Annotated in this window: 59 protein-coding genes and 1 tRNA gene (1 of these 60 only partly in view); 9 read left to right on the forward strand and 51 right to left on the reverse strand. The window is 36.3% G+C overall.

Features of this window, described 5'->3' with window-relative positions; genetic code table 11:
• Window positions 1–110: the final stretch of a cysteine hydrolase family protein gene (locus NLJ82_RS20705; RefSeq protein WP_000379160.1), read on the forward strand. The gene continues 403 nt to the left of window position 1, outside the view; only the last 110 of its 513 coding nucleotides appear in the window; the start codon falls outside the window, past its left edge; its stop codon occupies window positions 108–110.
• Window positions 111–543: 433 nt separating this feature from the next.
• Complete coding sequence (locus NLJ82_RS20710) at window positions 544–834, forward strand: ArsR/SmtB family transcription factor (protein ID WP_000894375.1); 291 nt, start codon at window positions 544–546, stop codon at window positions 832–834.
• 143 nt (window positions 835–977) lie between these two features.
• Here the strand turns inward: NLJ82_RS20710 and NLJ82_RS20715 are convergent, their stop codons facing one another.
• On the reverse strand, window positions 978–2,090 hold the full coding sequence (locus tag NLJ82_RS20715; protein ID WP_000525122.1) for a class I SAM-dependent methyltransferase: 1,113 nt from the start codon (window positions 2,088–2,090) through the stop codon (window positions 978–980).
• Window positions 2,091–2,099: 9 nt separating this feature from the next.
• Complete coding sequence (locus NLJ82_RS20720) at window positions 2,100–2,729, reverse strand: MBL fold metallo-hydrolase (protein ID WP_000871248.1); 630 nt, start codon at window positions 2,727–2,729, stop codon at window positions 2,100–2,102.
• A gap of 170 nt (window positions 2,730–2,899) precedes the next feature.
• Here NLJ82_RS20720 and NLJ82_RS20725 point away from each other — a divergent pair, with 170 nt between their 5' ends.
• Complete coding sequence (locus NLJ82_RS20725) at window positions 2,900–3,073, forward strand: DUF2759 domain-containing protein (protein WP_000524855.1); 174 nt, start codon at window positions 2,900–2,902, stop codon at window positions 3,071–3,073.
• 80 nt (window positions 3,074–3,153) lie between these two features.
• Here NLJ82_RS20725 and glcK read toward each other — a convergent pair whose 3' ends face one another.
• The 14 genes from glcK to NLJ82_RS20795 form a co-directional block, all read right to left on the reverse strand.
• On the reverse strand, window positions 3,154–4,137 hold the full coding sequence (glcK, locus tag NLJ82_RS20730) for a glucokinase (protein ID WP_000391706.1): 984 nt from the start codon (window positions 4,135–4,137) through the stop codon (window positions 3,154–3,156).
• Window positions 4,138–4,156: 19 nt separating this feature from the next.
• Window positions 4,157–4,357: a YqgQ family protein gene (locus NLJ82_RS20735; RefSeq protein WP_000949156.1), complete on the reverse strand. Its 201-nt coding sequence runs from the start codon at window positions 4,355–4,357 to the stop codon at window positions 4,157–4,159.
• Between the two features lie 103 nt (window positions 4,358–4,460).
• Window positions 4,461–5,039 (reverse strand): 5-formyltetrahydrofolate cyclo-ligase, encoded by a 579-nt coding sequence (locus tag NLJ82_RS20740; RefSeq protein WP_001206420.1) that lies wholly within the window; start codon window positions 5,037–5,039, stop codon window positions 4,461–4,463.
• A 104-nt stretch (window positions 5,040–5,143) separates the two neighbouring features.
• Window positions 5,144–5,293, reverse strand: coding sequence for a 50S ribosomal protein L33 (rpmG, locus tag NLJ82_RS20745; protein ID WP_001265616.1), 150 nt, complete (start codon window positions 5,291–5,293; stop codon window positions 5,144–5,146).
• 69 nt (window positions 5,294–5,362) lie between these two features.
• A complete protein-coding gene (locus NLJ82_RS20750) occupies window positions 5,363–7,717 on the reverse strand; it encodes a sugar phosphate nucleotidyltransferase (RefSeq protein WP_000679285.1) in 2,355 nt (784 codons plus the stop codon).
• Between the two features lie 380 nt (window positions 7,718–8,097).
• Window positions 8,098–8,754, reverse strand: a complete 657-nt coding sequence (gene phoU, locus NLJ82_RS20755) for a phosphate signaling complex protein PhoU (protein ID WP_000251231.1) — start codon at window positions 8,752–8,754, stop codon at window positions 8,098–8,100.
• Between the two features lie 168 nt (window positions 8,755–8,922).
• Window positions 8,923–9,738: a phosphate ABC transporter ATP-binding protein gene (gene pstB / locus NLJ82_RS20760; RefSeq protein ID WP_000226683.1), complete on the reverse strand. Its 816-nt coding sequence runs from the start codon at window positions 9,736–9,738 to the stop codon at window positions 8,923–8,925.
• A 28-nt stretch (window positions 9,739–9,766) separates the two neighbouring features.
• Complete coding sequence (gene pstA / locus NLJ82_RS20765; RefSeq protein WP_001242545.1) at window positions 9,767–10,633, reverse strand: phosphate ABC transporter permease PstA; 867 nt, start codon at window positions 10,631–10,633, stop codon at window positions 9,767–9,769.
• Between the two features lies 1 nt (window position 10,634).
• Window positions 10,635–11,585, reverse strand: coding sequence for a phosphate ABC transporter permease subunit PstC (gene pstC / locus NLJ82_RS20770; protein ID WP_000323873.1), 951 nt, complete (start codon window positions 11,583–11,585; stop codon window positions 10,635–10,637).
• Window positions 11,586–11,612: 27 nt separating this feature from the next.
• Window positions 11,613–12,530, reverse strand: coding sequence for a phosphate ABC transporter substrate-binding protein PhoX (gene phoX, locus NLJ82_RS20775; RefSeq protein ID WP_000871261.1), 918 nt, complete (start codon window positions 12,528–12,530; stop codon window positions 11,613–11,615).
• A gap of 322 nt (window positions 12,531–12,852) precedes the next feature.
• Window positions 12,853–14,973, reverse strand: coding sequence for a peptidoglycan D,D-transpeptidase FtsI family protein (locus tag NLJ82_RS20780; RefSeq protein ID WP_000516826.1), 2,121 nt, complete (start codon window positions 14,971–14,973; stop codon window positions 12,853–12,855).
• A gap of 109 nt (window positions 14,974–15,082) precedes the next feature.
• Complete coding sequence (locus tag NLJ82_RS20785; protein WP_000871368.1) at window positions 15,083–16,360, reverse strand: MFS transporter; 1,278 nt, start codon at window positions 16,358–16,360, stop codon at window positions 15,083–15,085.
• Between the two features lie 116 nt (window positions 16,361–16,476).
• A complete protein-coding gene (sodA, locus tag NLJ82_RS20790; protein ID WP_001052031.1) occupies window positions 16,477–17,088 on the reverse strand; it encodes a superoxide dismutase [Mn] in 612 nt (203 codons plus the stop codon).
• Between the two features lie 221 nt (window positions 17,089–17,309).
• Window positions 17,310–17,383 (reverse strand) — tRNA-Ile (locus tag NLJ82_RS20795).
• Window positions 17,384–17,625: 242 nt separating this feature from the next.
• Between NLJ82_RS20795 and NLJ82_RS20800 the strand changes: the two genes are divergently transcribed.
• The 3 genes from NLJ82_RS20800 (at window position 17,626) to ispG (ending at window position 20,077) form a co-directional block, all read left to right on the forward strand.
• Window positions 17,626–18,390, forward strand: coding sequence for a DUF1189 domain-containing protein (locus NLJ82_RS20800; RefSeq protein ID WP_000021910.1), 765 nt, complete (start codon window positions 17,626–17,628; stop codon window positions 18,388–18,390).
• A gap of 53 nt (window positions 18,391–18,443) precedes the next feature.
• Window positions 18,444–18,809, forward strand: coding sequence for a protein YqfZ (gene yqfZ, locus NLJ82_RS20805; protein WP_000825406.1), 366 nt, complete (start codon window positions 18,444–18,446; stop codon window positions 18,807–18,809).
• Between the two features lie 164 nt (window positions 18,810–18,973).
• On the forward strand, window positions 18,974–20,077 hold the full coding sequence (ispG, locus tag NLJ82_RS20810; RefSeq protein WP_011040674.1) for a flavodoxin-dependent (E)-4-hydroxy-3-methylbut-2-enyl-diphosphate synthase: 1,104 nt from the start codon (window positions 18,974–18,976) through the stop codon (window positions 20,075–20,077).
• An 80-nt stretch (window positions 20,078–20,157) separates the two neighbouring features.
• On the opposite strand, the gene NLJ82_RS20815 is transcribed toward ispG, so the two are convergent.
• From NLJ82_RS20815 to NLJ82_RS20830, 4 genes are all read right to left on the reverse strand, one after another.
• Entirely contained in the window at window positions 20,158–20,571 is a 414-nt protein-coding gene (locus NLJ82_RS20815; RefSeq protein WP_001054512.1) for a Fur family transcriptional regulator, read from the reverse strand.
• 13 nt (window positions 20,572–20,584) lie between these two features.
• Window positions 20,585–21,418 carry a metal ABC transporter permease gene (locus tag NLJ82_RS20820; RefSeq protein WP_000613824.1) on the reverse strand — a complete coding sequence of 278 codons (834 nt, stop codon included), beginning with the start codon at window positions 21,416–21,418 and terminating at the stop codon, window positions 20,585–20,587.
• A complete protein-coding gene (locus NLJ82_RS20825; RefSeq protein ID WP_001059652.1) occupies window positions 21,418–22,188 on the reverse strand; it encodes a metal ABC transporter ATP-binding protein in 771 nt (256 codons plus the stop codon). The genes NLJ82_RS20820 and NLJ82_RS20825 overlap by 1 nt, the downstream gene beginning before the upstream one ends.
• Before the next feature lie 180 nt (window positions 22,189–22,368).
• Window positions 22,369–23,247 carry a YitT family protein gene (locus tag NLJ82_RS20830; protein WP_000435966.1) on the reverse strand — a complete coding sequence of 293 codons (879 nt, stop codon included), beginning with the start codon at window positions 23,245–23,247 and terminating at the stop codon, window positions 22,369–22,371.
• 150 nt (window positions 23,248–23,397) lie between these two features.
• Between NLJ82_RS20830 and NLJ82_RS20835 the strand changes: the two genes are divergently transcribed.
• A complete protein-coding gene (locus tag NLJ82_RS20835; protein ID WP_001048963.1) occupies window positions 23,398–23,652 on the forward strand; it encodes a DUF2624 domain-containing protein in 255 nt (84 codons plus the stop codon).
• Between the two features lie 26 nt (window positions 23,653–23,678).
• Here NLJ82_RS20835 and NLJ82_RS20840 read toward each other — a convergent pair whose 3' ends face one another.
• Together NLJ82_RS20840 and NLJ82_RS20845 are read right to left on the reverse strand one after the other, a co-directional pair.
• Window positions 23,679–24,575 (reverse strand): deoxyribonuclease IV, encoded by an 897-nt coding sequence (locus tag NLJ82_RS20840; RefSeq protein WP_000912469.1) that lies wholly within the window; start codon window positions 24,573–24,575, stop codon window positions 23,679–23,681.
• A gap of 230 nt (window positions 24,576–24,805) precedes the next feature.
• The gene (locus NLJ82_RS20845; RefSeq protein WP_000194028.1) at window positions 24,806–26,116 is read right to left on the reverse strand and encodes a DEAD/DEAH box helicase; all 1,311 of its coding nucleotides are present in this window, start codon (window positions 26,114–26,116) and stop codon (window positions 24,806–24,808) included.
• Between the two features lie 180 nt (window positions 26,117–26,296).
• Here NLJ82_RS20845 and vrrA point away from each other — a divergent pair, with 180 nt between their 5' ends.
• Entirely contained in the window at window positions 26,297–27,040 is a 744-nt protein-coding gene (gene vrrA / locus NLJ82_RS20850; protein WP_000484138.1) for a VrrA/YqfQ family protein, read from the forward strand.
• Between the two features lie 89 nt (window positions 27,041–27,129).
• Window positions 27,130–28,080 (forward strand): 4-hydroxy-3-methylbut-2-enyl diphosphate reductase, encoded by a 951-nt coding sequence (locus tag NLJ82_RS20855; protein WP_000706669.1) that lies wholly within the window; start codon window positions 27,130–27,132, stop codon window positions 28,078–28,080.
• Window positions 28,081–28,121: 41 nt separating this feature from the next.
• Here the strand turns inward: NLJ82_RS20855 and NLJ82_RS20860 are convergent, their stop codons facing one another.
• The 29 genes from NLJ82_RS20860 to lepA all read right to left on the reverse strand — a co-directional run bounded on the left by NLJ82_RS20860 (window position 28,122) and on the right by lepA (window position 57,583).
• Entirely contained in the window at window positions 28,122–29,243 is a 1,122-nt protein-coding gene (locus NLJ82_RS20860) for a Nif3-like dinuclear metal center hexameric protein (protein WP_000036211.1), read from the reverse strand.
• Complete coding sequence (locus tag NLJ82_RS20865) at window positions 29,240–29,947, reverse strand: tRNA (adenine(22)-N(1))-methyltransferase (RefSeq protein ID WP_001006548.1); 708 nt, start codon at window positions 29,945–29,947, stop codon at window positions 29,240–29,242. Before NLJ82_RS20865 ends, NLJ82_RS20860 begins: the two co-directional genes overlap by 4 nt.
• A gap of 165 nt (window positions 29,948–30,112) precedes the next feature.
• Window positions 30,113–30,469 carry a cytochrome c550 gene (gene cccA, locus NLJ82_RS20870; protein ID WP_000828145.1) on the reverse strand — a complete coding sequence of 119 codons (357 nt, stop codon included), beginning with the start codon at window positions 30,467–30,469 and terminating at the stop codon, window positions 30,113–30,115.
• 385 nt (window positions 30,470–30,854) lie between these two features.
• On the reverse strand, window positions 30,855–31,982 hold the full coding sequence (gene rpoD / locus NLJ82_RS20875; RefSeq protein ID WP_000764060.1) for an RNA polymerase sigma factor RpoD: 1,128 nt from the start codon (window positions 31,980–31,982) through the stop codon (window positions 30,855–30,857).
• Between the two features lie 59 nt (window positions 31,983–32,041).
• Window positions 32,042–33,838 (reverse strand): DNA primase, encoded by a 1,797-nt coding sequence (gene dnaG / locus NLJ82_RS20880; RefSeq protein WP_000528216.1) that lies wholly within the window; start codon window positions 33,836–33,838, stop codon window positions 32,042–32,044.
• Between the two features lie 851 nt (window positions 33,839–34,689).
• Complete coding sequence (locus NLJ82_RS20885; RefSeq protein WP_000368943.1) at window positions 34,690–35,502, reverse strand: pyruvate, water dikinase regulatory protein; 813 nt, start codon at window positions 35,500–35,502, stop codon at window positions 34,690–34,692.
• Between the two features lie 29 nt (window positions 35,503–35,531).
• The gene (gene ccpN / locus NLJ82_RS20890) at window positions 35,532–36,164 is read right to left on the reverse strand and encodes a transcriptional regulator CcpN (RefSeq protein ID WP_000583759.1); all 633 of its coding nucleotides are present in this window, start codon (window positions 36,162–36,164) and stop codon (window positions 35,532–35,534) included.
• Between the two features lie 107 nt (window positions 36,165–36,271).
• Complete coding sequence (recO, locus tag NLJ82_RS20895; protein ID WP_000487010.1) at window positions 36,272–37,018, reverse strand: DNA repair protein RecO; 747 nt, start codon at window positions 37,016–37,018, stop codon at window positions 36,272–36,274.
• A 33-nt stretch (window positions 37,019–37,051) separates the two neighbouring features.
• Complete coding sequence (locus tag NLJ82_RS20900) at window positions 37,052–37,195, reverse strand: YqzL family protein (RefSeq protein ID WP_000883924.1); 144 nt, start codon at window positions 37,193–37,195, stop codon at window positions 37,052–37,054.
• Between the two features lie 176 nt (window positions 37,196–37,371).
• Complete coding sequence (gene era / locus NLJ82_RS20905) at window positions 37,372–38,277, reverse strand: GTPase Era (protein WP_001080241.1); 906 nt, start codon at window positions 38,275–38,277, stop codon at window positions 37,372–37,374.
• Window positions 38,270–38,668: a cytidine deaminase gene (locus NLJ82_RS20910; RefSeq protein ID WP_001014347.1), complete on the reverse strand. Its 399-nt coding sequence runs from the start codon at window positions 38,666–38,668 to the stop codon at window positions 38,270–38,272. Before NLJ82_RS20910 ends, era begins: the two co-directional genes overlap by 8 nt.
• A gap of 99 nt (window positions 38,669–38,767) precedes the next feature.
• Window positions 38,768–39,121, reverse strand: a complete 354-nt coding sequence (locus NLJ82_RS20915) for a diacylglycerol kinase family protein (protein WP_000715482.1) — start codon at window positions 39,119–39,121, stop codon at window positions 38,768–38,770.
• Window positions 39,118–39,588, reverse strand: coding sequence for an rRNA maturation RNase YbeY (gene ybeY, locus NLJ82_RS20920; protein ID WP_000054692.1), 471 nt, complete (start codon window positions 39,586–39,588; stop codon window positions 39,118–39,120). Before ybeY ends, NLJ82_RS20915 begins: the two co-directional genes overlap by 4 nt.
• Window positions 39,585–41,729 carry an HD family phosphohydrolase gene (locus tag NLJ82_RS20925; RefSeq protein ID WP_000946450.1) on the reverse strand — a complete coding sequence of 715 codons (2,145 nt, stop codon included), beginning with the start codon at window positions 41,727–41,729 and terminating at the stop codon, window positions 39,585–39,587. The genes ybeY and NLJ82_RS20925 overlap by 4 nt, the downstream gene beginning before the upstream one ends.
• Before the next feature lie 193 nt (window positions 41,730–41,922).
• A complete protein-coding gene (locus NLJ82_RS20930; RefSeq protein WP_000840516.1) occupies window positions 41,923–42,882 on the reverse strand; it encodes a PhoH family protein in 960 nt (319 codons plus the stop codon).
• 3 nt (window positions 42,883–42,885) lie between these two features.
• Complete coding sequence (gene yqfD, locus NLJ82_RS20935; RefSeq protein WP_000792485.1) at window positions 42,886–44,085, reverse strand: sporulation protein YqfD; 1,200 nt, start codon at window positions 44,083–44,085, stop codon at window positions 42,886–42,888.
• A gap of 296 nt (window positions 44,086–44,381) precedes the next feature.
• On the reverse strand, window positions 44,382–44,675 hold the full coding sequence (gene yqfC / locus NLJ82_RS20940) for a sporulation protein YqfC (RefSeq protein WP_000732266.1): 294 nt from the start codon (window positions 44,673–44,675) through the stop codon (window positions 44,382–44,384).
• 107 nt (window positions 44,676–44,782) lie between these two features.
• On the reverse strand, window positions 44,783–45,226 hold the full coding sequence (locus tag NLJ82_RS20945; protein WP_000054571.1) for a GatB/YqeY domain-containing protein: 444 nt from the start codon (window positions 45,224–45,226) through the stop codon (window positions 44,783–44,785).
• 15 nt (window positions 45,227–45,241) lie between these two features.
• Complete coding sequence (rpsU, locus tag NLJ82_RS20950) at window positions 45,242–45,415, reverse strand: 30S ribosomal protein S21 (protein WP_000048061.1); 174 nt, start codon at window positions 45,413–45,415, stop codon at window positions 45,242–45,244.
• A 394-nt stretch (window positions 45,416–45,809) separates the two neighbouring features.
• Complete coding sequence (gene mtaB, locus NLJ82_RS20955) at window positions 45,810–47,162, reverse strand: tRNA (N(6)-L-threonylcarbamoyladenosine(37)-C(2))-methylthiotransferase MtaB (protein WP_000108677.1); 1,353 nt, start codon at window positions 47,160–47,162, stop codon at window positions 45,810–45,812.
• A 6-nt stretch (window positions 47,163–47,168) separates the two neighbouring features.
• On the reverse strand, window positions 47,169–47,918 hold the full coding sequence (locus tag NLJ82_RS20960; RefSeq protein WP_001190163.1) for a 16S rRNA (uracil(1498)-N(3))-methyltransferase: 750 nt from the start codon (window positions 47,916–47,918) through the stop codon (window positions 47,169–47,171).
• Window positions 47,919–48,062: 144 nt separating this feature from the next.
• Window positions 48,063–49,001, reverse strand: a complete 939-nt coding sequence (prmA, locus tag NLJ82_RS20965) for a 50S ribosomal protein L11 methyltransferase (protein WP_000872111.1) — start codon at window positions 48,999–49,001, stop codon at window positions 48,063–48,065.
• A 28-nt stretch (window positions 49,002–49,029) separates the two neighbouring features.
• Entirely contained in the window at window positions 49,030–50,145 is a 1,116-nt protein-coding gene (dnaJ, locus tag NLJ82_RS20970) for a molecular chaperone DnaJ (RefSeq protein ID WP_000043935.1), read from the reverse strand.
• 204 nt (window positions 50,146–50,349) lie between these two features.
• Window positions 50,350–52,185 (reverse strand): chaperone protein DnaK, encoded by a 1,836-nt coding sequence (gene dnaK / locus NLJ82_RS20975; RefSeq protein ID WP_000034690.1) that lies wholly within the window; start codon window positions 52,183–52,185, stop codon window positions 50,350–50,352.
• Between the two features lie 26 nt (window positions 52,186–52,211).
• Entirely contained in the window at window positions 52,212–52,790 is a 579-nt protein-coding gene (grpE, locus tag NLJ82_RS20980; RefSeq protein WP_000392720.1) for a nucleotide exchange factor GrpE, read from the reverse strand.
• Window positions 52,791–52,911: 121 nt separating this feature from the next.
• Window positions 52,912–53,928 (reverse strand): heat-inducible transcriptional repressor HrcA, encoded by a 1,017-nt coding sequence (gene hrcA, locus NLJ82_RS20985; RefSeq protein ID WP_000954950.1) that lies wholly within the window; start codon window positions 53,926–53,928, stop codon window positions 52,912–52,914.
• 133 nt (window positions 53,929–54,061) lie between these two features.
• Window positions 54,062–55,201, reverse strand: a complete 1,140-nt coding sequence (hemW, locus tag NLJ82_RS20990) for a radical SAM family heme chaperone HemW (RefSeq protein ID WP_025991619.1) — start codon at window positions 55,199–55,201, stop codon at window positions 54,062–54,064.
• 52 nt (window positions 55,202–55,253) lie between these two features.
• Window positions 55,254–55,628, reverse strand: a complete 375-nt coding sequence (locus NLJ82_RS20995; protein ID WP_001293546.1) for a winged helix-turn-helix transcriptional regulator — start codon at window positions 55,626–55,628, stop codon at window positions 55,254–55,256.
• A gap of 131 nt (window positions 55,629–55,759) precedes the next feature.
• On the reverse strand, window positions 55,760–57,583 hold the full coding sequence (lepA, locus tag NLJ82_RS21000; protein ID WP_001030954.1) for an elongation factor 4: 1,824 nt from the start codon (window positions 57,581–57,583) through the stop codon (window positions 55,760–55,762).
• Between the last annotated feature and the right edge of the window lie 88 nt (window positions 57,584–57,671).

Here is a 57,671-nt window from a genome sequence, read left to right on the forward strand (position 1 = left end):
AAGCAACCTCTACGTTAAATAATCCGTTTATGTCCGCAAAAGAGACAATTGATTTTTATGAAAATATATGGAACCACAGATTTTTAAAATTGATGAAAGATGAAATCTAGAATACATAACTAACGTCTTGGTAATTCTAAGATTTATCAGCTATATTCAAACATTTCATTTTCACCATAAAGAAGCTGACTACATTCGGCTTCTTTTCTTTTAACCTGTTTTATATTCTATATATAACATTATAATTCCTTTGTCATATTATTTTAAAAATTTAGTATATTCATTTGAAAGAATAAGAAAATCATGATAAAATTGTGTTACAAATATATCTATATCTTTCAATTTTTAAAACGCATCGAAATTTTCACCCAAAAATGTCATTTTACAAAACCGTGCTAAATTATCTACTTTATTTACATCAGGGTCTCTTTTCTTACAATTTCTTTACTTTAGGAATGTTTTTCTGCAACAACTGTTTTCTTTTCTTTAATTTTTTGGTATGTATAGTATGGTATAACAGCTCACACGGAGGTGGAAAAGAACATGTTAGAAACCTTTCAAAAAGAAATAGAACTATATGAAAGCAATGCAGAATTATTGAAAGTACTTGCTCATCCTGTTCGCTTATGTATTGTAAAAGGATTAATTGAACGCGGTCCAAGCAACGTTTCTACAATGTACACTGGCTTAAACATGCCACAATCTACAATTTCACAGCATTTAGCAAAGTTAAAAAGTGCTAAAATCGTTTCAAGTGAAAGAAAAGGATTGGAAATTTATTACAAAGTAGAAAACGAGACAATTATTCAACTCGTTCGCGTATTATTGGGTTAGGGACTCATAGACAGAGAAAAAGGACGTATTTTATATTTTTCATCTCATATCTTTAATATAAATATATATCATGAGAGGAAATATATGATGCTACATAAGTCGTATTAAAAAACAAGACACAGAACTATGCTGTGTCTTGTTTTTTATATTTTCAAATACCGATCCAAGTGTAACTGTTGCATATGTTTCGTATGTATAACAACATCACATGCACTCCCTAATCCTCCGCTCAAAATCATAGAATGAACTGCACGATTTTGTTTTTGAATTTCAGAAAAAGGATCCTGATCTTGATGATTCGTAAGCAGCTCTAGTATTCCTGCTGCTAACAAAAACTCAGATTGTTTCTTATGCCATACCATATTCATACCTTGCAGGCTAAACATTTCTTTCAGTTCGTCCCAATGAATATGAGTAGTAAGATCCATTTCACCTGGATACGCTAAAGGATTACGAATTAACTTATGCTCGTAATATCCTCGTAAGCTACCTTCTTGATGTGCAGGATGCATCCATTCTTCTTTTGTATATCCATAATCAACTGTAATACATACACCTCGTTGAAACCATTTCGCAATTTCTTTTATATATTCTTCCATCGCAATTGGCACTTCAAAACGCTGGCCTTCAGCGAGATGAATATTATATTTCAATAAGTATCGACCAATTCTTTTATGTAACGGCCTACATACTTCTGCAAGTTTCCCTTCCTCTGTGTACGTAACACGTACTTCATACAATATTCCATTTCTCTTCTCAATTACTTCAACAGGAAATGCATCAAATAACTCATTCGAAAAAAGAATCCCCTCGAACGATTCTCCCATTTCACTATGCGACGTATAATATGACACATTAGAAAAGGAACAAAGAGTCTTTTGCTGCAATTTTCTATGAAAAGGGCTCATTTCAATTATCGAATAGTTTAAATCAATAAAGGTTTCCGGTGATAATTGCTTCCATTCTTGTAAAACATCATAGGCAAACCTTCCTGTCCCCCCACCAATCTCACAAATATGTGGAGCAACTTCACCATTTTCAACAAGACGAACAAAAAACTTAGCAAAAGTTTTTGCAAACACAGAGGATACGTTGCTACTTGTAAAAAAATCCCCTTGTCTTCCTATTTTTTCACGTTCTTTCATATAATATCCATATTCCTCTGCATATAATGCGAGGTTCATATATGTACTGTATGAAATTGAATAATCCTTTTCTTTTTCCATCCATTCTTTTAAAATGAGCTCCATCCCCATACTAGCTCCTTACTGTAAAAATGGATTATTTTCTTTTTCAAAACCAATGCTTGTTTCTGGACCATGTCCACATAACACCGCTGTTTCATCAGGTAATACAAATAATTTCTCTTCAATACTTCCAATCAACTCTGCAAAACTTCCACCAGGTAAATCTGTTCTTCCAATACTCATTTGGAATAATACATCTCCAGAAAATACAGCATTCGCCTCTTTACAGTAATAAGAAATACTGCCTGGAGAATGTCCTGGTGTCTCAAAAATTTCAAAGTTAAATGAACCAATTGCTAATGCACCTTCTGCATCAATAATATGATCTGCTGGTTTTGCTGTAATGCTGCGATTCATCATAAAGATTTGAGAACCATTTACAGTTGCATCGCCTAACCAATCTGCTTCTTCTTTATGTACGTACACAGGAATATGAAAAGCGTCTCTTACCGCATCAACAGCACCAATATGATCAAAGTGAGCATGTGTTAATAAAACAGCCAGTGGCTTTAATTGTTCTTCTTGTAAATATGTAACGAGCTTCTCTCCTTCGTGACCAGGATCAAAGATAATACACTCATTTTGCTCATTCGTTAAAATATAAGCATTTGTTTGTAATGGGCCTAATGGCATTTGTATCCATTTCATATGAAAATCTCCTCCAATTATTAAACTTACTTTCAATGATACAACATTTTTTTCTCTTAGGAAAAGAAAGGATGCTATCTCGACAATCATTTTTAAAACATGTACAATATAAAAGAGTAAATATTCCAAAAACTCATATTAAGGAATGGGTAGACAGAGGAGGATATTGTATGGGCCTTGTTATTATTTTTACGCTTGTCACTCTGTTAGCTGTATTTGCTACGCTTAGAACACTTCGCGAAAAGAATTTTCTCGCGGGCGGCTTTGCACTTGCAACTGTACTCGTTTTCGGATGGTTTACAATCATGACTGTTCTATATAACGGGTACCCACCAACAGCTTAATTCATTTACATGCTCGTCTTCATCAAGATTTCGCACAAAAAGAGGAAGGGTTTCTCCTTCCTCTTTTCATACTTCACAACTTATATCATCTTCGCTTCGTATTTGTGCTTTTTTACAAGCCAAGCTCCTCCGATAACACCTGCATCATTACCAAGTGTTGCAATAGCTAACTTCGTGCTCTTTACAGCACGTGAGAAAGCATATTGCTCAAAATAGCGTTGAATTGGTTCTAAAAGTGCATCTCCAGCTTTAGAAACGCCTCCGCCAATAACGATTTTCTCTGGGTTCAACGTGCTAGAAAGGTTCGCTACAGCTAATCCTAAATAAGAAGCTACCTTTTCTACTACTTCGCCTGCTAGTTCATCACCTTGTCCATGTGCTTCAAATACGTCTTTTGATGTGATACGTCCTTCTTCTGCTAACATAGAACGTAAAATACTTTCTTTATCAGTCTCTTGTATTTTTTGCATAGCAACACGCACAATACCTGTTGCAGATGCTACAGTTTCTAGGCAACCAGACTTCCCGCAATTACATGGGAAAGCATTCTCTGTAACGACTGTAATGTGTCCGATTTCACCAGCAGCACCGCTTACGCCGTGTACAATCTCTCCATTGGCAATTACACCGCCGCCAACACCAGTGCCAAGCGTCATACAAATTAAATCTTTTGCTCCTTCACCAGCACCTTTCCACATTTCACCAAGCGCTGCTAAGTTCGCATCATTATCAATCACAACAGGTAATCCTGTTTCTACTTCTAATAAATCTTTTAACGGATAGTTCTTCCATCCTAAGTTAACCGCTTCATAAATCATTCCAGACGCCACGTGTACAGGGCCAGGAGCTCCCATACCAATACCGATTAACTTACTTTTTAATTCGCCTAACTCTTCTAACTTTTTATCAATAGCTTTCGCTACATCAAGTGTAATATGTTTTCCTTGCTCATTTGTATTCGTAGGGATTTCCCACTTATGTAAAATTTCACCGTATACATTAATAAATGCTAATTTAATCGTTGTACCACCAAGGTCAACACCAACTAACCATTTCTCTTCCATGTTACTTACCTACCTTTATCTAATTCTTATTTAGCTCTTTTTGAATTTCTTGCTTCAATAAAAATAAAGCTGTTTGATAGTCTTGTGAATCGATTAGCTGTGATTGATTTAATTCACGCAATTCATCTTGCATTAATTGTAAATCTGCAATTCGATCTCCCGTATAAATAATCGTACCAAATTTCTTTAGCAATTGCTGAATATCATATATAGATAACATTTCATCACCCTCTATGCTCACTTACTATAAAAAATTATAATAAGAAAACGTTCACATATTTTATTATAATCAAGAAGAAAAAGTCTCGTCAATTTTTATTTGTCTATACAAGCCCATTTTTAACCATTGTTCCTTTTTCTGTAATAATTTTTTCTACATTTTTATCAAACGGCTCTATTGGAATATGGTCTACCATTTGAAAACTATAAGCTAATGATAGCGTTTTCCCTTTATAATGCATGAGATAACGATCATAATAGCCACCACCATATCCAATCCGTTCTCCTCGCTCTGTATAAGCTACACCTGGTACAATTTGAAGGTCAATTTCATCTGCATTCACTTCTTCCGTAAGCGCTGGAATTGGCTCACGTAAATTCATATACACTGTTTCCAATTGATCAAAATTACTAATTTGCCTAAAGGACATTGTTCTTGTTTCTTTATTACACTTCGGAACAACAACTTTCTTTCCTTCTTCCCAAGCTTTTTCGATAATAGAATATGTATTCACTTCATTTTCCATTGAAAGAGTGATTCCAATTGTTTTAGCTTCAGTCCACTCTTTTTGTGCATACAACGAAAATGCAATTTGCTCTGATAAAGTTGTATACCGTTCTTTTGATAAAGAATTCATGTGCTCTATTATTTGTTTACGTAAACGTAGTTTCTCTTCTCTCACACATTTTCCCCCTCACAGTGATACTTTGCTCTACGATGATAGTGTATCACTTTTAAGAGAGGAATCGAATAAAAAAAGAAACAGTAGGAAAATATTCCTACTGCTTACTTTGTTTCACGGTGTAACGTAGACTTCTTGTCACGCTTGCAATACTTTTTAAGCTCGATACGCTCAGCGTTGTTACGTTTGTTTTTCTTTGAGATATAGTTACGATCTCCGCATTCTGTACATGCTAGAGTAATATTCACACGCATTCTTATTTCCCTCCAGTACTAATAACTTAAATCAGACTATACCATAATACCACTTTTAAAATAAAAATTCTACACCTTTTGATATTGTCTAATTTTTTCTATAAGATTTTTCATGTTTTCCCTTGCTATTACTGGGTTTCTAGCATGTGAATACACTAAAAATTTCGGTTGTTTTGTGTCAGAAACGATATAAGACCACTCTTTTTCGGTATATTTGAACTGTACTCCTTCAAATATGCCTTCTTCCTTCCTTTCGATATCAGCCAATAATTTCCTCATCACCTTCCCTTTTTCATTCCACGAACATACAACTTCATCACAAAGTAAATAAAGCGGCGGGGATTGCTCTACTATGCTGAGAAAGGTTTTTCCCTGCAATGCTATTAACTCGAATAATTTTCCAATTCGATATAAAATATCTCGCTTCCATCTCGCTTGAAACGATTTTTTTTCATCCTGCGTATAAAATAGAAGATAACATTCTCCTAATTTCAAAGACATTGGGTAAATATTTCCTGCCGATTCCAGTAATAAATCTGGAATATCAATCTCTTCAAAATCCGTCCCTTGGTAAATATTACTATGATTATCATATAACTCGAAATAATTTCCTTGCTCTGAAAACATAAGCGCCATATTTGCTTTACTTGATTTCATTAAAGCTTTCACATGATCCTTTTGTTCGCCCGCATAAATCCACGTAACTGTGCATCCGAGTCTTTGCAAAAAGAGCATAAGCAAATGTTGTAACATATCATTTCTCTTATTAATAAGAAGATGGAACTTCTGTTTTTTTATTTTCTCAATATCAATACGCTCTAATACAGCCTCTATATAATTATGTAAAGAAACGTGTACTAGCTTATTCCGCCCCATTTCCTTCTCACATACGTAATAAAACGACTCAGACATATACACTTGTTCTATCGCTTTTTGCTGCTTATACGTTAACTGTGCCCCATCCCTACCATACAACTTTATAACAATCTCTTTTTCTTTTTCCGCTTGAATGAAAACCCCGCCCGCACATTGCAAATCTTGAATGCTGTACTGAAAAAGTGATTCGTTCATTTCTTTGCATTCCATCGTATGAATCCCAATACCATGAATTGCATGAAGAAAAAGATTTTTATAAGAAGTCGTTTCTATATGTTCTTGACTCCCGATTAATATACTTTCCCCTTTTGTGAAAAGAGATCCGTACGCCATCGCAACCTTTACAATAAATTGAGGTGTAATCTCCACATTACCTCTTCCTACAATGCGGCTTTTTTGCAACCATCCTGCACTCTTCTCACTTTCTTGAACACCAGCCGATCCTACTACCGAATGACTATCAATCGCCTTATATGGCCATAGTTTTCCCTTTTGCTTAATTACCGTACTTTTCCCTATATGACAATGGTCCGCTACAATGCTTTTTTGAAACAATGTAACATCATCTTCCACCATTGTATGTTCTCCTATTGTCGTTTCTAGTAACTCACAATATTTCCCAATGTGCGCATTTGCAAAAATAATACTCTTTTGAAGATGAGAATAACTTGAAACAACACTATTTTTCCCGATAATAGAGTATGGCTCAATTACAGATCCAGCACCAATTCTTGCTCCTTCACCAATAAAAGAAGGACCGTGAATTTTCGTTCCTTTTCCAATCGTTACCCCTTCTCCCATCCATACCATCGGTAATACTTCCGTATATGGGATAGGTACTTGCAATTTTTTCGTTAACAAATCAAATTGTGCTTGTCGATATTGATCAAATGTACCGATATCTAACCAGTAACCTTCTGACAAATATGCAAATAATGCGTTCTTATTTGCCAATAACGGAAACACATCTTGACTAAAATCAAAAAATTCTCGGGGCGGTATGTAAGAAAAAATTTCTGGCTCCATAATATATATACCTGTATTCACAATATTAGAGACTACTTCATTCCAACTCGGTTTTTCTATGTATCGTGTAACCTCTTGTTCTTTGTTCATTACAACTAAACCAAATGAGAGTGGATTTTCTACTTCCTTTACAAACATAGTTACCATTCTTTTCTTTTGTTCATGAAACGTAATTCCTTCTGATAATTGAAAATCAGTTAACGCATCCCCACTTATGACAACAAACGGTTCATCCAAAAATTTTTCCGCTTGTTTAATACTCCCTGCAGTTCCAAGCGGTGGAGAGTCTTCAAAGTAGTACAAGTTAACGCCCCATTTGCTACCGTCACCAAAATATTGCTTAATAGCCGCACTCATATACTGAACAGTAATTGCAATCTCACGTATACCATGCTGACGCAATAATTCAATGTTGTATTCTAAAACTGGCTTTTCTAATAATGGCAACATCGGCTTTGGAGTATTACATGTTAATGGTCTAAGGCGTCGTCCTTTTCCTCCAGCTAAAATAACCCCCTTCATATACTTCAGCCTCCACTTATATAATGTTCAGTAACTTCATATACGATATGTATATTATCTACCCAGCATTAACTAGCAGTATAAAATAAAGTGAAACTTTAATCAGTGGGGGTTTTCTTCATCCCCTACTAATTATTAGCCTTGACCAATCGGGCCGGCAGGCAGTAAAGTTCCCCCTTATATACATTCACCTTTCAACAACTGAAGAAAGCGCTTACCATTAACTTTTAAAATATTACTTAATAAGCGAATAACATATACGCCCTATTTTTTCCATTATATTATGATACATCTTATCATCATAAACTAAAGGAAACAACGAGCTTTTTTTGTCATGTTTTGACTAAAAAAAGCAGGTGATGTTTCACCTGCTTTTTTCTTTATTCATTTAATAAGTAATGCTTTCCCTTTACTAAATAAAAAACATTTTCAGCAATATTTGTAATATGGTCTGCTACACGTTCGATATATCTCGCTACAAAGGATAATTGTGTAATTTGTGTAATTGCTTCTGGTTGTTCTGGAACTGAAGATATAAATTCACGAATCGCTTTCCCATATATTTCATCAACAGAATCATCCATTTCGGCAATTTGCTTCGCAAAAGTTAAATTTTCTTGCTCATATGCATCTAGCGCTAACTGTAACATCTTATTTGCAATCGCAAACATCTCATCAAGATTGTGCAAACTAACAGACACGTCTTTTTCCCCGAGACGAATGGTTGATTTCGCAATATTAACAGCATGATCTGCAATCCGTTCTAAATCTGTCGCTGTTTTAATTGAAATGAAAATCCTTCTTAAATCACTCGCTACAGGTTGCTGCTTCGTAATGAGCATAAGCGCAAGATCATTTATTTCCTCTTCTAAATTATCCATACGATAATCACCATCTATTACCTCTAACGCTTTCTCTACATCCTTTTTATGAAGCCCTTCCATAGCAAGCAATAAAGCTTCTCTCGCTAGTTCACCAAGCTCAATCACCTTTTGCTGTAACGTTTTTAAATCACATTGAAATTGTTCTCGTACCATTGTTTCTTCCCCCTCAATATTATGTACCACTATATATAACTCTCCTACCTAGCCTACTTATAATAAACCTTAAGATAGGAGAAGTATTACTTCTCCTATCTTAAATAAGGTAAAAATAAGAAATACCCTCTGTTAAGAGGGTATTTGCTCTTAGCCTTGCTAGCGACATCAACCGAATCGGCCTGTAATATAATCTTCTGTACGCTTATCTGAAGGTGTCGTAAATAATTTATTTGTATCTGTATACTCCACAACTTCTCCACTTAAGAAGAAAGCAGTTTTATCTGAAATACGCGCAGCTTGTTGCATGTTATGCGTTACGATAACGATACTAAAATCTTTCTTTAACTCTTGAATTAATTCTTCTACTTTTAATGTTGAAATTGGATCTAGTGCTGATGTTGGCTCATCCATTAAAATAACGTCTGGTTCAATCGCTAAACAACGTGCGATACATAGACGCTGTTGCTGTCCACCAGATAAACCGTATGCATTATCATGCAAACGATCTTTTAACTCATCCCAAATCGCTGCTCCACGTAAACTTTTTTCAACAATTTCATCTAACGTTTTCTTGTCGCTAATCCCATGAATTTTCGGACCGTATGCTACATTTTCATAAATAGATTTTGGAAATGGATTTGGTTTTTGAAACACCATTCCTACATGTGTTCGTAATTCTTCAACTGGATATGATTTATCAAATATATTGCGCTCTCTATATTCAATTACGCCTGTAGTTCGCACGATTGGTACTAACTCTACCATACGATTTAATGTTTTTAAGTACGTTGATTTACCACAACCACTTGGCCCGATAATTGCTGTAACTTCATTCTCATGAATACTTAAGTTAATATCTTTTAAAGCATGGTCTTCTCCATACCATAAATTTAAGTTTTTCGTATCAAATACTACTTTCTTTGGCGCAGTCTCGATTTTCTCCTCGTTTTTCACCTGTACATTTACTACTGTTGCTACCATTTGAATTCCCCTTTCATCCATTTCCAACTTATTTTCGATTTCGTAACCATAGGACAACTATATTGATCAAGAGCAACAAACCTAACAAAACAATCATCCCAGCAGCTGCTACATACTGAAATTCTTCCTGTGGTCTACTCATCCAATTAAAAATTTGAATTGGTAAAACTGTAAATCTATCAAACATACTAAACGGAACATAATTTGCAAATGCAAGTGCCCCGATAACTAATAACGGTGCCGCTTCTCCAATCGCTCTTGATATCGCTAACGTACAACCTGTTATAATTCCTGGGAACGCATATGGCAATACAACTTGATACATCGTTTGCCACTTCGTAGCACCTAACCCGTAAGAAGCTTCTAATAATGACCTCGGTACAGATCGTATCGCTTCTTGACTCGCTACAACAACTGTCGGTAAGACGAGTAAGCTCATCGTCAGTGCCGCTGCAATAATACTCTCACCTAAGTGAAGAGCGTATACAAAAATGGTTAAGCCGAGTAATCCAAATACGACGGAAGGTACTCCTGCTAACGTTTGATTATTAATTTCTATTACCTTTTTAAATATAGATTCCTTCGCATATTGCTCTAAATAAAGAGCAGTTCCGACCCCAAATATAAAGGAGAGTGGTATAACAATACTCATAAATAATATTGTTCCTGACAAAGCTGCAGCAATCCCAGCTTCTTTCGGATTACGCGAAGCGAAGTTTGTAAAGAAATCTAACGAAAGGTAACTGACACCTTTTTCAAAAATTTGAAAAAGCAAAATAAGCAGGATTACTATTGAAAACAAAATTGCCATATAAAATAACAATTTGTAAATTCGATCTTTTAAAAAACGTGATGCCATATTTTCTTGTATTTTTTTATGATTCAACATGCGTATATTATGTCACCCTCCTAAAGCGGCGCATAATAAACTGCGAAATGATGTTCATTATAAAAGTAAACAAGAATAACGTTGCGCCTACAGCGTACATGCTGTAATAAGTAATTGTTCCATGCGGAGCATCACCTAAACTCACTTGCACAATATAAGCTGTTAACGTTTGAATAGAGTGTGTCGGATCGAGAGATACGTTCGGTGTGGACCCTGCTGCAATTACAACGATCATCGTTTCACCGATTGCTCTTGAAGCAGCTAATATAATTGCTGCCGTAATCCCTGCGAAAGCTGAAGGAAACACGACTTGTTTTACCATCTCAAACCGAGTTGCTCCAAGTGCCAACGAAGCTTCTTTCGTTCCTTTTGCTACAGCTCTCATTGCATCTTCAGACAGAGATGCAATTGTAGGTATCATCATAAAGCCAATAACAATACCTGGACTAATCGCATTAAAAAACTGTAAATCAAGTATAATCCGTTGTAAAAGCGGTGTAACAACTGTTAATGCAAAAAAGCCATATACAATTGTCGGGATACCTGCTAATAGTTCTAACATCGGTTTTAATACTTTTCTTACACTGTTTGAAGCATATTCACTTAAAAATACGGCACACGCTAAACCGATAGGAACTGCTACGCACATAGCGATTGCTGTTACAAGTACCGTTCCACATATAAGTGGTAATATACCGAATTTAGGATTTTCAAAAAAAGGTAACCATTCTTTCTCTGTCAAAAAGGAGAGCAATGATATTTTTTTAAAAAACATTATTGTTTCATTAGAAAGCGTAAAAATAATTCCAAGTGTCGTCGCAATAGACACGCTAGCAATTATTTTTAGTAATAATGGAACGATTCGATTGATTCGCTGCGTTTTTTTTCTATGTTTTGTATTTCTTTCAATCAAATGTTGTACAGAAAATGTAATTTGACTTTTGTCATTATAAGCCAAAGATGAAAACCCCTTTCCACCCTGACATTACCTTTTTATTTCTGTTAACATCCGCAGCTGTTCATTGTATTTTTCTTTTGGTAATTTTACATATCCAACCTCTTCAGCAAGCTTACCAACATGCTGAATCATAAACTCAATATAACTTGCTACATTCATTTTATTTCGGATAGATGCATGATTCACATAAGCAAATAGCGACCTAGATAACGGCTTATACTCACCTGATTGGATGGTATCTTTCGTCGGAAGTACACCATTCACTTTTATTGCTCTCACCTTATCTCGATTGGCCATATAATAAGCATATCCTACAAAACCAATGGCATTTTTATCATTCATTACCCCTTGCATAATAACTTGATCATCTTCAGACAAAGAGACTTTTTTTACAATGCGACTTTTTTGTAAGATGACATTTTGAAAATAATCATACGTACCAGAGTCTACACCTGGCGCATAAAACTTTACCTGTTCACGTGGCCATGATGAATGAATTTGTGACCATCGCTTTTCACTTTCATCTTCACTCCATAATAGACGTAACTCGTCTACCGTCATATTATCTACCCAAGTATTTTGACGGTTCACAACGATCGTAAGGCCGTCATAAGCGACTTCAAACGGTGTAAACTGAATGGAGTTTTTCTTCATTTCATTTTCTTCCACTTGTTTCATTACTCTCGAAGCATTATTTATATCTACTTCTCCTTTACTGAAACGATTAAATCCTCCTCCTGTTCCAGAAACACTGATGGAAATTTTCACGTTTGGATGCACCTTTGTATATTCCTCCGCTACTGCTTCTATAATAGGAAAAACCGTTGAGGATCCATCAACTCTCACTTCTCCCATTTCATTCACAGCAAATGCAGTAGACGTGCCAACATAAAAGAAACATGTAGACAGTATGAAAACTTTAATTGATGCACTTATCCATTTCACGTGTTCTTCCTCCTAGAAGTAACCGGAAATAACAGGATTACAGATATAAGAATACTGCTAAACTATTAATTCGGTTTTAATTGTTTGTAAAAGTTTTGTAAAGTTCCACAAGAATCAACATTAGGTAAATTATTAATCCGTAGCCACTGTTCATCTTCACTGAGGATTGGTCCATAACTTCCATAGTGAATGCATACGTATTATTTGCAAGGTCCCTTAAAATTCCGATATGATCTGCTTGTCCACTTTATTAAAACGTATGCATGAATCAAAAAAAAAAGCACACTATCTTTTCAGATAGTGTGCTTTTTTTACAACTTTTTTATTCATCATCTTGCTTTTTATTTTTCTTATCTATTTCCTCTTGTGTAGCTTCGCCATTTTCTACCTTTTTCAAATCAAAGTACGCGTCCATAATGTCACGACTGATATATCCGTTAATACCTGATTTATCATCTACCCAAGGTACAACAACAGAAAATGCTACTTCAGGGTCTTCAAGTGGCGCATAACCTACTAATGTTAAGTTATATGTTTCTTTACGCTCACCGTTTGCTTTTCTACCAATCTCTTTATCTCCGCCATACACAGTTTGAGCTGTACCTGTTTTACCAGCAGCTTTATATGATGCGCCTGTAAAGTATTTCGCAGCTGTACCACCAGACTCATTAAATACTTGTCTAAATCCTTCCTGAACACGTTTAATTTGTGATTCAGGCATATCAATACGGTTTAGTACTTTTGGTTCCATTGAGTGAACGACTTTTCCAACTTCGCCTTGTTTCGCTTCCGGTTGACGAATTTCTTTTACAACTTGCGGCTGCATACGGTAACCACCATTTGCAATTGTTGAAACATACTGTGCTAATTGAAGTGGTGTATATGTGTCATACTGTCCAATTGATAAATCTAATAAGAAACCAGGCTGATTTCCTCTACCTATTTGACCCGCAGATTCGTTTGGTAAATCGATACCTGTTTTTACACCAAGTCCAAACTGTCCGAAATAATAGCGCATCGTATCAAATGCTTTTTTTGGTACATCTAACGTACCACCTCTCACATATTGAACACCTGCGATATTCATCGCTGTTTTAAACATATATACGTTAGAAGACATTTTTAATGCTGTCAGATCATTAATAGATCCCATCGTCTTCCAAGAAGATTTTTTCGGCGTTCCTTTCAATACGATTGGTTCATCCAGTTGGTAGGAACCCGGTTGAATCGCTTTTGTTTGATATCCTGTAAGTACTGTCGCACCTTTTACAGTTGATCCCATCGGATAAGAACTTGTCATCGTTCCTAATGCGAAATCTTGCACTTTCGTTTCGCCATTTTCTTCCACTAACTGTTTCCCTGCCATAGATAAAACTTCACCATTTTTTGGATTCATCATTACAACGAATGCGCGATCTAAAAGAGGTTGTCCCCCTTTATATCTCAATAAATTTTTCGTGATAATTTCTTCTACACGCTTTTGTAATTCCATATCAATTGTTAAATTCAGATTGTTACCACTTTGCCCTTTTGATACATTAATCGTTTCTAAAATATTACCGTTTTTATCCGTAATATTTCTCACTTCCGCTTTATTACCGTGCAAACTATCTTCATATTGCTGCTCAAGATAACTTTTCCCTACGCGGTCATTTCGATTATAATCACGAACAAGATAGTAATCTAGTCTTTCTCTAGGTAAACCTTCATCAGACGTTGACACGCCGCCAAGTACACTTCGGAATAAATCATCATAAATATACTTTCGATCCCAATCAACATTCGTATCTACACCTGGTAATGTTGCTAGATTTTCACTAATAATCGCATATTCTTGTTCTGTAGCATCCTTTTTAATGACTTGTGGCGTCATCGCATATCCGCCGTCCATTTTGCTTTTAATCGCTAGCACTTCTAAATCTTTTGCGGATAATTGATTCACTTCTTCTTCCGTCACGCGATTTCGTTGACGCTCATCTAATTCTTTATCGTCAATTTTTTTATCTTTAAACTCTTGACGATCTTTTTTCGTAATTTTTTCTTGTGCTTCTTCTTTATGAATAGCAAGCCAATAATCTTTTTTATCGCGATCTGTTAATTTATCTGTCGGTACTTCAATCAAATCTGCTAATCTTTTCGCTGTTTCTAAGCGAGCCTCTGCAGTTGATCCTTTCATTTTTGTAAATGTAATCGTACGTACAGCTGCATTATCTACTACAGCTCGCCCATAACGGTCAAATATTTTCCCACGTGGTACAGGATTACTTATCGTCGAGTTTTCTTTCCTCTCCACTTCATTCTTATATTCCTCACCGCGAACAATTTGTACATAACCAAGCCTTACAATAACCGCGGAGAACATTAAAAACACGCAGAAAAACAGCACGTTTAACCGAAAAGGAACGTGAGTCTTTTTCTTTTGTTGTTTCTGCTTCTTGCCCATACAAACCCCCTCTACCAACAGCTATGTAATTTGAAAGGGACACCTTCATACAGGTGTCCTCACTGCTGTCTTACATCTTTTTCTATTCTAGCATAAAACAAACGATAAGTTAACCTTCTGGTTCTGTTTGATTCTGCGTGGTTCCTTGCGCTACGACACTTGTGTTCCCTGCATTTCCTTCATCATATTTGACATTTTTAACTGCAAAATAAATAAGAAAATGTCCAGCACCTAAAATACATAGTAAGACAGGTAAACTCTTTTCAGGCGGAAAGAATAATACAGCACATAAAAAACTTAAAACTGAACAAATTCTCCCGGCATTTAACCATAATTCTCGGACAACAACATACTCTACACGCCACTCTCTCGCATTTTTCGCTCTACCAATTACATCATATGTCATCGATCCATATGGAACGAGTAAAATAGGGTATGCAATCGCAATGCATGCTGCATAAATAAGTAATTTTGTGTATGTAACATTGAATATAACTAAAAATACAACAGCATATAAAATAATGCCTCCAAGTAAAATTGCTTTTTTTCGCCACTCTTTCTTTAACATACGGGCGACTAAATAGTAACATACAAATGATACAGCAGAATTTACTAAGCTATATTTCCCTAATGCAAGCTCACTATCGGTTGCTAAGTACACATATACTGAAATAACAAAAATGAATGTCCCCTCTCTCAATCCTTGGAAAAAATGAGCGCGTGTAATTCTCCCCCAATTTTTATCAATCCGTCTCTCTTTCAAAACTTGTGTAACCTCATAACGACCTTCACATTCTCTCTTAGATACAAAAAAGCTTAAAACGACAGCAATTGCAAATAACAATAACGAGAGAAAGAATATGACCGTATAACCACTCCACTTCTCCATACGTGAAATTGTGTATCCAGCTGCTATCGGTCCAATCATGCCAGAGAAGGATGTAAGAAGCCCAAGAAACCCGTTAAAGAAATCTCTTGTTTCTGGTTCTGTAATCTCAAATGTTAATAAGTTAAACGCGAGCCAGTAAAAACCATATCCGACTCCTAAAAGAGCCCCCATTAATAAAATATAGTGAGAAGCGCTTTTCCCCGCTACTAAAACAACGATAAAAAAAATCGCTAACGTGCCTACGCCTATTCGTAACAAGATCGAGCGATCAATACGCTTCGCTAATTTCCCACCTATAAGAAATGTGAGGGGCTGCAATACAACGCTGGCCAAATTATACAAGCCGAGATTCACATAATTTTGTGTTTGTTTCCATAAATAAATGTTAACAAACGTATTCGATAAAGAAATTGCGAGCGTGTATAAACCTCCAATGAGGAGTAATAACACTAAATCCCGATTCACTTCAACGTCACCAATTATATGTTTCCACTTCATACACAACTCTCCTTTACTTCATGTTCTAGTCTTCCAAAGACAAGCTCAATTATGTAAAAGGAAAGCATAGAAAAAAGCTAGGAGCATTCTCCTAGCTTTTTCTATCGTTATTACAATTATTTTGCTTCTTGGTAACGTTTTTCAGCAGCGTTCCAATCTACAACGTTCCAGAATGCACCGATGTAGTCTGGACGACGGTTTTGATAATTTAAGTAGTAAGCATGTTCCCAAACATCTAAACCGATAACTGGAGTTTTACCTTCAGTTAGAGGAGAATCTTGGTTTGGCGTGCTTGTTACTTCTAACTCACCATTATTTACTACTAACCAAGCCCAACCAGAACCGAAGCGAGTTGCGCCAGCTTTTGCGAATTCTTCTTTGAATGCATCGAAGCTACCGAATTTCGCTTCAATTGCAGTTGCAAGTTCGCCTACTGGTTGTCCGCCGCCGTTTGGAGATAAGATTGTCCAGAAGAATGTGTGGTTAGCATGTCCACCACCATTGTTACGTACTGCTGTACGGATTGCTTCTGGTACTTCGTTTAAGTTTGCAACTAATTCTTCTACGCTTTTGTCAGCTAATTCTGCATGACCTTCTAAAGCAGCGTTTAAGTTTGTGATGTACGTGTTATGGTGCTTTGTATGATGGATGTTCATTGTTTCTTTGTCAAAGTGAGGCTCTAAAGCATCATACGCATAAGGTAAATTTGGTAATTCGTGTTTTGCCATTGTTATATTCCTCCCAGTTTATGTATTGCCACTTAAGTGACATACAACTACATTCTACCCTAATTGCCATAGGGTGCAAACAAATAAATCACATTGTCTTGCTATCATTAAAGTAGCAAAATTCCCACTTCTTTTCAATTAAAATGCTCATATATTTCATAAAAAAAGCTCCCTTCTACAAGGAAGCTTCTTACTGACATAATAAACATGTGAAATGGATATGGACCCTGTAGGACTCGAACCTACGACCGGACGGTTATGAGCCGTCTGCTCTAACCAGCTGAGCTAAGGGTCCACAATTATGTATGTAACAATACATCAAATAAAGGAATTCCTATCGGATATACCCTTTAAGAAATGTAAGATAAATTTACCATATAGAAAAGAAAACTGTCAATTGTATTTTTTTCATTTAAAAGAAGAAAATTAATAAAAAGAAATTTAGTTATCGCTACTATATGTAAATATAATATATCTTGAGATTCCCTAGATTCCTACGTTACAATGATTTTATACATACATAAAGGAAGTGAATCTATGTCCATATTTACCCAATTAGTCAAAAGCGTATATTCGCCTAAAGATATGGCGCTATTCCGTTTTCAAAAAATCGGAAAAACCATTTTGTATATTATGCTACTTTGTCTAATCACTACTATTCCAAGAACATTCTTTTACGGTAGCTTTATCCAAGATAGTGTTACTATGGTAAATCAAGCAATTGAAAAAGATTTACCTGATTTTAAAATCGAAAATGGTGAACTAAAAGCTGATATTGAACAACCTATTCAAAAAGAAGAGGGAGATGCTCTTTTCGTATTTGATCCAAATACAACAGATATCGAAAAGTATCAAAATAAAACTGGTTTATTTATTTTAAAAGATAAAGTAGTTTCTATAGGAAATGGCCAGACGCAAACATACTCCTACAATGATTTATTAGGGACATCTCTTGAGAAAAAAGATTTGCAAGATTTCATTTCTGTATTCGATAGTATTTATCCAATTTTATTAGCTGTTATCGGAGTGTTAGTATATCTATTCCAATTGTTCATTACTTTCTTAGGAATTACTTTACTTGCGTTTATCGGTTCTGCTATGAGTGGTCAACGTAAATTATCTTATAAGCAAGTATGGACGTTAACTGCCTACAGCTACACAATTCCAACCATCTTCTTTATGATTATGGATTTATTCAAAATCGTTGTACCTGGCTCAACATTCATTTATATCGCAGTTGTTTTAATTGTCCTATACTTAACAATTAAAGAAGTTCCAAAACCGAACGAAAAAAATGCCTAAATAGGCATTTTTTTTTTGGACAAGCATATATTCCTAGCAAAGGAGTGAAGAATATGAAGAGATTAGGTATATTCTTATTCGTGCTTGTTCTTGGTTATATATTTTATTACGATATAAAAATCGGCACTTTACCGATGTTAAGTTCATATAAAAAGACAAATGCGGCCGAAACGATAAAACAAGAAAGTACAAATACAAAACAAAAGAAAGAAAACAAAGCGGAAAAAGAAACAGATGTCACTTATAAAACAATTGAAGTCAAAACAGGTGATACGGTTCTTTCCATTACAGAAGCGATTAATAAGAAGAAAATTCCTTCTATCGAAAAAGTAATTGATGATTTTAAACAATTAAATAAAAATACACCTGCTACAAAAATACAACTTGGAAAGTCTTATAAATTCCCGTTATATCAATAAGCAATCACTTAATCCTTGTCAATTACATAAAGGCGCTGATACAATAGTAAAAGTGAAACCGAGCACTTCGGTTTCTATAGCCCTGTATCACGTATACTATCATTGATATAAGGGACTAAATAAGAAACTTCTTTTATAAGGAGAGCGATCTATTCGTGAATGAAATGACTCATCGTACAAAAACACGTCCAGTTAAAGTCGGTAATTTAACAATTGGCGGTAATAATGAATTAATTATACAAAGTATGACAACAACAAAAACACATGATGTTGAAGCAACAGTTGCTGAAATTAAACGTTTAGAAGAAGCTGGCTGCCAAGTCGTGCGTGTTGCTGTTCCAGACGAACGCGCAGCAAATGCTATTGCTGATATTAAAAAACAAATCAACATTCCACTTGTTGCTGATATTCATTTTGATTATCGCCTTGCTTTAAAAGCAATTGAAGGCGGCATTGATAAAGTACGTATCAATCCAGGTAACATTGGTCGTCGCCATAAAGTAGAAGCTGTTGTAAATGCAGCAAAAGAACGTGGTATTCCAATCCGTATCGGTGTAAACGCAGGTTCATTAGAGCGTCACATTTTAGAAAAGTACGGATACCCAACTGCAGATGGTATGGTTGAGAGCGCCCTGCATCACATTAAAATTTTAGAGGACTTAGATTTCCATGATATTATCGTATCTATGAAAGCCTCTGATGTTAACTTGGCAATTGAAGCATACGAAAAAGCTGCACGTGCTTTTGATTATCCACTACATTTAGGTATCACAGAATCTGGAACGTTATTTGCCGGAACTGTAAAAAGTGCCGCTGGGCTTGGAGCAATCTTAAGTAAAGGCATCGGAAATACACTACGTATTTCATTAAGTGCTGACCCAGTTGAAGAAGTAAAAGTTGCGCGTGAACTATTAAAGTCATTCGGCCTTGCATCTAATGCAGCAACACTTATTTCTTGTCCAACTTGCGGTCGTATTGAAATTGATTTAATTAGCATCGCTAACGAAGTGGAAGAGTACATTTCTACACTACAAGTACCAATTAAGGTTGCAGTACTTGGCTGCGCTGTAAATGGTCCTGGTGAAGCTCGTGAAGCTGATATCGGTATTGCCGGCGCGCGCGGAGAAGGACTATTATTCCGCAAAGGGCAAGTCGTTCGTAAAGTACCAGAAGAAATAATGGTAGAAGAACTGAAAAAAGAAATCGACGTAATTGCTGCTGAAATGGCTGCTGAACGAGAAAAAGAAAAAGAAACACAAGAACAATAAAAAGAAGGTTGCCCACAACATTTGTGAGCAACCTTCTTTTCTACGTAAAAAAGCTCGTCAGTTATAGAACTAACGAGCTTTTACTTTGCACATTTTGGACAACGTCCGTATATTTCAAACTTATGACCTGTTACTTCATAACCATTAAAATCTTTATTCATAAAATCCATCGGGCAAGAAGTAATCTCTTTCGTCCCTCCGCAATCTAAACAAATAAAATGATGATGATGTTCCATAATAGAACATGTAAAACGAAAATGTTTTTCACCGTTTAATTCCGTTTGTTCTAAAACACCGATTTCAGCAAACACCGTTAAGTTACGATAAATCGTGTCAAAGCTAAGACCTGGATAATCATCCTTCATATGCTCTAAAACGTCCTTCGCTGTTAAATAACGATTGTGAGCTGCAAATAACCTGAGCATTTCTTCCCTTTTCCCAGTATGTTTGTATCCTTTATCTTTCATTAGGCGTAAAGCTTCTGTTAGATTCATATCTATCCCTACTTTATGCAGTTTTTTTCTTCTTCCATAAAATCGCACCAATTAAAATAAGAACCGCTATCATAACAATTGTACCACCTGGTGCTAAATCAAGTTGATACGAAGCAAACATTCCACCAATTACTGCAATTTCACCAAATAAAATGGAGAACAAAATTGTTTGTTTAAATCCATTCGCAATACGAATACTTGCTGCAACTGGTAATGTCATTAATGATGATACGAGAAGAACCCCTACTACACGCATTGATACTGCAATGACAAGCGCAACCAATATAATGAAAATAAAATGAATCCACTTTGCACTCAAACCGGTTGATACAGCGTATTCTTCATCAAACGATAGTAAAAATAACTCTTTGTATAATAAAGTAATCGTTACGATAACAACAATTGCTACAATGCCGATAATTATTAAATCCGTACTTGTTACAGCACTTACACTACCAAATAAATAACTAAATAAATCTGTGTTAAACCCATTTGCAAGTGAAATAAAAATAACGCCAATCCCCATTCCTGCTGAAAGAATAATTGGAATTGCTAATTCTTGATAATGTTTATATACAGTACGTAGTTTTTCAATAAGTAACGCCCCACCAATAGAAAAAATCATCCCCATATATAACGGATTTAAAAATCCCCCTGTGAAAATTGTTTTTTCTAGTAGTAAACTTGCAGCAATACCCGATAATGTCACGTGGCTTAATGCATCCGCAATAAGCGACATGCGGCGAATGACAACAAATACACCGATAAGCGGCGCAACAAGTCCTATTAAAATTCCTGCATATAAAGAGTTACGTAAAAAGTCATATTGTAAAAAATCTTGTATCATTATATCCTCCCGTGATGCTCATGCTCGTGTTCTAAACGATGAACATGGTGTCCATATAAGACGGACATTTCTGCATCTTCTAACTCTCGGAACTTTTCTACATTTCCATGGAAATGTAAATGTTTGTTTAAGCATGCAACATGTGTTACTTTCTCGGTAACAGCTCCCATATCATGCGTAACGAGAATTAATGTGATTCCTAGCCTTTTGTTTAAATCCTCTAATATCTCATAAAAACTTTCTACATTCTTCACATCAATTCCAACAGTGGGCTCGTCCAAAATAAGTAATTCAGGATCACTAACGAGCGCACGAGCAATAAATACGCGCTGTTGTTGTCCACCAGAAAGTTCTCCAATATTACGCCCTTGAAACTCACTCATTCCTACATCAGCAATCGCTTTTTCTACCTTTTTCTTATCGTTTTTCGTAAAAAAGCGAAACAGCCCTTTTTTCGAAACGAGTCCCATTGACACAACTTCAAACACAGTTGCCGGAAAACCAGAATTAAAGCTATTTGCCTTTTGCGACACATAACCAACTTTGTTCCATTCTTTAAACTTCTTACTATCAACACCAAACAAACGAATGCTTCCCTGTTTTGGCTTTAAAACGCCTAATAAACATTTTAGCAAAGTGGATTTCCCTGAACCATTTGGCCCAACTAAACCTAAAAAAGCTCCCTTCGGAACTTGCAAATTTATATCTTCTAACACATTTCGATCTTCATATCGAAATGACAATCCTTCTATTTCTAATATATTGTTCATAGCATCTCACCTATTTTAATTCAGAATGATTCCGATTTATGTCTATTTGAATTATAGTACAGCTTATTATAGTTGTAAACCAATCTGCCTAAAATATATCTACTTTTTCAAGAAACCTTACTATTATAACAAAAAGCAGAGAAAAATTCTCTGCTTTCAAAAGATATTATAATTAATTTTTTAGTGAATAGCCGATTTAAACTTACCACCATTTGTCTCTTGTGTACTCATAATTGTAACAAACGCATTCGCATCAATTTCATACACAATTGATTTTAACTTTGTCACTTCTAGACGTGTTACCACTGCATAAATAACTTCTTTTTCTTTATCCGTGTAACCGCCTTTCGCTACAAGCTTTGTAGTTCCACGACCAAGACGATGCAAAATCGCATTTGATACTTCCTCATATTGATCTGATACAATTAAAACAGCTTTCGTTTCATCTAAACCTTGAATGACTGTATCAATTGTTTTGAATGCAATGTAGTACGTCATAACAGAATACATCGCTTGTTCCACACCAAATACAAATGCTGCCCATGCAAAAATGAATAAGTTCACAAACATTACAAATTCGCCTACGGAGAAAGGTAATTTCTTCGTTAATAAAATACCCATAATTTCTGTTCCGTCCATTGATCCACCATGACGAATAACGAGCCCTACACCAAGACCTAAAATAAGACCACCAAACACTGTAGCTAAAATTGGCTCTGTTGTAAATGGCGGAACAGCATGTAACGTTGATTCAATAAACGCTAAAGCTACAATACCGAACGCCGAAGATAACATGAACGTTTTTCCAATTTGCTTATAACCCGAATACATAAATGGGATATTGAGAATAACGACTAAAGTAGAGAAACTTAACCACCAAATATTAGGAGTAAGATAATCTAATATAAGAGAAATACCAATAATTCCACCATCAATAATTTTATTTGGCATTAAAAATAATTCAATCGCTACCGCTGCGCATGCTGCTCCAAAAATAATCATAACTAAACGATACATAAGATGGATAACACTTTCTTTTCGATGTTGCTTCTGCTCCATAAGTCCTCCCTTATACTCTTTTTCTATAGTTTTGTCCTTATATTATAACATACGCTTCTTTTTCTCATGAAAAAAGAAGCTCTATATGAATATGTACAAGCTACGTACTCATATATTTCGATAGAAGAACGTGTGAAGGAGGATAACTCGATGAACCTCATTAAACAACTTGTAAATAAAAAATTAAATCATATTTCTACAAAGGAATTATTGAAATATAGTAAAGAATATGATGTTCCAATTACGACTGCACAAGCTGATCAAATTGTTGGACTTATGAAAGGAAAGAATATTAACATTTACGATAATGACGAACGACTAGCGCTCTTAAAACAAATAGCTCAAGTAACCTCGCCCGCTACTGCCCAACAAGTAAATACTTTATTTCAACAACTACTAAAATAAGGAGGGGATATTCCCCTCCTTATTGCTTATTGCGCTTTAATTTTCTCAAGAAGCCCTTCATCAAAAGTACCATTTTTCAGCATTTCGATTTCCAATTTATATGGCGGCTTCTTGTCCTTTTTATCTTCACCTACATATGGTGTTTCCAGAATTTTTGGTACGTGCATTAATTGCGGATGATGCACAATATGATGCAATGCTTTATAACCGATATGACCGAAACCGATATTTTCATGACGGTCCTTTCCTGCGCCGCGTACATTTTTACTATCATTAATATGAAGTACTTGTAAACGATCGATACCAACAATCTTATCAAATTCGTTTAATACACCGTCAAAGTCATTTACAATGTCATATCCTGCATCGTGCGTATGACACGTGTCAAAGCATACCGATAGTTTTTCATTATATGTTACACCATCAATAATTTTTGCAATTTCTTCAAAGCTACGGCCGCATTCTGTTCCTTTTCCTGCCATCGTTTCTAACGCAATGTTCACCGTCTGATCTGGCGTTAATACTTCATTCAGCCCTTTAATAATTTGTTGAATACCAGCGTCTGCCCCTGCACCAACGTGCGCACCTGGGTGAAGAACGATTTGTTTTGCCACACCTAATGCTGATGTTCTTTCAATTTCCATACGAAGGAAATCTACACCTAATTGGAATGTTTCTGGCTTTGTCGTATTTCCGACATTAATAATATATGGCGCATGTACGATAATCTCTTCGATACCGTTTTGTTCCATATGTTTTCTTCCTGCTTCTATGTTCAATTCTTCAATTGGTTTTCTTCTTGTATTTTGCGGTGCACCTGTATAAATCATAAACGTTGTTGCACCGTATGAAACAGCCTCTTCACTTGCTGCTAATAACATTTTCTTACCACTCATAGAAACATGAGATCCAATCTTTAACATACAATCACCTCTTCAATATACAATAGATATAATGATAGCATAATTTGTAGAAATATGTAGTGAATTGTTTGTTCACAAAAAACGCACTACATAAATTTATACGACTATTTAAACAGACTATACTCTTCATTTACATTATCTAGATGAAGCGAAACTTTAATCAATATTTTCTATCCATATTGATTACGGCTCTCACAAATAGCTGGATAAAAAAAGATAAGGGAAATCCCTTATCTTTTTTTATTGCTATATTTTCTTTTCACTTTGTCACGTTCTGTTGCAAGTTTACGTTTATAGTTTGGTTTTACTTTTTTCGGTTTTTTAACAACTTTCGTTGCCATAACATCAAGTTCATCATTTGGTTTTTTACGGCTCTTACGACGACGACGTTCACCTAAATCCGTCCACTCATCTCCACGTAAATCTACATGTTTAAACTCGATATGACGTTGTTTTTCTAAACTATCTAACGCTTCTTCGTTTGCTGGATCATAAATCGTCACTGCAATACCTGAATAGCCTGCACGTGCTGTTCTTCCCACTCGGTGAACGAAGAAATCTAAATCTGATGGAAGTTCGTAGTTAATAACATGACTAATTCCTTCAATATCAATACCACGAGCTGCTAAATCAGTTGCAACAATATATTGGAATTCAAGGTCACGAATTTGTTTCATCATTTTTTTACGATCACGAGGTGATAAATCTCCGTGAATTCGTCCAACTTTTAAGCCGCGTTCCGTTAATCCGTCAGCAACTTGATCCGCCATTTTCTTCGTATTCGTGAAAACAACTGCTAAATACGGCTTAAATTGTAGCAACATTCTTTTCACTAAATCGATTTTGTTACGATGTTTAGAAGGCACTAAATAATGCTCGATATTTCCAGCCGCAACTTGTTTTGGATTGATATGAATATGCTCTGGATTCTCCATGTATTTCTTCAGAAACGGTTTTAGTTTTTGAGGAATTGTTGCAGAGAAAACTAACATTTGCAAGTTTTTAGGCATGCGTGCTGCAATCTTATCTACATCATGAATGAATCCCATATCAAGCATTAAGTCTGCTTCATCGACAATAATTGTATTTGCTTTATGAACAAACAGTGCTTGTTCTTCTACTAAGTCTTTAATACGTCCTGGTGTTCCAACTACAATATGAGGTTGTTTTTTCAACTTTTCAATTGATCGTTGTTTATCAGTTCCACCAATTAAACAACGTGCTGTAATCATTTGATCTTCCGCACAGAACTTTGTTAATTTCACGATTTCTTCGTAAATTTGTTGTGCTAACTCACGAGTAGGCGCTGTAATAACAAGTTGTACTTCTTCACGACCTGGGTTAATTCTGTTCAATGTAGGAAGTAAGTATGCATGTGTTTTCCCAGAACCTGTTTGGGATTGTCCAATTACACTTACACCTTTTTTCACGACCGGGAAAATTTTCTGTTGAATTCCTGTCGGCTCTGTAAAGCGTAGTTCACGAACTGCATCTATTAAAAATGGTTTAAAATCATACTGTGTAAAAGTTTGTTGTGTCATAAGTTACACCTTCTTTCTAAATTTCTACTGCGCGCACAAATCAGTCAAGTCTACATTATATCGAAATCTACAAGTAAAATCCATCTTTAGTTTAGGTTTTTACTTCAAAAACTAACCTTCTTCCCTCTTATTGCATATTGTATGTGTATATACCTAACTGAAGAAAGGAGGATTTCTCACATGTTTCCAAAATCCCCCATGAGGCAAATGTATCCGAATCCAGGGCAGCAACCTTATACACCATATCCAATTCCACAACTACCACCGATGGCACAAAAAAAGAAAGGATTTCTTGCTAAACTCTTTAAAAAACACGATCCAACCGAAGCTTTCATGCAAATGGTTCCGCCTTATCGACAAATGGAAGGACCACCAATGATGCACCAGCACCAGCAACCGCCACCTCAATATCGACAGCAATATCAGCAACAATACCAACACCAATACCCGCAACAATATCGACAGCAATATCAACCATACATGCAGCAGCATCCCGAGCAAATGATCCCTCCTCAAATGTATGAATCAAACGACACGCGCGGCGGTGCAGCAAATACAGACACATCAAGTAGCGGCATCGGTAGTTTTTTTTCGAATTTAATTTCGAATCCAACTAATATGATAAATAATATCGAAAAAGTATCACAAGTCGTTCAATCTGTAAGCCCTGTCGTCGAACAGTACGGTCCCATTATGCGTAACCTACCAAGCATTGTTAAAATTCTAACCTCTGGAAAAAGTACGGAAGAAAATCCAACCGAAGATCAAACTGAAGACGTAACAGAAAAGGTTGAGGTAGCAACTCCACATCCTCCATCCAAAAAAAGAAAAAGAAAAAAAATGGTGATTGAGCCAGTCATAGAAAAAGAAGTACGAGAGGAGCCTGTTCAAAAAATAGCAACAAAACCAAAACTATATGTGTAACAATCCTTTGTTTTCTATCCACTCCTCCTTTATAATGTAAAAGACTATGCACAAAAGTATCCCTTGTTTAGAAGGAGAGGATTACTCGTATGAAAATTGTTAAAATTTCCCCTCGTGGTTATTGCTACGGTGTTGTGGACGCGATGGTTATTGCACGTAACGCCGCATTAGATACATCATTACCAAGACCTATTTATATTTTAGGTATGATTGTTCACAACAAACATGTAACAGATGCGTTCGAAGAAGATGGCATCATCACACTAGATGGTCCAAGTCGATTAGACATTTTAGATAAAATCGATTCTGGTACTGTTATTTTCACTGCACACGGTGTTTCTCCAGAAGTTAAACAACGTGCAAAAGAAAAAGGTTTAACAACAATCGATGCCACTTGCCCAGATGTTACAAAAACACATGACCTTATTGAAGCAAAGAAAGCTGAAGGTTACCATGTCATTTATATTGGCAAAAAAAATCATCCAGAACCAGAAGGCGCAGTTGGTATCGCACCTGACATCGTTCATCTTATCGAAAGAGCCGATGATTTAAAAACATTAGAAATTCCAACGGATAAAATTTTAGTTACAAATCAAACAACGATGAGTCAATGGGATGTTCAACATTTAATGGAGGACATTCAGAAGAAATTCCCAACAGCAGAGTTCCATAAGGAAATTTGTTTAGCAACTCAAGTTCGCCAAGAAGCGGTTGCCAAACAAGCTGATGTTGCAGACTTAACAATTGTTGTCGGTGACCCGAAAAGTAATAACTCAAACCGTTTAGCACAAGTATCGCAAGAAATCGCTGGTACGAAAGCATACCGCGTTGCGGACGTAAGTGAAATCAAATTAGAATGGCTACAAGGTGTCGAGAACGTAGCTGTTACAGCAGGCGCTTCTACTCCAACACCAATTACAAAAGAGGTTATCGCTTTCTTAGAGCAATATGACCCAATGAATCCTGCTACATGGGAAAGAGTTCGAAAAGTACCGTTACAAAAAATATTACCTCGTGTAAAAGTGAAAAAAGAACAATAATAAAAACCGTTGCCTATATGAGCAACGGTTTTTTATTTTTCTTATACAAATGTAAATGGATCTGTATGTAACTGTGAAGCATGAATATGTACATTCAGTTTCTTTGCATCTGCTTTTTCTTGTAATTGCTTTTGTACACCTTGCTTCATTACCTTTTCAACGTTATGTCCTGGGTCGACGATATTTAAACCGAGCATCATCGCATCATGGGCAACATGATAATACATGTCACCTGTTACATATACATCCGCACCTTTAAATTTAGCTTGATTGATGTATTTGTTACCATCGCCACCAAGTACAGCTACTTTGCGCACTTTATCATCTAATTTCCCAACAACTCGCGCACCCTTTACATCTAACGATTGCTTTACATGTTCCGCAAACTGTCCAAGTGTCATTTCTTCTTGTAAATACCCTATTTTTCCAAGCCCTAACGTTTCACCTTTGTTATCAAGTGGATACACATCATAGGCTACTTCTTCATATGGATGTGCTGTTACCATTGCTTTAATCACTTTTCGTTGTAGTGAAGCTGGAATAATCGTTTCGATTCGCACTTCTTCTACGCGCTCTAACTGTCCAGTTTCCCCGATATAAGGATTTGTCCCCTCTTGAGGTACAAACGTACCTGTACCCTCGCTATTAAACGTACAGTGACTATAATTGCCGATATGACCAGCACCTGCGTCTCCTAATGCTTTTCGTACTTCTTCTGCATGAGTTTCAGGCACAAACACAACAATTTTTTTCATTTCTTCTGCATATGTCGGTGCCAAAACTTCTGTATTTTGCAATCCTAACGCCTCAGCAAGTAAATCATTTACCCCGCCCTTAGCAACATCCACATTTGTATGCGCGGCATAGATTGCAATATCATTTTTAATACACTTTTCAATAATTTTCCCATATGCCTTATCTGTATGAATCGCTTTTAGCGGGTTAAAAATTAAAGGATGATGCGCAATAATGACATTCGCTCCTAATTGAATTGCTTCATCCACAACTTCTTCCGTTACATCTAACGCAATTAATACGTGCTGCACGGGTTTATTAAGCGCTCCAATCTGCAAGCCAATCTTATCTCCTTCCATCGCCAAATGCTTCGGATACATACTTTCAAATAACGAAATAATTTCATGGCCATTTGGAATTTTACTCATGATAAAACCTCCCCTATCATTTTCATTTTCGCTTCTACTTCCGCACGCTTCGCTTTTGTTTCTTCAGAATCAGCCGCACGTTCTAACTGCTTTAAAATATTTTGGAAGTTTTTTAATTCTCCTTCCCACTTTTCAACGAAAGCTTCACTTTTTTCTTTCATTAAAAATGGTCCCATAAATAATTCAGCCTGTTTATTTTCAGAGTAAGGAACCGTGATATTTCCTCGCTCCCCTACTAAAATCTCGTAAATTTTCCCATCTTCTTTTACGATTTTTTCATGGATAAGCTCCCATCCATTCGCAATAAACCATTCACGAATGTGATGCGCTGCAATATTCGGCTGTAAGATTAAACGTGTTACACCTTCTAATTTTTCTTTACCACTTTCTAAAATATCACGAATTAACGCTCCGCCCATTCCGGCAACCGTAATTACATCTACTTCTCCTGGCTCGATAACAGCTAATCCATTCCCTTTACGCACATCTACTTTATCTTGTAAGCCACTTTCAGCTACAGTTGCCTGCGCAGAGCGAAATGGTCCATCTACAACCTCTCCAGCAACTGCTTTAGTAGCAATATTATTTATAATTGTATAACACGGTAAATACGCATGATCCGATCCAATATCGGCAACTGTAGATCCTACTGGTATTTCACGCACAACTTCTTCTAATCGTTTTGAAAGCTTTACTTCATTCATGTATTTCCATTACTCCTTCTCTTGTCAGTCTGTCTCCATGATAATGAATTTATAGTAGTTGTTGCAAGCCTATAACAACAATTCACTTCTCTATCATTCATCGTATTTTAGAAAATATAGAAAAACAAGCCTTTTGCTTAAGCAAAAGGCTTGTTATACGGAACTTTATTTTTTCTTCGATAACCAATCAGCTACTTTAGCGGCTTGATCAGCTGGAACTATATTCGGTGGCATATTGCCTTTTCCTTTCGAAAGAATTTCTTTAATTTCATCCTTTGAAAGTTTCCCACCAATTTTTTGTAAATTAGGTCCTACCGCCCCTTGTAATTGATCACCGTGGCAGCTCGTACAGCTTTGCTTCACAATATCCTCTGGCTTGGATGCTGTTTGTGCTGGCTTCCCGCCATTTTTTGCATCAGCTAACTCTTTAGATTTATTTAGCCCCTGAAATGAAAATACAAACATAACGATAATACCCAATGCTGCAATAAGAGCGAACGGAATCAGCGGATTACGTTTCATATCTCTTCTCCCCCCTCTATACCCCTAAATAGTTAGATGATTCAGTCATTTCCATTGTACTTGAAAACGCTCTATCAGAAAAGAGTAAACTACTAATCGTTAAAAATATTCCATAAATTCAGTTTATTGTTTTTTATTGTTATATCGCTTATTATTTCGATAATTATTAACGTTTCTCATCATATTTTTCACTTTTCTACATATATTTTTGTATAGAATAAACAAAATTAATCGAAAAATCGAAAAATGAGCATTTGCAAATCAAAAGACAATTCTGTAAAATAAATTACAAGAAATTGTAATCGTTGCTGACAGCTAAAGTTTAACAAAAATTAACAAAATAAAAAAGTTTACTTCACAAAAGTGAAGTAAACTTAAAGGTAGCCTATTCTAAGAAATCCTTAAGACGCTTACTACGGCTTGGATGTCTCAATTTACGAAGTGCTTTTGCTTCAATTTGACGGATACGTTCTCTCGTTACGCCGAATACTTTCCCAACTTCTTCAAGCGTACGAGTTCGTCCATCATCTAAACCAAAACGAAGACGTAGAACATTTTCTTCACGATCTGTTAGTGTATCTAACACATCTTCTAATTGTTCTTTTAGCAATTCATACGCTGCATGGTCCGCAGGCGATGTTGCTTCTTGGTCTTCAATGAAATCACCTAAATGGGAGTCATCTTCTTCACCAATCGGTGTTTCAAGAGAAACTGGCTCCTGTGCAATTTTCAAGATTTCACGTACTTTTTCTGGAGCAAGATCCATTTCTTCACCAATCTCTTCAGGAGATGGTTCACGTCCTAAATCTTGTAATAATTGACGTTGTACACGAATTAACTTATTAATCGTTTCAACCATATGAACTGGGATACGAATTGTTCTTGCTTGGTCTGCAATCGCACGTGTAATTGCTTGGCGAATCCACCAAGTTGCATACGTACTAAATTTGAAACCTTTACGATAATCGAACTTTTCAACCGCTTTAATTAGACCCATATTCCCTTCTTGGATTAAGTCTAAGAAAAGCATACCACGGCCCACGTAGCGCTTTGCAATACTTACTACAAGACGTAAGTTTGCTTCTGCAAGACGACGTTTCGCTTCTTCATCGCCTTCTTCAATACGCGTTGCAAGTCGAATTTCTTCTTCTGCAGATAGTAAATCTACACGACCAATTTCTTTTAAATACATACGAACAGGATCGTTGATTTTAACCCCTGGTGGTACACTTAAATCATTGAGGTCGAATTCTTCTTCCGATTTTGCTATTTGGCGATTATTAGGGCCTTCGTCGTTGTCATTGTCGCCAACTAAGTCAATCCCTTGTTCACCTAAATATTCATAGTATTCATCCATTTGATCGGATTCAATTTCAAATCCATTCATGCGTTCTGCAATCTCTTCATATGTAAGAACGCCACGTTTTTTTCCGAGCTCAGTGAGTTGTTCTTTCACTTGCTCAAGGGTCATTTCAGTTTCAATTTGTTTAGAACGAGCTGGTTTGTCAGCCATCTGTTCCCCTCCTTACGCGAGATACAAACATTCATTATACTAAAAATTTATCAAAAAAGCTATTTTCTCGCTTTTTGATTTTGTAAATATGCTACATAATATTTAGCAGCCTCTACAGGATCTGTTTTTTCCATTTGTTTTATCTTGAAGATGATTTCCATCTTTTCAAGTTTTTCTTGATGACGTCTAAGCGTCTCCAAATGGCCTTGTAACACTTCTTCTGTGTATTCTGGATTAATAAATTCATCCGTCGAAATATCAGTAATAATATTTTTCAACTTTTCATCAGAGAGCCAACTTAAAAATGTTCCGACTGAAGGTTCATTTCCCTTTTCATAATATGCGTATAGTTCATATAAAATCCCTTTATGTTCTTCTGTATGAAAATCTTCTATGTGGGATTCCATACGAACGGCCACTTCTGGACTTTGCAACATATGGTAAATAATTTCTCTTTCTGCCCTTTCAAAACCTGTTAACTTCGGTTTTGTTTGAACAATTTGAGACGGCTTAGAAACCTGCTTTACTTGTTTTTGCTGTACCTTTTGTTCTTTGCGATATTGGTGCAATTGATTCAAAAGTGTTTCCATTGAATACGAAAATTCTTGCGATAATGACTTCAAATATGATTCTGCCTGCATCGCATCCTGTAACAACGATAACTCTTTTAAAACACTTTTCACATACTCTTCTTTGCCCGACTCATCTTGCAAATTTTTCCCTAAACGCAAATAATTTATTTTAAAACCAACAAAACTTATACTTGATTTCACAAGATTTTCAAAAGCAGTTGTCCCATATTGTTGCACATATTCATCAGGATCAAGCTTATCTGGCAAGGATGTAACTTTCACTTGGCAACCAACTTGCAACAATAATTGCCCTGCTTTCATCGTCGCTTCTCGCCCTGCTTTATCACCATCATAGCAAAGAACAACAGTTTCAACGTTACGTCGCAGAAGTTTTGCTTGTTCTTCAGTTAAAGCTGTTCCCATTGTCGCAACAGCTTCTTCCACACCACTTTTTACCGCAGCTAGTACGTCAGCATACCCTTCAAAAAGGACCACTTGCCCACGTTTTCTAATAAACGGCCTCGCTTGGTGGAAGTTATACAACAATTTACTTTTGTGAAAAATTGGTGTTTCTGGGCTATTTAAATATTTCGGAGTGTCATCTCCTAATGCCCTTCCACTAAACGCTATCACTTTACCTTGTAACGTATAGATTGGAAACATAACTCTTCCACGGAAGCGATCATAATGACTACCATCCTTCTCGCTTCTTATGAGAAGACCAGCTTGTTCCATACTTGATAGCGATAAACCTCTTTTTTGTAAAATTTTCGTTGCTGCATCCCAAGCAGGTGACGCATAACCAATTTCAAACTTCTCAATCATCTCTTTTGTAATACCACGTTTTAACAAATACGAAAGTGCTTCATTTCCTTCTTCTGTATTTACTAATAAATGATGATAATACTTTTTCAAAAGTTCATGAGCCTGTTGCATGATGACAGTGTCATCAGATATGTCTTCTTGTTGTCCTTGCCCTGATGTATACTCTGCAACCGCAATTCCATTTCTTTCACCTAGCTTTTGAACAGCTTCGGTAAAAGCCAGTCCTTCCATTTTCATTAGAAAGGAAAATACATTTCCACCTTCTCCACATCCGAAGCAATGAAAAATTTGCTTGTCAGATGAAACAGAGAATGAAGGAGAATTCTCACCATGAAACGGACAAAGGCCGAAATAGTTACGTCCCTGTTTTCTAAGTTGAACGTATTCACCAATCACTTCGACAATATCGGATGATGTCCGAATTTGTTCAACAACTTCTTCAGGAATTCTGTTCCCCATAACTCCATCTCCGTGTCGTATTTTGTATTCGATATAAATTAAAAAATTCCTTTATAATTCGACAATATTTTTTCTAAACTTATTAGAAAATGTTGTCGATCACGTTATCAAGCGATTTTGCAGACCCTTTTCTGCGTAACTTCGCAGATACGTACCTACTATATAAAATTGTATCCATTTGCTCATCTATTACAAATGTACCTCATGGAGACAATACATATGCACTTTTTCATAAGAAGACTAGCAAGCACCATATCCTATGTGATCACGAGATCTGTTTTTTGCATGTTGATACATATAAAGAAATCAACTTTTGCTTATTCAGCATCTACATAGATCCAAATTCCCTCGCTGCTTCCTTAAACGATGAGCATACGATGTGACAAACAAAATTTTGACATGAAATTTCGTTCCAGCTCGCACAATTGTCAGCCTTCACAGTATATGCATCTGCATCAACTCATACCATATTGATGTTTTGCATATTTCTGTATTCTACATCCCTTCTGCGAATCCTTCCATAATGTGCGTTTTCTTGTATAGATTTTGTCGATTTAACGTAATTACATGTCATTTCTTAAATCCTATCCCTAGTTTATTCTGAAAAATTAAAGTCTAAACGTAAAATATAGGTTTTTATCACAATTTTTTATTATAATATATTTTCTTCAACTACGCTACATATCCCTTTATTTTTTCATCTTCTATTTCAGGATAGTGAAATCCTACCTTTAGCATAATAAAAAGACCGAAAAATATAAGCATAACCACTTCGCTATCATCTATTACGAAATCAGCAGGCACTGTGTTTCTCACGAGCGAAAAAAGCACATTCACCTTTGGTAAATGTGCTAAAACATTTTTTGGTTTTGCACTGCATTCACAATAATGTTAGCTGTTTCTTCAATCGCTTTGTTCGATACATCAATTACTTGACAATTTATTTTACTAACTACATTCTCAAAGTGATCAATCTCTTCTTTAATACGATTAATATTGGCATATGTTGCTCCATCACTTAGTCCAAGTGATTTCAATCGCTCTTTTCGAATATGATTTAACTTCTCTGGCGTAATTTTCAAACCGAAGCATTTTTCTTTAGCCACTTGATATAATTCTTCAGGCGGATCTACTTCTGGTACTAGTGGTACGTTGGCAACTTTCAAACGTTTGTTATGAGCTAAATATTGAGAAAGTGGTGTTTTTGATGTGCGTGAAATCCCAATTAACACGATATCTGCTTTTAAAATACCACGTGCATCTCTACCATCATCATACTTCACAGCAAACTCAATCGCTTCAATCTTTTTAAAGTATTCTTCATCTAACCTACGAACAACACCAGGCTCATATCTAGGCACTTGCCCGGTAATTTCTTCAATTTGATCGATTAGAGGGCCAATAATATCATATGCCTCTACACCTTCTTTTGCAGCCTCTGTCACTAAATATTGGCGCATGTCAGGCTTTACTAACGTAAAACAAATAAGTGCTTGATTGCTCTTAGCAATCGAAATCACTTCTTTTAATGTCCCTGTATCTTCTACATACGGCACACGTCTAATATCAGGAGCAAATGGGAATTGCCCCATTGCTGCTCGAACAACCAAATCAGCCGTTTCTCCTACAGAGTCAGATACGACATATACGATTTTATTATCCATTACATTACCTCACTTTAAACAAATTACACTTATTCGTTATTTACTAAGTTTACAAACGCACGTGTAATATTTGTTTTTGTAATTCGTCCAACCACTTCTAAACCTTGTTTCGTATCTTTTACAACTGGCATCGCATCAATCTGTCTTTCTATTAATTCCATCGCAATATCATATAAAGAATCTTCTCTACGACACATCGCAATGTTTGGCATCCTTGTCATGATAATATTAACCGGAAGTGAGGTTAAATCCTGCTTCCCTAAGCTAGCTCGTAATAAATCTTTACGAGATACAACGCCTACTAATAGAGTCGATTGATCTACAACGAATAATGTACCTACATCCTCTAAAAACATAGTACAAATCGCATCGTATACCGATACATTTTTATCAATTACAACCGGTCTAGATTGATAATCTTGTACTTTAATTTTCTTAACAGCTTCAGATAATAACTGCCCCCCAGTTTTACCCGTATAAAAATAACCTACGCGTGGACGTGCTTCTAAATAACCAGCCATCGTTAAAATTGCTAAGTCTGGTCTTAGCGTTGCACGTGTTAATCCCAATTGCGCAGCAATTGACTCCCCTGTAATAGGACCGTGATCTTTTACAATCTGAATGATATGTTCTTGCCGTTTATTCAGCTCTATGATAATCACCACCTTTAATGCACAACGAAAAAAGTTATACTATCTCTTAAATATTATATACTAAATATGCTATTCGAAAAAGAAAGGATGTAAAAAGGACCGTATACGGCCCCAAATTATATTTGAAACTTATCAAGTTGTTCTAAGAAACGTCTTGATTTCAAATAAATCCCGCAATATTCATCATAATATGTATTCAATACTAAACGCATTTGTTTTTTTGTGCTATCCTTCACTGATACATTGCCAAGTCTATGTAAATCGAAGTGGTAGAAAAGACGTAATAATTTATGAACGGCTTCCCCCACTGGTATACGATACTGATCTTGCTCAGCATGACGTGAGCACAGAAAACCGCCCTCCCTAACAGAGAAGGCGACAAAATCTGTTTCTTGATGACAAATCGCACATGTATCAAAGTACGGGCGCATCCCTAATACCGGAAGCATTTTCGTTTGATAAATTAATGATAATACTTCTGGATCAACACCCTCACACATATAATGCAACGTTTGATATAACATTTCAAATAAATATGGATTATGTTTTTTATCTTCTGTTGCTTTATCAGTTAACTCAACAATAAATGATGCATAAGCAGTTAAAAATATATCCTCGCGAATTTCTTTCATAGTTGAAATAATCTCGCCTTGTTGCAAAGTTCCAAGTCCAGATCCCATTTGAATAAGAAAATGACCATGTGTCATAAGTTGCGAAACAGATGCTAACCGGCTTTTCGGTTTTTTCGCTCCTCTTGCCATTGCACTTACCTTACCCAATTCTCTTGAGAATATTGTAACAATCTTGTTCGTTTCTCCGTAATCTGTCGTACGGATAACGATGCCCTCAACTTTTTGAAACATGTTCGTCACCATCCAAGGTTTGAACAAAACGGGTCAAGAAATTGGAGAGTCTAGATGCGCTAGCTCCTCTTCATGTTGATCCATCTCATCGTTTACGTCTTTTTCCATTTCTTTCAAAAGCAAATACGTCTCAATGCTTCCTGTTTTGGAGAAAAACTTCCAGGTAAAATCTAGCATAAGAATCCACCTTTCTCAATAAGCGTAGCCTATAAACCAATTTCCTTTGTTGTTATTAAATTGACCCATTTTGTCCATTTTCATGTGAGAAAAATTTTTCCTAATTTATCAAAACTCGTAAAAACCAATAATCAGCGGATGAACAAAACATCCGCTGATTACAGCTTTACTCTATTTTAATACTCGTCTTCGCGGAAACCAAGGTCACGAAGCTGAGACATTTTATTACGCCAATCTTTTTGCACTTTTACCCATACTTCTAAAAATACTTTAGAACCAAGTAATGCTTCAATATCAAAACGAGCTCGCTTACCGACTTCTTTTAACATCTTCCCTTGTTTTCCGATAATAATCCCTTTTTGCGACGGACGTTCCACAACAATCGTTGCATTAATATAAACTGCCCCGCCCTCGCGTTTTTGAATTGCATCGATAACAACAGCTACAGAATGCGGCACTTCTTCACGTGTTAAATGTAGTACTTTCTCACGAATAAGCTCTGCAATAATAAATCTCTCCGGATGATCCGTTACTTGATTATCTGGGTAGTATTGTGGTCCTTCCGGTAAATACTTTTTAATTGTACCAATTAGGGCCTCTACGTTATTACCGTCTAATGCAGAAATTGGTACGATTTCTGCAAAGTCATGTAATTTGCGATATTGATCAATTAACTCTAATAATTGTTCTGGGTGAACTTGGTCAATTTTATTAATAACTAAAAATACTGGTTGTTTCGTTTCTTTTAACTTCTCGATGATGAATTCTTCACCACGACCAAAGCCTTCAACAGCATTCACCATAAATAGAACGATATCAACTTCTTTTAATGTCGTTTGCGCCATCTTCACCATGAAATCGCCTAGTTTATGTTTCGGTTTATGTATTCCTGGGGTATCAATAAAAATTACTTGTGAATCATTTTCTGTATATACGCCTTGAATTTTATTACGAGTTGTTTGTGGCTTGTCACTCATAATAGCAATTTTTTGACCAATAATACGATTTAAAAATGTAGATTTCCCAACATTCGGTCTGCCAATAATAGAGACAAAACCTGATTTATAACCTTTTCTATTCATGTAAATCCTCCGCTAAAAATGCTCCTGGTAACAATTCCCCGACTGTTGTCTCTTGAACGTCACCATGTAAATTTGATAGGTATACTTTCGTATCCTGTTTACATAATTCTACCATAACTTGTCGACATGCTCCACAAGGAGGTACTGGACGCTTCGTATCCGCCACAATTGCGATAGCTACAAACTCTTTATCTCCTTCAGAAACCGCCTTAAATAAAGCTGTTCTTTCTGCACAGTTACATAAGCCATATGAAGCATTCTCAACATTACATCCACGATATACTTTTCCATCCTGCGTTAATAATGCTGCACCTACTTGAAATTTAGAATATGGTACGTACGCTTGTTTACGCGCTTCGATTGCTTCTTGAATTAATTGTTGACCATTCATATTCCCGCATCCTTCCTGTTCACAGCTGTGAATAGATACACTCTCTTATTAAAGGCCTTTACGGCACCTTCAAAGCTTAAGAAAAGCTTTGGAATGCAACTATACCACATACGGTAAAAAGATAATAGCACCAATTATAACGGCTATTATCGCAAACAATAAAACCGCTCCCGCCGCGACATCCTTTGCGACTTTCGCAAACGGATGTATATCGGTAGTCGCTAAATCTACTGTTTTTTCCACAGCCGTATTTACCATCTCTAAACTCATTACAATTCCTATTACAATAAGTAATACCATCCATTCTACTTTTGTAATATGGAAATAAAAGCCGCAGCATATAACAACAACTGCGGCTAAATAATGAATTTTCATATTTCGTTCATGACGAAGACAAAAGAATATACCGACTATAGCATACCCAAAACTATCTATAAGTTTTCCTTTTTTCATCGTCCTAATCCAAATGCTTCTAAAATTTCTTTTTGTCTTCCGAACATTTCTTTTTCATCCTCTTCTGTCATGTGGTCATAACCAAGTAAATGTAAAAAGCCATGTAACGCTAAAAAGCCAAGTTCACGATCAAAAGAATGTCCATACTCTTCAGCTTGTTCTTTCGCTCTCGGAATAGAAATAATAAGATCACCTAACATACGCGGCATCTCTACACCTACAATTTCCATTTCTCCTTCTCCCATTTCTTCCATAGCAAAAGAAATGACATCAGTAGGCTGATCCTTATCTCGGTAATCACGATTAATCTCGCGAATGCGTTCGTTATCTACAAATGTTACTGATAACTCTGCACCATCCTCTATTTTTTCCATTTGAGCTGCTTTTCCTAATATCTCACGAATTAAATTCACATACTCTTCTTTCACTTCTTCTGTTTCATCAATGAAATCAATTAATAAACTCATTCTTTCTCCTTATCTTCCGGTGGTTCCGGATATGTAATACGCGAATGGAAAATACCATTTAACGTTTCACATAACGTTTTTCCAACGATTTGTAGTTCCTTAAATGTCAAATCACATTCACTAAATTGCCCATCTTGCAGGCGATCTTTAATAATACTTTGTACTAAATTATTAATTTGATCTGGCGTTGGGTGATTCATAGAACGTACCGCTGCCTCAACACTATCCGCAATACCAACTATTGCCGATTCTTTAGAAGTTGCTTTTGATCCCGGATAACGGAACATCTCTTCTGTATATTTTTCTTTATCTTCTTTAATCGCCTTATAATAAAAATATTTCAGGAGCGTTGTACCATGGTGTTGTCCAGCAATATCGATAATTTCTTGCGGAATATGGTATTCTTCAAGCATCTTTACTCCATCGGTTACATGAGCAATGATAATATCTTTACTCGTCACAGGATCTAATTTATCATGCGGATTTTCAATTCCCATCTGGTTTTCAATAAAGAATTGTGGTTGTACTGTTTTTCCTACATCATGATAGTACGCCCCTACACGCGCTAATACACCATTTGCTCCAACTGCTTCACAAGCCGCCTCAGAAAGATTTGCTACCATTACACTATGGTGATATGTCCCTGGCGCTTCTAATAAAATTCTACGCAACAGCGGATGATTCGGACTTGATAATTCCATAAGCTTCATACTTGATACAATTCCAAGTCCACTTTCTAAATATGGTAATATCCCCATAGCCAAAACGGATGAGATAATTCCTGAAAGGGAAGCCATTAATAATTGGGTACCAATTTCAAGAGGCGAAAAATTCCCATTACGTAATAATAATAACGCCGCCAAGACGACTACATTTAAGATTGAAACGAGTATACCAGCTTGTAAAATCATCGTACGACGATTTTTTTCTCTTAAGAAAATGCTCACTGATAATGAACTTAATAACACATAAATGCCTACACTATAATTTAGTGTACTTGTTACTCCTTCATTAAACATAATACTTCCGCACACAGAAAAAATCATACTTGTTAAAAATACAAATCGATCGCCAATCATTAGTTTTACAAGTATCGTTCCCATCGCAACTGGGACAACATACGCAATTCCTGCATATTCAAGCTTTTGAAACAAACTAATAATTTTCATTAAAACAATCGTGATAGACAAAATTGTAATATACGCTAAAATGTACGGTTTGTCTTCTCTTTTCCGCTGTAAAAATACTTCAAACTGTTTATGCATAAAGTATAGTAACACACCAATGAGCACCGCTAATCCAACATAAGGCTGAAAACTATTACCTTTTTCTAATAAACCGACTAATTTCAACTGATTATACATATCACTTGAAATTGTTTCACCTTCTCTAACAATAACTTGTCCTTGAAGAATATAAACAGGTGGAACTAAATCTTCTTCTGCTTTCTTCTTCTCTTTCGTTACAGCCGGATCATAGAAATAATTTGCTGTAATCGCATATGATCCTAGCGCATTCACAGCTTCTTTCAATCCGCTATTCACATTCAGGCTTTTCATTTCATTAACAAATCGCTCTTTTGCTGCCATTTCTTCGGACATTTTAATATTTCCACCCATGATAACGCTAACAGACGTTAAAGCCGCATTCTTTGCTAATTCTAATTGATCCGGTTCTGCATTAATAAAGTATAATAAATTCTCATCCGATAATTCCTTCGTTAAATTAGATGGCAACTTCTTCTTCAACTTTTCTAATTTATTCGCATCGGTCATCTTTTTTTGCTCTTCAGGTCCAGCAGCTTTCATCTCCTGAATTACTTCATTCACCTTAGCAAAAACATCATTTACAATATCTACTCTATTTTGTTTATATTCACTTCTATATGTATATTGATCCCCGACTTTTTGAGCGGCCTCTTGTTTTTTTCTTTCCGTTATAACCTTATCTTCAATTTTAATAGGAGAATGAATTGTTTTTTTCGCAATAGAATACATATCAACATCTAATTGCTCTGGTTTCACATTATTCATAAGTGCAAAAAACAGCACCGCCCCTAATAAAACGTAAGAAATCCAACTTAGTTTTTTCGAATGTTGTAAATTACGAAACCACTTAGAAATTTCTTGAGATCTTAACATGATTTCAATACCTTCTCCTCTCTAGAAATAAAGTGAAACTATTTATAGCTTTCATTTCTTCTAGCCAACGATACTTTTAGGTAACATTTTTATACACCAGTACCTATAGTTTATTTCTCTTATCTTTTATGATAGTAAAAAATATGCCGTTCGCCAACCTTAATACAAAAAGAAATGATCCTGACAAATAGGATCATTCCATTTTATCATATGCCTCAATAATACGTTGTACCAGTGGATGCCTTACAACGTCCGTTTGTTCTAACGTAATGAATGAAAGACCTGATACACCAGATAAAATGTTAGCGGCTAGCGTAAGCCCTGATTTTACCCCTTTTGGTAAGTCTACTTGTGAAGGGTCCCCCGTAATAACCATTTTAGAACTAAAACCTAATCTAGTTAAAAACATTTTTATTTGTGCACCCGTTGTATTTTGCGCTTCATCTAAAATAACAAATGAATCATCGAGCGTACGTCCTCTCATATAAGCAAGAGGTGCGATTTCAATTACACCTCTCTCCATCATACGCTGCGTATATTCTTGTCCAAGAATATCGTGCAGAGCATCATACAATGGACGTAAGTACGGATCTACCTTCTCTTTCAAATCACCTGGTAAAAATCCTAAACTTTCTCCAGCTTCTACAGCCGGTCTCGTTAAAATGATTTTCTTTACATACCCTTGCTTTAAAGCTCTTACAGCCATTACTACAGCTAAGTATGTTTTCCCAGTCCCGGCAGGTCCTATTCCAAATACAATATCATTTTTCTTCATTGCATGAATATATCTTCTTTGTCCCATCGTTTTTACACGAATGGATTTACCTTTTGCCGTTTTAAAGATTTCTTCTTCATATAACTCTTCAAATTGAGCAATTTTCCCTTGTTGTGCGAGCTGAATTGCATACGCAACATCTCTTTCTGTAATTGACACACCTTTTCGAATAACAACAAGTAGTTGTTGTAAGATTTTTTCTACGAGTGTCACAGTTTCAACTGCTCCAGATGCATGAACAGTTTCACCTCTAGTTACGATTGATACATTCAGTTCCCGTTCAATTACTTTCAAATGAGCATCATTGACTCCAAAAAGAGCGATTGCTTCGTTAGTATTTTCCAATTGTTGGTTCATTTCTACTAATTGTTCTGCCATTACTCAGTCTCCTTGAATATCGGATTCGGATATTGGTTGTGGCTCTGCAATATTTTCAATCACAGTATAATGCAAAGTGACTTTTAGTTGATCCGCCTCAACCTCTTTACTCAAAATCTTATCACTTACAATCATAGCATGTTCATCCAATTTTTTCTTTAGTTCTTTTTCGGCCATTTCTTTCGCTACTTTCATTGCCTGTTTTTCTGTATATTCTCGGTTCGCCTCTTCCTCTTCTCGCACTACATCTTTTTCATATGCAATCGGCAGTGTAAAACCAAATAATTTCACATCATGTTTTACACTTTCCGTACGAGAACGTTTATACTTATCATGCTGAAATCCCCATATTTTTATTTTTGTACTCCCAAATGTAAGGTAATGCTCATTATACGTATTACCAGTATATACTTGAAATTGCGTCTTGAGTGGTACATTCACCTCAGATGTGTACCACGTTTCTCCATATACAATACCTTTCGCCGAAACAATGGTTGGACTCTCCTCATTACCGTATATCCCTGATACGAGAAGCTGCCCTTTTTCTACATGATCATTTTTTAAAACGACTGGTTTTCCAACTTCAACAAATGTTTTTGTAACAATCGCTTCTTTTTTTGCCACTAAATTTTGCGGCCTTTGTTCTTTTTCTTTTTTCGGCTCATTTTTTTCAACAATTTTAAAATGGTACGTCGTTCCCCTTACTTCTAATCCTGCCCAAGTAATCGCATTAATATTGTCCGTCAAATGACGTTGTACATCTTCTACACTAGGCATTTGGAATTGTAATTTTCCTTTTTTAATACCCATTTTGTCCAATTCTTTCATCAATATATATTCTGTTTCAGGTTTCGCTCCTGTAATTTCAATTTTCCAAACCATATTCGATAATGCAATCATGCCAAAGAAGAAAATTAAAAAACCAATTAAGAATCCACTATTTTTAATTAAGCGCTTATTCCAAAATGGAAAACCGTAACGCCCAATAAAATATAGTTTACACTCATTTTTTCTATAAATCGGCTTTATTTTTTTCACATCTCGTAATAGCATACAAAAGACTAACGTTTCATCGGCGATTTTCTTAACGTCCCAAACTAATAATTTTCTACGCACACATTCGTTAACAAACCGCTCCGCTCCTCTACCTTCAATTCGTACCTTTACATATCCAAGCCACTTTATAAACCATTTATTTTTCATCTACTACCTTCACTACCTTTCCAAAAGTAGACACACTACTTTTCACTTTAATTAGCAAAATAGCTCGTACGAAAATGAAATAAAGAGTTTTATTTTCCATAAATAGCGGGATAAAGTGAGACTTTAATCAGCCCTCACCAATTGGACTTTAATGGATAGCCCGACCCCCACCTAACTTCTTTGCTTTCGCTGAATTTTGAGGCGGGGGCTTACTGCCCATTAAAGCGGGATAAACTTAAATAGTAGGGACAAATCATTAGAATAAAGAAGAAAAACTTCACATACGGAAGTTTCCCTTACTTCTCTTTCTGTTCGTCTTCTAAAAACGTCACTTGCTCAATTATCCCTTCAAGCAAAAGTTCTTCCGGAAGGATTGTTTTAATAACAAAGGACTGCCCCTTAATTAATAACTGACCATGCTTTAACAACAATCTTACTTCTTTATCTGAAAACACTAATAAACCTCGATGATTTTCTATATAGATATGCACTTGCCCAACAAGCGTGATCCGAGGTAGATCCATTAGCACATCCACTGGTAGGTCTATTTGCTTCGTTAACCAATTCTTCATTTGTTCTAATTTTTTCATCCCAAAAGACCCCCTCTCATCCCATATGTATGAAAAAAGAGCTTGTAATATCACGTCCAAACTGAAAAAAGCATAAAAAAACGTCTCATACGAAATGAGACGTTTTTTTATGCTAATAGCTGGATAACCAGCTTATTCACAAGCGATCCATCTGTTTTACCTTTTACTTTCGGCATAACAGCAGTCATCACCTTACCCATATCTGCTTTAGACGTCGCACCAACTTCAGAAATAACTTGCTTGATTATATCAACTAGCTCTTCTTCCGTTAATTGCTCCGGCAAATATGCGCTTAAAATCTGAATTTCACTTTGCAGTTTATTAACAAGGTCTTCACGACCAGCTTTTTTAAATTCAAGGAGGGAGTCCTTATGCTGTTTTACTTCACGAGCTAAAACTGTTAGTTCCTCTTCTTCAGTAAGAGTATGCTGTAGTTTAATACCTTCATTTTGTAAAGCAGCCTTAACCATACGAATGACGGTTAATTTTTCTTTTTGTTTATTCTTCATCGCTTGTTTCATATCATCGTTTAAACGACCGAGAAGACTCATAACTTACACCCTCTCTTAGAATTTACGCTTTCTTGCCGCTTCAGATTTCTTCTTACGTTTTACACTTGGTTTTTCATAAAACTCGCGCTTTCTTGCTTCAGCAAGTGTACCAGTTTTAGAAACCGATCTTTTAAAACGGCGAAGTGCATCCTCCAAAGACTCGTTTTTACGAACGACTGTTTTTGACATTCTCTTTCCCTCCCTCCGAAACATCACACTTACATACTAACTCCAGCATGCAAAAAGAAACACTTCTTCAGCATGTCTTTTACGATTATAATACATTTTATCACTTCAGGTCAACTATTTGACAGAATAAAAGAAGAATAGATGCTCTTCCTTTTTCAAAAACTATGCAGATAGCTGTTATCTTTTCCCCTGAAGGCAACTATATTTTTGTCATTATACCTTTTTTCATGCAGAAACGTACGGAAAAACTACTCATTTCGTATATTTTCAGTACTTAACTTCTCCACTAAAAAAGAAAGCATGCAAATCGTTTCCATTTGCATGCTTTTTTATCCCGATTGGTGCGGGCTAATAATGAGCGGGGAATGAATCCCACGCTCATTAAAGTTTCACTTTATGCGCTTGCTGATTCCTTTTTCACATCATCTTCAAGGACACGAACAAATTGCGCTTCGTTATATGGATAACCAGCTTTTGTGATTTTTACTTTCACTAATTTACCGATTAATTCTTCTGATCCTTCAAATACAATTTTCAAGTAGTTATCTGTATAACCTACATATAGGCCTTCACGGTCGCCCTCTTTAAATTGTTCTTCTGGAATAATTTCAAGTACTTCTCCTTCAAACTGTGATGCATACTCTTTCGCTAATTGATTAGATAGTTCAATTAAACGGTGAACACGATCATTCTTCACATCTTCAGGAACTTGATCTTCCATACGCGCTGCAGGTGTTCCTGTACGTTTTGAGTACGGGAATACGTGCAACTCAGAGAAGCGATTCTCTTTAATGAAATTGTATGTTTCCATGAATTCTTCTTCTGTTTCACCTGGGAAACCAACGATTACGTCTGATGTAATCGCAAGACCTGGTAACGCTTCTTTCAAACGATCTAAGCGCTCCTGGAAAAATTCCATCGTATACTTACGACGCATACGCTTTAATACAGTATTAGATCCAGATTGCAACGGAATGTGTAAGTGACGTACAACTACTTCAGACTTATCTAACACTTCAATTACTTCATCTGAAATCTGACTCGCTTCAATAGAAGAAATACGAAGACGTTTTAATCCGTCTACTTCCGCTTCCATATCACGAAGTAATCCAGCTAAGTTATAATCTTTAATATCTTCACCGTATCCACCTGTATGAATACCTGTTAATACGATTTCCTTATAGCCTGCATCTACTAATTGCTGCGCTTGTTTAATAACTTCTTTCCCATCGCGAGAACGCATTAAACCACGCGCCCAAGGAATAATACAGAATGTACAGAAGTTATTACAACCTTCTTGTATTTTTAAAGATGCACGTGTACGATCCGTGAAGTAAGGTACATCCAGTTCTTCGTATACACGTGTTTTCATAATGTTGCGGACAGCATTAATTGGCTGACGCTCTTTACGGAATTCTTCGATGTATCCTAACATCTTTTCACGATCTTGTGTACCAACTACAATATCTACACCTGGAATCGCCATAATTTCCGCTGGAGATGTTTGTGCATAACATCCCGTTACACAAATAACCGCATCTGGGTTTTGACGAACAGCACGTCTAATAACTTGACGACTTTTCTTATCTCCCGTATTTGTTACTGTACATGTATTGATAACATATACATCAGCTTTCTTTTCATATTCAGTTCTTTCATATCCACCTTGTTTAAACAATTGCCAAATGGCTTCTGTTTCATAGTGGTTTACTTTACAACCTAACGTATGGAACGCAACAGTTGACATTGATCATCACCCCATCAATTCAAAATGATACGAAGCAGCACTTAACGCGTATAACGGCGCCGTTTCTGTTCTTAAAATTCTTGGTCCTAAACTACATGGTACAAATTTATGTTCACGAAGCGCTGTAATCTCTTCCTCAGCTAAACCGCCTTCTGGGCCAAATACAATCAATAGCTTTTGACCTGGTTTCATCATCGTTAAAGCTTTCGCAAAATTAGATTTCTCGCCTTGTTTCGCTTCCTCTTCGTAAGCAACAAGGCAAACATCATACTCACCACTCATTGACAACAATTGTTTAAACGATGCTGGGGCGTGTACTTCTGGAATTTCACTTCTATGTGATTGTTCCGCAGCTTCTTTCACAATTTTTCTTAAACGCTCAACTTTTTTATCAGCTTTTTTCGCATCCCATTTTACGATAGAGCGAGATGCTTGAAATGGTAAGAATGCAGCTGCCCCAAGCTCAGTTCCTTTTTGAAAAATTAACTCTAGCTTGTCTCCTTTCGGCAGTCCACTTGCAATCGTCACGAAAACAGGAAGTTCACTTGACGTCTCTACCCATTCTACAATAGCCGTATTAATAAATTCACTGGTAATTTCATCAATTGAACATACGGCTGTTTTTCCGTTTACACAGCAATAAATGTGATCACCAGCTGACATACGCATCACTCTTGCTATATGATGTACGTCATCACCTACAATGCGAATACTTGTCTCATTTACATATTTCTCTTCTACAAAATAACGTTGCATATAATCACCTTAGTAGAGTTTCGTTCCTTTCGTAAGCCAATACTTACGAAAAGAACGAAACGTTATCATTTTTCATATAACAAACGGCAAGTCCCTCACCTTATAGTGAGAGACTCCCCTTTTCATTATAGACTAAAATCTATATTACGCATTTCGTGCAATAATTGCTACCCAATCTTCCATTCGCAACACTTCTTCAATTGTAAATCCAGCTTTTTCTAGCGCTTCAGAAATTACTTTTTCCTTTGCAGCAATAATGCCCGATGTAATAAATAATCCGCCTGACTTCACAACTCTTGCTGCATCTTCAGGGAATAAAAGAATAATTTCTGCTAATAAGTTAGCTACGATTAAATCAACAGGACCTTCAATACCCTCTAAAAGACTATTTTGTCCAACAGATACGATATCATCTGTTTTATTTAAACGTACATTCATTTCTGCACTTTCAACTGCAACCGGGTCTAAATCATATGCTTGAACAGAAGACGCACCTAATTTTGCTGCTGCAATACTCAGTACACCAGAACCTGTTCCTACATCAATGATTGTGTTACCTGGTTGTACTGTTCTTTCTAAAGCACGGATACACATCGTTGTTGTTGGATGAGTTCCTGTCCCAAACGCCATACCTGGATCTAATTCAATAATTTTTTCTTCCGGAGAAGATGGTGTATATTCTTCCCAAGTCGGTACAATTGTGAATGTATCAGAAATTTGTACTGGATGGTAATATTTTTTCCAAGCAGTAGCCCAATCTTCTTCATTGACTTCGTTAACGGTAATATTTCCAGTACCAATTTCGATGTCGTAAGATGGAAGCACATCAATAGATGATTTTACACCTGCAATTGTTTCATGTAAAGAATCCGTTTGCGGGAAATATGCTTTTATTAACACACCTTCTGCCGGATACTCATCTGGGTTCAATGCATAAATTTCACCATATTGTTGCTCGCGCTCTTTCGTCAACTCCGCTGGGTCCTCAATCGCAACTCCACTAGCACCAGCTTCATGTAAAATATGAGAGACAGCTTCTACTGCTTCTTCTGTTGTATGAATACTAATTTCTGACCATTTCACAATTTACCAACTCCATTTTTTATTTCCATTATTCCCCTTTGAAAGCACGTTTAAGCTTTCCGAATAAACTATCATCCTGCTCTTCTTGTCCTGCAAATTCACGCAATAAATCTTTTTGCTGTGAAGTTAATTTCGTCGGTACAACAACACGCACGACTACATATTGATCTCCTTGACCGTATCCACGTACGTTCGGAGCACCCTTACCTTTTAGGCGGAATTCTGTTCCTGTTTGTGTTCCTGCTGGAATTTTCAGCTTCACTTTACCATGAACAGTAGGAACTTCTACTTCATCACCAAGTGCCATTTGCGCAAATGTTAATGGCATTTCGCAAATAATGTGATCTCCTTCGCGCTCAAAGAATTCATGATTTCTTACATGAACAACAACATATAAATCTCCTGCTGGGCCGCCATTTACGCCCGCTTCACCTTTTCCAGATACGCGGATTTGTTGACCATTATCGATACCTGCTGGAATTTTAACATTGATTTTTTTACGTTTACGAACTTTACCAGAACCGTGGCATGTCGTACATTTTTCTTTAATGATTTGCCCAGTTCCTGAACAATGACCGCAAGCTTGACGGTTTACGATACGACCAAATGGTGTATTTTGTTCTACACTTACTTGCCCTGATCCTGAGCAATGTTTACATGTTTCTTTTGAAGTTCCTGGTTTTGCCCCGCTACCTTTACAAGTATCACATGGATCTTCTACTGGAATCTCAACATTTAACTCTTTACCAAAAATAGCTTCTTCAAAATCTAAAGTGACTTGATATTGTAAGTCAGCACCTTGGCGTGGAGCATTTGGATCACGACGTCTGCCGCCACCGCCGCCAAAGAATGAACTAAAGATATCTTCAAAACCGAAGCCACCACCGAAGTCTCCTCCGCCGCCAAAGCCGCCGAAGCCTTGATTAGCACCAGCATGACCAAATTGATCATATTGCGCACGCTTTTGATCGTCGCTTAATACTTCGTATGCTTCTTGTACTTCTTTAAACTTTTCAATTGCATTTTCTTCTTTACTTACGTCTGGATGGTATTTTTTAGCCAAACGACGATACGCTTTTTTTATTTCATCTTTTGAAGCACCCTTGCTAAGTCCAAGGACCTCATAATAATCTCGTTTACTCATAAATTTACAACCCCCGAATCTTTCACATAAACGTAATTTTAACACCGAAAGAAAGTGCTTTGCAACAAAGTTTCCTCACTTACAGTATGCAAAGTAAAAAACTTAAGACCCTCACACATTCCTTCTCATTCGTGAAAAAAGCCAAAGCCAAGGCACGCTTGACTTTGACTTTTTGTCATCTTACTTATTATGTTTAAAGTTGAATTACTTGTCTTCTTTTACTTCTTCAAACTCAGCGTCTACTACATTGTCTTTCTTCGCGCCAGCATCTTGTGCTCCTTGTGCACCTTCTGCTTGCCCTGCAGCTGCTTGAGCTTGCTCATATAGTTTAACAGTTAGTTGTTGTACGATTTCTTGTAAAGCGTCTTTTTTCGCACGGATTTCCTCAAGCTCGTTCTTCTCAATCGCAGCTTGTAATGCTTCTTTCGCTTCTGTTGCTTTTGCAACTTCAGCTGCATCTACTTTACCTTCTAAATCTTTTACAACTTTATCTGTTTGGAATACAAGTTGGTCAGCTTCGTTACGAAGTTCAACTTCTTCCTTACGTTTTTGGTCAGCGTCAGCGTTTGCTTCTGCTTCTTTTACCATACGATCTACTTCTTCATCAGAAAGACCTGAAGAAGATTGGATTGTAATAGCTTGTTCTTTGCTTGTTCCTAAATCTTTTGCACGTACGTTAACGATACCGTTCGCATCAATATCGAATGTTACTTCGATTTGTGGAATACCACGTGGTGCTGGTGGGATATCCGTTAATTGGAAACGTCCTAACGTTTTGTTGTCAGCTGACATTGGACGCTCACCTTGTAATACATGAATGTCTACTGCTGGTTGGTTATCAGCAGCTGTTGAGAATACTTGTGATTTACTCGTTGGAATTGTAGTGTTACGCTCGATTAATTTCGTGAACACACCACCCATAGTTTCAATACCTAAAGAAAGTGGAGTTACATCTAATAATAGTACGCCTTCTACATCACCAGTAAGTACGCCACCTTGAACTGCAGCACCTAATGCTACAACTTCATCCGGGTTTACACCTTTATATGGTTCTTTACCAGTTTCACGTTTAATAGCTTCTTGTACAGCTGGGATACGAGTAGAACCACCTACAAGGATAACGCGATCTAATTCACTTGCAGATAGACCAGCATCTTTTAAAGCACGACGAGTTGGTTCTAATGTTCTTTCAACAAGGTTTGCTGAAAGCTCTTCGAATTTCGCTCTTGTTAATGTTAATTCTAAGTGTAATGGACCAGCAGCTCCAGCACTAATGAATGGCAATGAAATTTGTGTTTGTGTTACACCTGAAAGATCTTTTTTCGCTTTTTCAGCTGCATCTTTCAAACGTTGAAGTGCCATTTTATCTTGGCTTAAATCAATGTTATTTTCTTTTTTGAACTCAGCTACTAAGTGATCAATGATAACTTGGTCAAAGTCATCTCCACCAAGACGGTTGTCACCAGCAGTTGAAATAACTTCAAATGTTCCATCTGCTAACTCAAGGATAGATACATCAAATGTACCGCCACCTAAATCATATACTAAGATTTTTTGCTCTTCATCTTGTTTTTCTAAACCGTAAGCAAGCGCTGCTGCTGTTGGTTCGTTAATGATACGCTCAACTTCTAAACCAGCGATACGACCAGCATCTTTCGTTGCTTGACGCTCTGCATCGTTGAAGTATGCAGGTACTGTAATAACAGCTTTCGTTACTGTTTCACCTAAATATGCTTCAGCAGAAGCTTTTAAGTTTTGTAAAATGATTGCAGAAATTTCTTGAGGTGTATATTCTTTACCTTCGATTTCTACTTTGTAGTCTGTACCCATATGACGTTTAACAGACATGATTGTATTTGGGTTTGTAATTGCTTGACGCTTTGCTACTTCCCCAACTTGACGTTCTTCATTTTTGAAAGCTACAACAGAAGGTGTTGTACGGTTTCCTTCTGGATTTGGGATAACCTTTGGTTCTCCACCTTCCATAACAGCTACACAAGAGTTTGTTGTACCTAAGTCAATACCGATAATTTTACTCATGGCGAATCCTCCTACTTTTATGTAAATTATTGATTTACTTTTACCATCGATGGGCGAATTACACGGTCTTTTAATTTATAACCTTTTTGGAATTCTTCCACAACCGCATTTGATTCAAATTCGCTGTCTTCTACTTGCATAACAGCTTGGTGTTCATGAGGATCAAACTGTTTACCAACAGCTTCAATCGCTTCTACACCTTCTTTTGTCATCGCTTCTAACAATTGACGATATACCATTTCCATCCCTTGTAATAAGGACTTCATTTGCTCATCAGTTGCTTCCACTTGCATCGCTCTTTCAAAATTATCAAGAGCTGGCAAAATATCTGAAACAAGACTTTGTGCTCTATATTTTTCAGCAGCCTGTTTATCCATTTGAACACGACGCTTATAATTTTCAAAATCAGCTTGTAGACGTAGCATACGGCCTTCCGTTTCCGTCAGTTTCGCTTGCAATTCATCTACTTTTTCTTGTAAAAGAGCAGCCTCACTTTTTTCTTCAACAGTTTCTTCGCTGTCTTCAGATGTTACGGCTTCTTCAACTTGTGCTTCTTTTACTTCTTCTTTCACTTCTTCTACAACTTGTTCGTTACGCTCTTCCACAATTTTCACCTCCTTAAAAGGTATTAGGTATCATGCATAGCATGATTACCTAAGTATAGTTATATATTACACACAGTGATGTATTGCTTATCACTTGAGCGAATGTATTCTTCTTTATTCTTTATTTTTTTAGTCCATCTGTAATTTGCCTTGTAAATAACTGCAACAAACTAATTACACGAGAGTATTGCATTCTCGTTGGACCTAAAATTGCAATTGTTCCAAGTTGTTCTTCTCCAATCGAATATGTTGCAGAAATCAAACTACAATCTTCCATGGCTGTCGCAGAGTTTTCCCTACCAATTTTCACTTGAATACCAACTTGTTTATGACGCAAAATATCATAAAACTCAGCTTCGTTATCAATCATGGTAAGTAAAGATCTAACTTTTTGAATGTCATGAAACTCTGGTTGCGAAAGCATATTTGCCTTCCCTCCAAAGTATATCTTTTCCGATAACGGAACTTGAAATGTACCATCCAATATTTTTATTGCACTATCGTAATTATGAACATACCCACGCAATACCGTAACAATCTCCTTAAAGATTTTATTATGGAGTTCCGACATTGGTACGCCCGATAGCTTTTCATTTAAAATATTAACCATTTTTTCTAAATCTGATAAATCAACAGATTCCGGAACGGTAATCGTTTTGCTTTGTACATGCCCTGTATCCGTTACAATAATAGCGACTGCGGTTTGACGATCAAGCGGAACAATTTGTACGTTTTTAAGTTTATTTGTGCTTAACTTCGGTCCAAGAACAATGGCCGTATAATTTGTAAGCTCTGATAAAATTTGAGCTGATTGTTGTGCAATCTTTTCCGCTTCAAAAATTCTTTCAGCAAATAAATCTTTAATTTGTACAATTTCATCGTTCGGTAAATTTTGCGGCGCTAAAAGATGGTCTACATAAAATCGGTATCCTTTTTCAGAAGGAACACGTCCAGAAGAACTATGCGTTTTCTCAATAAATCCTAGTTCCTCTAAATCAGCCATTTCATTTCGTATAGTAGCTGAACTAAATGTAATTTCATCTTTTTTAGCCAACGTCCTTGACCCAACAGGTTGCGCTGATCCAATAAAGTCATCAATAATTGTTTGTAAAATTAAGAGCTGACGTTCCGTAAGCATCTCATCATCACCTCTGTTAGCACTCTTTGTCTTCGAGTGCTAAATCTATTAATAACTTACCAAAATTGACATTCAATTGTCAACGGAAACGTCACGAAATAATGAAACTTTTTCACGTTAATGGAACATTTAATTAGTCAATCAAAAATGATTGGAATACTTCATTCCCTAATAATTTTCCTTTTCGCGTTAAACGAACATATCCATCGCTCTCTTCAAGCAATCCTTGTTCTTGGTTGTTTTGTAACTGCTTCGCGAAAACTTGATCCATTTCCATATTAAATTTCTTTTGAAACGCTATTTTAGATACACCTTTTGTTTTTCGGAGTCCTAAGAACAACTCTTCTTCCATTTTTTCTTTCTCCGTCACCACGTGAACATCTAAATACGGAAATCCGGTTTCATCGATTTTATTGAAATATTGCTTGAGCGGCCCTACATTTTGGATACGTTCTCCATTTACATAACTATGCGCCCCAGCTCCAAATCCATAATACTCTTCATTATTCCAGTATGTGAGATTATGTCTACTTTCATTATTACCTTTTGAGAAATTACTAATTTCATACTGGGTATAGCCATGTTTCTCCATTTCATCCATTACCATTTCGTACATTTTCGCTTCATGGTCTTCACCTGGTAGTCTTAATTTCCCTTTATTCATTAAGTTATAAAACACAGTTTTCGGTTCCACAATTAATGAATATGCCGAGAAATGTTGTACACCAAGCGTAAAAGCAATATCTAACGTTTCTTTTACATCTTCTATCGTCTGTCCCGGCAGAGCATAAATAATATCTACATTTATATTTTTGAAGCCCACTTCCTGCGCTTCTCTAATTGCTACAAACGCATCTTCTCTCGTATGCTTACGTCCAATTTTCTCAAGCAATTCATCTCGAAATGTTTGCACCCCAAAACTAATTCGGTTCACTCCACCTTCTAGCAATACATTTAATTTCTCTTTCGGCAAATCACCTGGATTCGCTTCAAATGTTAATTCACAATTCGGGGCAAACGGACGTAAACGACGATTTATAATATTTAATAATTTCTTTGTCTGTTCCATATTTAATGCTGTTGGAGTTCCCCCGCCAACAAAAATCGTTTTCATACTATCAAACGGTACCTTTTGAACTGTATTTATTATTTCTTTCTCTAAATACTCTAAATATTGATCGACCGGCTGGCGTTCAATAAACACTTTATTAAAATCACAATAGTGACAAATATGCTGACAAAACGGAATATGAATATATGCAGCTTGCACCAAAAATAACTCCTACCTTTCTAAAAAGAAAACCTCCACGCTCGGGAGGCTTCTTTTACTTCTCTAACGTATTACGAATTTGTTCCATTCGCATTTTTCCCCAATCATACATCATTTCAACGATTGGTAAAAGCGACATGCCTAATTCCGTCATATAATATTCCACTCGCGGTGGAATTTCTGGGTATACTGTTCGATCAACAATCCCATCTTCCATTAACTCTTTTAATTGGTTTGATAAAACTTTATGAGAAATGCTCGGAAATAATCGCTGTAATTCACTAAAACGATGAGGCCCTTCCACACCAAGATGCCACAATATCACAACTTTCCACTTTCCACTAATAATAGAAAGCGTCAATTCCTTTTCACAATTAAAATTGCCATTTTGTATTTTTTCTTGAATATCTTTTCGAATATTTTCGGACATTAACAAACTCCTAACTTTATATGAACTAAAAAGCTCTCTCACTATTGTAAATGAGAGCTACTCAGATGTCTAAAAAGTAATTATACGTAAAAAAGAAGCCGCATAAACGACTTCTTTTTTCATTCCAACTATTAGTTGTCATCCATTTTCAGTACAGCCATGAATGCTTCTTGCGGTACTTCTACAGAACCAACAGACTTCATACGTTTTTTACCTTCTTTTTGCTTATCAAGAAGTTTACGCTTACGAGAAATGTCACCACCGTAACATTTCGCAAGTACGTTTTTACGCATCGCTTTAATTGTAGAACGCGCTACAACTTTGTTTCCGATCGTCGCTTGAATTGGCACTTCGAACTGCTGTCTTGGAATTAATTCTTTTAATTTTTCTACGATTACTTTACCACGGTCATATGCTGAATCACGGTGTACGATAAATGATAGAGCATCGACTTGCTCAGAATTTAAAAGAATATCCATTTTCACAAGTTTAGATGGTTTGTAACCAATTAACTCATAATCAAATGATGCATATCCTTTCGTATTTGATTTCAACTGATCGAAGAAGTCATATACGATTTCTGATAATGGGATTTCATATGTCAAAGTAACACGCGTTTCATCTAAATATTGCATATCAATAAACGTTCCGCGTTTACCTTGGCAGATTTCCATTACAGCTCCAACATAGTCATTCGGAACCATAATTGCTGCTTTAACAAATGGCTCTTCAACACGATCAATTGTCTGTGGATTCGGCATATTAGACGGGTTATCGACAATCATGTCTTCACCATTCGTTAAGAATACTTTATAAATAACACTTGGCGCTGTTGTAATTAAATCAATTTTAAATTCACGTTCAATACGCTCTTGAATGATTTCCATATGAAGAAGTCCTAAGAATCCACAACGGAAACCAAATCCTAGCGCTTGAGATGTTTCTGGCTCAAACTCAAGAGCAGAATCGTTTAATTCTAATTTCTCTAGCGCATCACGTAAGTCGTTGTAACGTGCAGAATCAATCGGATATAAACCACAGAATACCATTGGGTTTAATTTACGATAACCTGCTAACGGCTCAGCTGCTGGACGTTTCGCGTGTGTAATCGTATCACCAACGCGTGTGTCACCAACATTTTTAATCGATGCCGCTAAGAAACCTACATCACCTACTGTTAACTCATCACGTTGCGTAGTTTTCGGTGTAAACACACCTACTTCTGTTACTTCAAATTCTTTTCCAGTTGCCATCATACGTACTTTATCGCCAACTTTTACCGTTCCATTTACAACACGGATATACGCAATTACACCGCGGTATGGATCATATAAAGAGTCAAAGATCATACATTGTAACGGTTCTTCTGAATCACCTGTTGGTGCTGGCACTTTTTCAACGATTTGTTCTAAAATCTCTTCGATACCAATCCCAGCTTTTGCCGAAGCAAGTACAGCTTCTGATGCATCTAACCCAATTACATCTTCCACCTCTTGGCGTACACGCTCTGGGTCTGCACTTGGTAAATCGATTTTATTAATAACCGGTAAAATTTCTAAATTGTTATCAAGCGCTAAGTATACGTTCGCTAACGTTTGCGCTTCAATACCTTGCGCTGCATCTACTACAAGAATTGCACCTTCACAAGCCGCTAAACTACGAGATACTTCGTACGTAAAGTCGACGTGTCCTGGTGTATCAATTAAGTGAAGAATATATTCTTCGCCGTCTTTTGCTTTATAGTTTAATTGTACTGCGTTTAATTTAATTGTAATACCACGCTCACGCTCTAAATCCATAGAGTCAAGCAACTGAGCTTTCATTTCACGTTGTGTTAACGCGTTTGTTTTCTCTAAAATACGGTCTGCTAACGTTGACTTTCCGTGGTCAATATGAGCAATGATAGAGAAATTACGAATTTTGGACTGTCTTTTTGCTCTTTCTTCTTTGTTCATCTATGTTCTCAACTCCTAATAGTCTCGCCAATATACACTAGCACTGATTATATCAATAGAGCAGCAAAGATTCAATGAAAACTCGTGC

Origin of the sequence: Bacillus paranthracis (assembly GCF_024296885.1) — a bacterium.
Classification (GTDB): Bacteria; Bacillota; Bacilli; order Bacillales; family Bacillaceae_G; genus Bacillus_A; species Bacillus_A paranthracis.

What these genes read in the sequence shown, in the direction of transcription:
- NLJ82_RS20710 (WP_000894375.1), top strand. Translation starts at nt 544, where the DNA reads ATGTTAGAAACCTTTCAAAAAGAAATAGAACTATATGAAAGCAATGCA.
- NLJ82_RS20715 (WP_000525122.1), bottom strand. Translation starts at nt 2,090, where the DNA reads ATGGGGATGGAGCTCATTTTAAAAGAATGGATGGAAAAAGAAAAGGAT.
- NLJ82_RS20720 (WP_000871248.1), bottom strand. Translation starts at nt 2,729, where the DNA reads ATGAAATGGATACAAATGCCATTAGGCCCATTACAAACAAATGCTTAT.
- NLJ82_RS20725 (WP_000524855.1), top strand. Translation starts at nt 2,900, where the DNA reads ATGGGCCTTGTTATTATTTTTACGCTTGTCACTCTGTTAGCTGTATTT.
- glcK (WP_000391706.1), bottom strand. Translation starts at nt 4,137, where the DNA reads ATGGAAGAGAAATGGTTAGTTGGTGTTGACCTTGGTGGTACAACGATT.
- NLJ82_RS20735 (WP_000949156.1), bottom strand. Translation starts at nt 4,357, where the DNA reads ATGTTATCTATATATGATATTCAGCAATTGCTAAAGAAATTTGGTACG.
- rpmG (WP_001265616.1), bottom strand. Translation starts at nt 5,293, where the DNA reads ATGCGTGTGAATATTACTCTAGCATGTACAGAATGCGGAGATCGTAAC.
- NLJ82_RS20750 (WP_000679285.1), bottom strand. Translation starts at nt 7,717, where the DNA reads ATGAAGGGGGTTATTTTAGCTGGAGGAAAAGGACGACGCCTTAGACCA.
- phoU (WP_000251231.1), bottom strand. Translation starts at nt 8,754, where the DNA reads ATGGTACGAGAACAATTTCAATGTGATTTAAAAACGTTACAGCAAAAG.
- pstB (WP_000226683.1), bottom strand. Translation starts at nt 9,738, where the DNA reads ATGGTAGCAACAGTAGTAAATGTACAGGTGAAAAACGAGGAGAAAATC.
- NLJ82_RS20780 (WP_000516826.1), bottom strand. Translation starts at nt 14,973, where the DNA reads ATGGGCAAGAAGCAGAAACAACAAAAGAAAAAGACTCACGTTCCTTTT.
- NLJ82_RS20785 (WP_000871368.1), bottom strand. Translation starts at nt 16,360, where the DNA reads ATGAAGTGGAAACATATAATTGGTGACGTTGAAGTGAATCGGGATTTA.
- sodA (WP_001052031.1), bottom strand. Translation starts at nt 17,088, where the DNA reads ATGGCAAAACACGAATTACCAAATTTACCTTATGCGTATGATGCTTTA.
- NLJ82_RS20800 (WP_000021910.1), top strand. Translation starts at nt 17,626, where the DNA reads ATGTCCATATTTACCCAATTAGTCAAAAGCGTATATTCGCCTAAAGAT.
- yqfZ (WP_000825406.1), top strand. Translation starts at nt 18,444, where the DNA reads ATGAAGAGATTAGGTATATTCTTATTCGTGCTTGTTCTTGGTTATATA.
- ispG (WP_011040674.1), top strand. Translation starts at nt 18,974, where the DNA reads ATGACTCATCGTACAAAAACACGTCCAGTTAAAGTCGGTAATTTAACA.
- NLJ82_RS20815 (WP_001054512.1), bottom strand. Translation starts at nt 20,571, where the DNA reads ATGAATCTAACAGAAGCTTTACGCCTAATGAAAGATAAAGGATACAAA.
- NLJ82_RS20820 (WP_000613824.1), bottom strand. Translation starts at nt 21,418, where the DNA reads ATGATACAAGATTTTTTACAATATGACTTTTTACGTAACTCTTTATAT.
- NLJ82_RS20825 (WP_001059652.1), bottom strand. Translation starts at nt 22,188, where the DNA reads ATGAACAATATATTAGAAATAGAAGGATTGTCATTTCGATATGAAGAT.
- NLJ82_RS20830 (WP_000435966.1), bottom strand. Translation starts at nt 23,247, where the DNA reads ATGGAGCAGAAGCAACATCGAAAAGAAAGTGTTATCCATCTTATGTAT.
- NLJ82_RS20835 (WP_001048963.1), top strand. Translation starts at nt 23,398, where the DNA reads ATGAACCTCATTAAACAACTTGTAAATAAAAAATTAAATCATATTTCT.
- NLJ82_RS20840 (WP_000912469.1), bottom strand. Translation starts at nt 24,575, where the DNA reads ATGTTAAAGATTGGATCTCATGTTTCTATGAGTGGTAAGAAAATGTTA.
- NLJ82_RS20845 (WP_000194028.1), bottom strand. Translation starts at nt 26,116, where the DNA reads ATGACACAACAAACTTTTACACAGTATGATTTTAAACCATTTTTAATA.
- vrrA (WP_000484138.1), top strand. Translation starts at nt 26,297, where the DNA reads ATGTTTCCAAAATCCCCCATGAGGCAAATGTATCCGAATCCAGGGCAG.
- NLJ82_RS20855 (WP_000706669.1), top strand. Translation starts at nt 27,130, where the DNA reads ATGAAAATTGTTAAAATTTCCCCTCGTGGTTATTGCTACGGTGTTGTG.
- NLJ82_RS20860 (WP_000036211.1), bottom strand. Translation starts at nt 29,243, where the DNA reads ATGAGTAAAATTCCAAATGGCCATGAAATTATTTCGTTATTTGAAAGT.
- NLJ82_RS20865 (WP_001006548.1), bottom strand. Translation starts at nt 29,947, where the DNA reads ATGAATGAAGTAAAGCTTTCAAAACGATTAGAAGAAGTTGTGCGTGAA.
- cccA (WP_000828145.1), bottom strand. Translation starts at nt 30,469, where the DNA reads ATGAAACGTAATCCGCTGATTCCGTTCGCTCTTATTGCAGCATTGGGT.
- rpoD (WP_000764060.1), bottom strand. Translation starts at nt 31,982, where the DNA reads ATGGCTGACAAACCAGCTCGTTCTAAACAAATTGAAACTGAAATGACC.
- dnaG (WP_000528216.1), bottom strand. Translation starts at nt 33,838, where the DNA reads ATGGGGAACAGAATTCCTGAAGAAGTTGTTGAACAAATTCGGACATCA.
- NLJ82_RS20885 (WP_000368943.1), bottom strand. Translation starts at nt 35,502, where the DNA reads ATGGATAATAAAATCGTATATGTCGTATCTGACTCTGTAGGAGAAACG.
- recO (WP_000487010.1), bottom strand. Translation starts at nt 37,018, where the DNA reads ATGTTTCAAAAAGTTGAGGGCATCGTTATCCGTACGACAGATTACGGA.
- NLJ82_RS20900 (WP_000883924.1), bottom strand. Translation starts at nt 37,195, where the DNA reads ATGCTAGATTTTACCTGGAAGTTTTTCTCCAAAACAGGAAGCATTGAG.
- era (WP_001080241.1), bottom strand. Translation starts at nt 38,277, where the DNA reads ATGAATAGAAAAGGTTATAAATCAGGTTTTGTCTCTATTATTGGCAGA.
- NLJ82_RS20910 (WP_001014347.1), bottom strand. Translation starts at nt 38,668, where the DNA reads ATGAATGGTCAACAATTAATTCAAGAAGCAATCGAAGCGCGTAAACAA.
- NLJ82_RS20915 (WP_000715482.1), bottom strand. Translation starts at nt 39,121, where the DNA reads ATGAAAAAAGGAAAACTTATAGATAGTTTTGGGTATGCTATAGTCGGT.
- ybeY (WP_000054692.1), bottom strand. Translation starts at nt 39,588, where the DNA reads ATGAGTTTATTAATTGATTTCATTGATGAAACAGAAGAAGTGAAAGAA.
- NLJ82_RS20925 (WP_000946450.1), bottom strand. Translation starts at nt 41,729, where the DNA reads ATGTTAAGATCTCAAGAAATTTCTAAGTGGTTTCGTAATTTACAACAT.
- NLJ82_RS20930 (WP_000840516.1), bottom strand. Translation starts at nt 42,882, where the DNA reads ATGGCAGAACAATTAGTAGAAATGAACCAACAATTGGAAAATACTAAC.
- yqfD (WP_000792485.1), bottom strand. Translation starts at nt 44,085, where the DNA reads ATGAAAAATAAATGGTTTATAAAGTGGCTTGGATATGTAAAGGTACGA.
- yqfC (WP_000732266.1), bottom strand. Translation starts at nt 44,675, where the DNA reads ATGAAAAAATTAGAACAAATGAAGAATTGGTTAACGAAGCAAATAGAC.
- NLJ82_RS20945 (WP_000054571.1), bottom strand. Translation starts at nt 45,226, where the DNA reads ATGAGTCTTCTCGGTCGTTTAAACGATGATATGAAACAAGCGATGAAG.
- rpsU (WP_000048061.1), bottom strand. Translation starts at nt 45,415, where the DNA reads ATGTCAAAAACAGTCGTTCGTAAAAACGAGTCTTTGGAGGATGCACTT.
- mtaB (WP_000108677.1), bottom strand. Translation starts at nt 47,162, where the DNA reads ATGTCAACTGTTGCGTTCCATACGTTAGGTTGTAAAGTAAACCACTAT.
- NLJ82_RS20960 (WP_001190163.1), bottom strand. Translation starts at nt 47,918, where the DNA reads ATGCAACGTTATTTTGTAGAAGAGAAATATGTAAATGAGACAAGTATT.
- dnaJ (WP_000043935.1), bottom strand. Translation starts at nt 50,145, where the DNA reads ATGAGTAAACGAGATTATTATGAGGTCCTTGGACTTAGCAAGGGTGCT.
- dnaK (WP_000034690.1), bottom strand. Translation starts at nt 52,185, where the DNA reads ATGAGTAAAATTATCGGTATTGACTTAGGTACAACAAACTCTTGTGTA.
- hrcA (WP_000954950.1), bottom strand. Translation starts at nt 53,928, where the DNA reads ATGCTTACGGAACGTCAGCTCTTAATTTTACAAACAATTATTGATGAC.
- NLJ82_RS20995 (WP_001293546.1), bottom strand. Translation starts at nt 55,628, where the DNA reads ATGTCCGAAAATATTCGAAAAGATATTCAAGAAAAAATACAAAATGGC.
- lepA (WP_001030954.1), bottom strand. Translation starts at nt 57,583, where the DNA reads ATGAACAAAGAAGAAAGAGCAAAAAGACAGTCCAAAATTCGTAATTTC.